The 53,203-nt window shown below is 72.9% G+C and carries 59 protein-coding genes and 2 pseudogenes (1 of these 61 cut by a window edge); 29 read left to right on the top strand and 32 right to left on the bottom strand.

Going from position 1 to position 53,203, the window contains the following annotated elements:
* On the bottom strand, nucleotides 1-578 hold the start of the coding sequence (locus tag ACZ4VT_RS31060) for an NUDIX domain-containing protein (protein WP_467954681.1). 640 nt of this gene lie to the left of the window's left edge; 578 of the gene's 1,218 nt are visible here — the first part of the coding sequence; its start codon is at nucleotides 576-578; the stop codon falls past the left edge of the window.
* Nucleotides 579-808: 230 nt separating this feature from the next.
* Here ACZ4VT_RS31060 and ACZ4VT_RS31055 point away from each other — a divergent pair, with 230 nt between their 5' ends.
* On the top strand, nucleotides 809-2,083 hold the full coding sequence (locus ACZ4VT_RS31055; RefSeq protein ID WP_467954679.1) for a DUF418 domain-containing protein: 1,275 nt from the start codon (nucleotides 809-811) through the stop codon (nucleotides 2,081-2,083).
* Between the two features lie 290 nt (nucleotides 2,084-2,373).
* Nucleotides 2,374-3,519, top strand: coding sequence for a helix-turn-helix domain-containing protein (locus ACZ4VT_RS31050; RefSeq protein ID WP_467954677.1), 1,146 nt, complete (start codon nucleotides 2,374-2,376; stop codon nucleotides 3,517-3,519).
* Here the strand turns inward: ACZ4VT_RS31050 and ACZ4VT_RS31045 are convergent.
* From ACZ4VT_RS31045 to ACZ4VT_RS31035, 3 genes are read right to left on the bottom strand one after another with little or no spacing between them, the layout of a single operon-like run.
* Nucleotides 3,456-3,809 (bottom strand): UBP-type zinc finger domain-containing protein, encoded by a 354-nt coding sequence (locus ACZ4VT_RS31045; protein WP_467954675.1) that lies wholly within the window; start codon nucleotides 3,807-3,809, stop codon nucleotides 3,456-3,458. The genes ACZ4VT_RS31050 and ACZ4VT_RS31045 overlap by 64 nt on opposite strands.
* Nucleotides 3,806-5,365, bottom strand: a complete 1,560-nt coding sequence (locus ACZ4VT_RS31040; RefSeq protein WP_467954673.1) for an ATP-binding protein — start codon at nucleotides 5,363-5,365, stop codon at nucleotides 3,806-3,808. The genes ACZ4VT_RS31045 and ACZ4VT_RS31040 overlap by 4 nt, the downstream gene beginning before the upstream one ends.
* A complete protein-coding gene (locus ACZ4VT_RS31035) occupies nucleotides 5,362-7,038 on the bottom strand; it encodes an NAD(P)/FAD-dependent oxidoreductase (RefSeq protein WP_467954671.1) in 1,677 nt (558 codons plus the stop codon). The genes ACZ4VT_RS31040 and ACZ4VT_RS31035 overlap by 4 nt, the downstream gene beginning before the upstream one ends.
* A gap of 907 nt (nucleotides 7,039-7,945) precedes the next feature.
* On the opposite strand from ACZ4VT_RS31035, the gene ACZ4VT_RS31030 reads away from it, so the two are divergent.
* From ACZ4VT_RS31030 to ACZ4VT_RS31020, 3 genes are all read left to right on the top strand, one after another.
* Complete coding sequence (locus ACZ4VT_RS31030; RefSeq protein WP_467954669.1) at nucleotides 7,946-8,605, top strand: NAD(P)-dependent oxidoreductase; 660 nt, start codon at nucleotides 7,946-7,948, stop codon at nucleotides 8,603-8,605.
* 95 nt (nucleotides 8,606-8,700) lie between these two features.
* Nucleotides 8,701-10,545, top strand: coding sequence for an RNA ligase family protein (locus tag ACZ4VT_RS31025; protein ID WP_467954736.1), 1,845 nt, complete (start codon nucleotides 8,701-8,703; stop codon nucleotides 10,543-10,545).
* On the top strand, nucleotides 10,545-13,508 hold the full coding sequence (locus ACZ4VT_RS31020; protein ID WP_467954667.1) for a poly(A) polymerase: 2,964 nt from the start codon (nucleotides 10,545-10,547) through the stop codon (nucleotides 13,506-13,508). The genes ACZ4VT_RS31025 and ACZ4VT_RS31020 overlap by 1 nt, the downstream gene beginning before the upstream one ends.
* A gap of 206 nt (nucleotides 13,509-13,714) precedes the next feature.
* Here ACZ4VT_RS31020 and ACZ4VT_RS31015 read toward each other — a convergent pair whose 3' ends face one another.
* From ACZ4VT_RS31015 to ACZ4VT_RS31005, 3 genes are all read right to left on the bottom strand, one after another.
* Nucleotides 13,715-14,632, bottom strand: coding sequence for an NADP-dependent oxidoreductase (locus tag ACZ4VT_RS31015; RefSeq protein ID WP_467954734.1), 918 nt, complete (start codon nucleotides 14,630-14,632; stop codon nucleotides 13,715-13,717).
* A gap of 188 nt (nucleotides 14,633-14,820) precedes the next feature.
* Nucleotides 14,821-15,096 (bottom strand): hypothetical protein, encoded by a 276-nt coding sequence (locus ACZ4VT_RS31010; RefSeq protein ID WP_467954665.1) that lies wholly within the window; start codon nucleotides 15,094-15,096, stop codon nucleotides 14,821-14,823.
* Between the two features lie 102 nt (nucleotides 15,097-15,198).
* Nucleotides 15,199-16,275, bottom strand: coding sequence for an RNA ligase (ATP) (locus ACZ4VT_RS31005; protein WP_467954663.1), 1,077 nt, complete (start codon nucleotides 16,273-16,275; stop codon nucleotides 15,199-15,201).
* Nucleotides 16,276-16,491: 216 nt separating this feature from the next.
* Between ACZ4VT_RS31005 and ACZ4VT_RS31000 the strand changes: the two genes are divergently transcribed.
* Complete coding sequence (locus ACZ4VT_RS31000; protein ID WP_467954662.1) at nucleotides 16,492-17,238, top strand: SDR family oxidoreductase; 747 nt, start codon at nucleotides 16,492-16,494, stop codon at nucleotides 17,236-17,238.
* Nucleotides 17,239-17,298: 60 nt separating this feature from the next.
* Here ACZ4VT_RS31000 and ACZ4VT_RS30995 read toward each other — a convergent pair whose 3' ends face one another.
* Nucleotides 17,299-18,063: a peptidoglycan-binding domain-containing protein gene (locus ACZ4VT_RS30995; RefSeq protein WP_467954660.1), complete on the bottom strand. Its 765-nt coding sequence runs from the start codon at nucleotides 18,061-18,063 to the stop codon at nucleotides 17,299-17,301.
* Between the two features lie 263 nt (nucleotides 18,064-18,326).
* Complete coding sequence (locus tag ACZ4VT_RS30990; RefSeq protein ID WP_467954658.1) at nucleotides 18,327-19,481, bottom strand: MFS transporter; 1,155 nt, start codon at nucleotides 19,479-19,481, stop codon at nucleotides 18,327-18,329.
* Between the two features lie 426 nt (nucleotides 19,482-19,907).
* On the opposite strand from ACZ4VT_RS30990, the gene ACZ4VT_RS30985 reads away from it, so the two are divergent.
* Together ACZ4VT_RS30985 and ACZ4VT_RS30980 are read left to right on the top strand one after the other, a co-directional pair.
* Nucleotides 19,908-20,342 (top strand): hypothetical protein, encoded by a 435-nt coding sequence (locus ACZ4VT_RS30985; protein WP_467954656.1) that lies wholly within the window; start codon nucleotides 19,908-19,910, stop codon nucleotides 20,340-20,342.
* A gap of 99 nt (nucleotides 20,343-20,441) precedes the next feature.
* A complete protein-coding gene (locus tag ACZ4VT_RS30980; protein WP_467954732.1) occupies nucleotides 20,442-21,281 on the top strand; it encodes a MerR family transcriptional regulator in 840 nt (279 codons plus the stop codon).
* 12 nt (nucleotides 21,282-21,293) lie between these two features.
* Here ACZ4VT_RS30980 and ACZ4VT_RS30975 read toward each other — a convergent pair whose 3' ends face one another.
* Entirely contained in the window at nucleotides 21,294-21,590 is a 297-nt protein-coding gene (locus ACZ4VT_RS30975) for a hypothetical protein (RefSeq protein WP_467954654.1), read from the bottom strand.
* Between the two features lie 128 nt (nucleotides 21,591-21,718).
* Between ACZ4VT_RS30975 and ACZ4VT_RS30970 the strand changes: the two genes are divergently transcribed.
* Complete coding sequence (locus ACZ4VT_RS30970) at nucleotides 21,719-22,168, top strand: hypothetical protein (protein WP_467954652.1); 450 nt, start codon at nucleotides 21,719-21,721, stop codon at nucleotides 22,166-22,168.
* Between the two features lie 250 nt (nucleotides 22,169-22,418).
* Nucleotides 22,419-22,637: pseudogene (locus ACZ4VT_RS30965) on the top strand (hypothetical protein); the annotation flags it as partial.
* Here the strand turns inward: ACZ4VT_RS30965 and ACZ4VT_RS30960 are convergent.
* From ACZ4VT_RS30960 to ACZ4VT_RS30950, 3 genes are all read right to left on the bottom strand, one after another.
* Nucleotides 22,609-23,037, bottom strand: coding sequence for a hypothetical protein (locus ACZ4VT_RS30960; RefSeq protein ID WP_467954650.1), 429 nt, complete (start codon nucleotides 23,035-23,037; stop codon nucleotides 22,609-22,611). The pseudogene ACZ4VT_RS30965 and the gene ACZ4VT_RS30960 overlap by 29 nt on opposite strands.
* Before the next feature lie 89 nt (nucleotides 23,038-23,126).
* Complete coding sequence (locus tag ACZ4VT_RS30955) at nucleotides 23,127-23,834, bottom strand: helix-turn-helix transcriptional regulator (RefSeq protein WP_467954648.1); 708 nt, start codon at nucleotides 23,832-23,834, stop codon at nucleotides 23,127-23,129.
* A 128-nt stretch (nucleotides 23,835-23,962) separates the two neighbouring features.
* Complete coding sequence (locus ACZ4VT_RS30950; RefSeq protein WP_467954646.1) at nucleotides 23,963-24,928, bottom strand: helix-turn-helix transcriptional regulator; 966 nt, start codon at nucleotides 24,926-24,928, stop codon at nucleotides 23,963-23,965.
* A 131-nt stretch (nucleotides 24,929-25,059) separates the two neighbouring features.
* Here ACZ4VT_RS30950 and ACZ4VT_RS30945 point away from each other — a divergent pair, with 131 nt between their 5' ends.
* The 3 genes from ACZ4VT_RS30945 to ACZ4VT_RS30935 all read left to right on the top strand — a co-directional run bounded on the left by ACZ4VT_RS30945 (nucleotide 25,060) and on the right by ACZ4VT_RS30935 (nucleotide 27,238).
* Nucleotides 25,060-25,479, top strand: coding sequence for a DUF3224 domain-containing protein (locus ACZ4VT_RS30945; RefSeq protein WP_467954644.1), 420 nt, complete (start codon nucleotides 25,060-25,062; stop codon nucleotides 25,477-25,479).
* A gap of 119 nt (nucleotides 25,480-25,598) precedes the next feature.
* A complete protein-coding gene (locus ACZ4VT_RS30940; protein WP_467954642.1) occupies nucleotides 25,599-26,648 on the top strand; it encodes a DUF5954 family protein in 1,050 nt (349 codons plus the stop codon).
* Nucleotides 26,649-26,815: 167 nt separating this feature from the next.
* On the top strand, nucleotides 26,816-27,238 hold the full coding sequence (locus tag ACZ4VT_RS30935; protein WP_467954640.1) for an STAS domain-containing protein: 423 nt from the start codon (nucleotides 26,816-26,818) through the stop codon (nucleotides 27,236-27,238).
* Nucleotides 27,239-27,349: 111 nt separating this feature from the next.
* Here the strand turns inward: ACZ4VT_RS30935 and ACZ4VT_RS30930 are convergent, their stop codons facing one another.
* From ACZ4VT_RS30930 to ACZ4VT_RS30910, 5 genes are all read right to left on the bottom strand, one after another.
* A complete protein-coding gene (locus tag ACZ4VT_RS30930; RefSeq protein WP_362809637.1) occupies nucleotides 27,350-27,565 on the bottom strand; it encodes a hypothetical protein in 216 nt (71 codons plus the stop codon).
* Nucleotides 27,566-27,704: 139 nt separating this feature from the next.
* Nucleotides 27,705-28,802: a MerR family transcriptional regulator gene (locus ACZ4VT_RS30925; protein WP_467954730.1), complete on the bottom strand. Its 1,098-nt coding sequence runs from the start codon at nucleotides 28,800-28,802 to the stop codon at nucleotides 27,705-27,707.
* Nucleotides 28,803-28,854: 52 nt separating this feature from the next.
* Complete coding sequence (locus ACZ4VT_RS30920) at nucleotides 28,855-30,153, bottom strand: helix-turn-helix domain-containing protein (RefSeq protein ID WP_467954638.1); 1,299 nt, start codon at nucleotides 30,151-30,153, stop codon at nucleotides 28,855-28,857.
* 4 nt (nucleotides 30,154-30,157) lie between these two features.
* Complete coding sequence (locus tag ACZ4VT_RS30915; RefSeq protein WP_467954636.1) at nucleotides 30,158-30,403, bottom strand: hypothetical protein; 246 nt, start codon at nucleotides 30,401-30,403, stop codon at nucleotides 30,158-30,160.
* 576 nt (nucleotides 30,404-30,979) lie between these two features.
* Nucleotides 30,980-31,471, bottom strand: a complete 492-nt coding sequence (locus ACZ4VT_RS30910; RefSeq protein WP_467954634.1) for a hypothetical protein — start codon at nucleotides 31,469-31,471, stop codon at nucleotides 30,980-30,982.
* A gap of 98 nt (nucleotides 31,472-31,569) precedes the next feature.
* On the opposite strand from ACZ4VT_RS30910, the gene ACZ4VT_RS30905 reads away from it, so the two are divergent.
* Entirely contained in the window at nucleotides 31,570-32,013 is a 444-nt protein-coding gene (locus ACZ4VT_RS30905; protein ID WP_467954632.1) for a hypothetical protein, read from the top strand.
* A 210-nt stretch (nucleotides 32,014-32,223) separates the two neighbouring features.
* Here the strand turns inward: ACZ4VT_RS30905 and ACZ4VT_RS30900 are convergent, their stop codons facing one another.
* On the bottom strand, nucleotides 32,224-32,928 hold the full coding sequence (locus tag ACZ4VT_RS30900) for a class I SAM-dependent methyltransferase (protein WP_467954630.1): 705 nt from the start codon (nucleotides 32,926-32,928) through the stop codon (nucleotides 32,224-32,226).
* Between the two features lie 82 nt (nucleotides 32,929-33,010).
* On the opposite strand from ACZ4VT_RS30900, the gene ACZ4VT_RS30895 reads away from it, so the two are divergent.
* Entirely contained in the window at nucleotides 33,011-33,568 is a 558-nt protein-coding gene (locus ACZ4VT_RS30895; protein WP_467954628.1) for a GNAT family N-acetyltransferase, read from the top strand.
* 77 nt (nucleotides 33,569-33,645) lie between these two features.
* On the opposite strand, the gene ACZ4VT_RS30890 is transcribed toward ACZ4VT_RS30895, so the two are convergent.
* Complete coding sequence (locus ACZ4VT_RS30890; protein ID WP_467954626.1) at nucleotides 33,646-34,095, bottom strand: VOC family protein; 450 nt, start codon at nucleotides 34,093-34,095, stop codon at nucleotides 33,646-33,648.
* Nucleotides 34,096-34,297: 202 nt separating this feature from the next.
* Between ACZ4VT_RS30890 and ACZ4VT_RS30885 the strand changes: the two genes are divergently transcribed.
* Entirely contained in the window at nucleotides 34,298-34,921 is a 624-nt protein-coding gene (locus ACZ4VT_RS30885) for a hypothetical protein (protein WP_467954624.1), read from the top strand.
* Nucleotides 34,922-34,955: 34 nt separating this feature from the next.
* Here the strand turns inward: ACZ4VT_RS30885 and ACZ4VT_RS30880 are convergent, their stop codons facing one another.
* Entirely contained in the window at nucleotides 34,956-35,213 is a 258-nt protein-coding gene (locus ACZ4VT_RS30880; protein WP_467954622.1) for a WhiB family transcriptional regulator, read from the bottom strand.
* A 275-nt stretch (nucleotides 35,214-35,488) separates the two neighbouring features.
* On the opposite strand from ACZ4VT_RS30880, the gene ACZ4VT_RS30875 reads away from it, so the two are divergent.
* Both ACZ4VT_RS30875 and ACZ4VT_RS30870 read left to right on the top strand, forming a co-directional pair.
* Entirely contained in the window at nucleotides 35,489-35,797 is a 309-nt protein-coding gene (locus tag ACZ4VT_RS30875; protein ID WP_467954620.1) for a hypothetical protein, read from the top strand.
* 116 nt (nucleotides 35,798-35,913) lie between these two features.
* Nucleotides 35,914-36,258 (top strand): STAS domain-containing protein, encoded by a 345-nt coding sequence (locus ACZ4VT_RS30870; protein WP_467954618.1) that lies wholly within the window; start codon nucleotides 35,914-35,916, stop codon nucleotides 36,256-36,258.
* 28 nt (nucleotides 36,259-36,286) lie between these two features.
* On the opposite strand, the gene ACZ4VT_RS30865 is transcribed toward ACZ4VT_RS30870, so the two are convergent.
* Entirely contained in the window at nucleotides 36,287-36,667 is a 381-nt protein-coding gene (locus tag ACZ4VT_RS30865) for a toxin Doc (RefSeq protein WP_467954616.1), read from the bottom strand.
* Nucleotides 36,668-36,851: 184 nt separating this feature from the next.
* On the opposite strand from ACZ4VT_RS30865, the gene ppk2 reads away from it, so the two are divergent.
* Nucleotides 36,852-37,814: a polyphosphate kinase 2 gene (ppk2, locus tag ACZ4VT_RS30860; RefSeq protein ID WP_467954614.1), complete on the top strand. Its 963-nt coding sequence runs from the start codon at nucleotides 36,852-36,854 to the stop codon at nucleotides 37,812-37,814.
* Between the two features lie 37 nt (nucleotides 37,815-37,851).
* On the opposite strand, the gene ACZ4VT_RS30855 is transcribed toward ppk2, so the two are convergent.
* Nucleotides 37,852-38,445 (bottom strand): TetR/AcrR family transcriptional regulator, encoded by a 594-nt coding sequence (locus tag ACZ4VT_RS30855; protein WP_467954612.1) that lies wholly within the window; start codon nucleotides 38,443-38,445, stop codon nucleotides 37,852-37,854.
* 134 nt (nucleotides 38,446-38,579) lie between these two features.
* On the opposite strand from ACZ4VT_RS30855, the gene ACZ4VT_RS30850 reads away from it, so the two are divergent.
* The gene (locus tag ACZ4VT_RS30850) at nucleotides 38,580-40,010 is read left to right on the top strand and encodes an amidase (protein WP_467954610.1); all 1,431 of its coding nucleotides are present in this window, start codon (nucleotides 38,580-38,582) and stop codon (nucleotides 40,008-40,010) included.
* A 95-nt stretch (nucleotides 40,011-40,105) separates the two neighbouring features.
* On the opposite strand, the gene ACZ4VT_RS30845 is transcribed toward ACZ4VT_RS30850, so the two are convergent.
* A complete protein-coding gene (locus tag ACZ4VT_RS30845) occupies nucleotides 40,106-40,609 on the bottom strand; it encodes a DUF7003 family protein (protein WP_467954608.1) in 504 nt (167 codons plus the stop codon).
* 14 nt (nucleotides 40,610-40,623) lie between these two features.
* Here ACZ4VT_RS30845 and ACZ4VT_RS30840 point away from each other — a divergent pair.
* The 3 genes and pseudogenes from ACZ4VT_RS30840 to ACZ4VT_RS30830 all read left to right on the top strand — a co-directional run.
* Nucleotides 40,624-40,791 (top strand): annotated as a pseudogene (locus ACZ4VT_RS30840) (alpha/beta hydrolase); the annotation flags it as partial.
* A gap of 68 nt (nucleotides 40,792-40,859) precedes the next feature.
* Nucleotides 40,860-41,744, top strand: a complete 885-nt coding sequence (locus ACZ4VT_RS30835; RefSeq protein ID WP_467954606.1) for a trypsin-like serine peptidase — start codon at nucleotides 40,860-40,862, stop codon at nucleotides 41,742-41,744.
* Between the two features lie 88 nt (nucleotides 41,745-41,832).
* Entirely contained in the window at nucleotides 41,833-42,399 is a 567-nt protein-coding gene (locus tag ACZ4VT_RS30830; RefSeq protein ID WP_467954604.1) for an SMI1/KNR4 family protein, read from the top strand.
* A gap of 39 nt (nucleotides 42,400-42,438) precedes the next feature.
* Here ACZ4VT_RS30830 and ACZ4VT_RS30825 read toward each other — a convergent pair whose 3' ends face one another.
* The 4 genes from ACZ4VT_RS30825 to ACZ4VT_RS30810 all read right to left on the bottom strand — a co-directional run bounded on the left by ACZ4VT_RS30825 (nucleotide 42,439) and on the right by ACZ4VT_RS30810 (nucleotide 46,043).
* Nucleotides 42,439-43,269, bottom strand: coding sequence for an alpha/beta fold hydrolase (locus ACZ4VT_RS30825; RefSeq protein WP_467954602.1), 831 nt, complete (start codon nucleotides 43,267-43,269; stop codon nucleotides 42,439-42,441).
* Nucleotides 43,270-43,301: 32 nt separating this feature from the next.
* A complete protein-coding gene (locus tag ACZ4VT_RS30820; protein WP_467954600.1) occupies nucleotides 43,302-43,940 on the bottom strand; it encodes a TetR/AcrR family transcriptional regulator in 639 nt (212 codons plus the stop codon).
* A 199-nt stretch (nucleotides 43,941-44,139) separates the two neighbouring features.
* Entirely contained in the window at nucleotides 44,140-45,123 is a 984-nt protein-coding gene (locus ACZ4VT_RS30815) for a hypothetical protein (RefSeq protein ID WP_467954598.1), read from the bottom strand.
* A 32-nt stretch (nucleotides 45,124-45,155) separates the two neighbouring features.
* Nucleotides 45,156-46,043 (bottom strand): hypothetical protein, encoded by an 888-nt coding sequence (locus ACZ4VT_RS30810; RefSeq protein ID WP_467954596.1) that lies wholly within the window; start codon nucleotides 46,041-46,043, stop codon nucleotides 45,156-45,158.
* Between the two features lie 305 nt (nucleotides 46,044-46,348).
* Here ACZ4VT_RS30810 and ACZ4VT_RS30805 point away from each other — a divergent pair, with 305 nt between their 5' ends.
* Nucleotides 46,349-46,645, top strand: a complete 297-nt coding sequence (locus tag ACZ4VT_RS30805) for a DUF1294 domain-containing protein (RefSeq protein ID WP_467954594.1) — start codon at nucleotides 46,349-46,351, stop codon at nucleotides 46,643-46,645.
* 45 nt (nucleotides 46,646-46,690) lie between these two features.
* The gene (locus ACZ4VT_RS30800; protein WP_467954592.1) at nucleotides 46,691-47,170 is read left to right on the top strand and encodes a hypothetical protein; all 480 of its coding nucleotides are present in this window, start codon (nucleotides 46,691-46,693) and stop codon (nucleotides 47,168-47,170) included.
* Between the two features lie 61 nt (nucleotides 47,171-47,231).
* On the opposite strand, the gene ACZ4VT_RS30795 is transcribed toward ACZ4VT_RS30800, so the two are convergent.
* Both ACZ4VT_RS30795 and ACZ4VT_RS30790 read right to left on the bottom strand, forming a co-directional pair.
* A complete protein-coding gene (locus ACZ4VT_RS30795) occupies nucleotides 47,232-47,522 on the bottom strand; it encodes a hypothetical protein (protein WP_467954590.1) in 291 nt (96 codons plus the stop codon).
* A 77-nt stretch (nucleotides 47,523-47,599) separates the two neighbouring features.
* The gene (locus ACZ4VT_RS30790; RefSeq protein ID WP_467954588.1) at nucleotides 47,600-48,346 is read right to left on the bottom strand and encodes a ferritin-like domain-containing protein; all 747 of its coding nucleotides are present in this window, start codon (nucleotides 48,344-48,346) and stop codon (nucleotides 47,600-47,602) included.
* 246 nt (nucleotides 48,347-48,592) lie between these two features.
* Between ACZ4VT_RS30790 and ACZ4VT_RS30785 the strand changes: the two genes are divergently transcribed.
* Nucleotides 48,593-49,192 (top strand): GNAT family N-acetyltransferase, encoded by a 600-nt coding sequence (locus ACZ4VT_RS30785; protein WP_467954586.1) that lies wholly within the window; start codon nucleotides 48,593-48,595, stop codon nucleotides 49,190-49,192.
* A gap of 649 nt (nucleotides 49,193-49,841) precedes the next feature.
* Here the strand turns inward: ACZ4VT_RS30785 and ACZ4VT_RS30780 are convergent.
* On the bottom strand, nucleotides 49,842-50,468 hold the full coding sequence (locus ACZ4VT_RS30780; protein ID WP_467954584.1) for an ATP-binding protein: 627 nt from the start codon (nucleotides 50,466-50,468) through the stop codon (nucleotides 49,842-49,844).
* 369 nt (nucleotides 50,469-50,837) lie between these two features.
* Here ACZ4VT_RS30780 and ACZ4VT_RS30775 point away from each other — a divergent pair, with 369 nt between their 5' ends.
* Both ACZ4VT_RS30775 and ACZ4VT_RS30770 read left to right on the top strand, forming a co-directional pair.
* Nucleotides 50,838-51,326 carry a lamin tail domain-containing protein gene (locus tag ACZ4VT_RS30775; protein ID WP_467954582.1) on the top strand — a complete coding sequence of 163 codons (489 nt, stop codon included), beginning with the start codon at nucleotides 50,838-50,840 and terminating at the stop codon, nucleotides 51,324-51,326.
* Nucleotides 51,327-51,543: 217 nt separating this feature from the next.
* Nucleotides 51,544-51,822, top strand: a complete 279-nt coding sequence (locus tag ACZ4VT_RS30770; RefSeq protein WP_467954581.1) for a hypothetical protein — start codon at nucleotides 51,544-51,546, stop codon at nucleotides 51,820-51,822.
* A 92-nt stretch (nucleotides 51,823-51,914) separates the two neighbouring features.
* Here ACZ4VT_RS30770 and ACZ4VT_RS30765 read toward each other — a convergent pair whose 3' ends face one another.
* Nucleotides 51,915-52,199 (bottom strand): hypothetical protein, encoded by a 285-nt coding sequence (locus ACZ4VT_RS30765; protein WP_467954579.1) that lies wholly within the window; start codon nucleotides 52,197-52,199, stop codon nucleotides 51,915-51,917.
* A 214-nt stretch (nucleotides 52,200-52,413) separates the two neighbouring features.
* Here ACZ4VT_RS30765 and ACZ4VT_RS30760 point away from each other — a divergent pair, with 214 nt between their 5' ends.
* Nucleotides 52,414-52,884, top strand: a complete 471-nt coding sequence (locus tag ACZ4VT_RS30760; RefSeq protein WP_467954728.1) for a DIP1984 family protein — start codon at nucleotides 52,414-52,416, stop codon at nucleotides 52,882-52,884.
* Nucleotides 52,885-53,203: the final 319 nt, after the last annotated feature.

The raw sequence follows: 53,203 nt of genomic DNA, 5'->3' as shown, positions 1-53,203 counted from the left end.
CGCTCGGCGGTCCAGGTCCCGCCGTCGTAGACGTGCAGGATCTCGCCGGGGAAGCGCATCTCGGGCGGGAAGCCGGGGGTGTCGGCCGGAATCCAGTCAACGGCGAGGCCCCGCGGATAGCGGCCGTCGATGCCGAGTTCCTCGCGCAGTTCGCGGGCGGCGGCCGCGGAGGGCGCCTCGCCCGCGTCCACGGCTCCGCCGGGGAGCAGCCGGTCGGCGCGGTAGTCGACGCTCTGGACGAGGATCCGGCCGTCGGTGTCGGTGACGAGGACGACGGCCGCGGTCCACACGGCGGCGCGCGAGGCGCCGTACTCCTCGGGGGTCATCCAGGTGCCCGCCCGCTCGTGACCGTCGGGCGCGGCCCGGTCGCACGCGGCCCGTTCGGTCTCGACCCGCTCGGTCTCGGCCTGTTCGGTCTCGACCCGCTCGGTCTCTGCCTGTTCGATCTCGACCCGCTCGGTGTCGACCCGTTCGGTCCCGACCCGCTCGGTGTCGGCCTGTTCGATCGCGATCTGGTCGGTCTCGGTCTGCTCGATCTCCGCCTGGTCGATCGCGCCCTGGTCGGTCAGCTGCGGCATCGGACTCCGTTCACCTTGGGTGGACCCGCCGCCTGTGCAACAGCGGGCGCGGCCCCCGGGTTACGGCGGCCGTGCGCCGCGGCCTCCGACCCTCGCCTTTGCCACCCCTATACCTCCTTATTACGCGGTTATGCCGTCCTTGGTACCTTCCGCTGGCGGACTGGCGGCATGAAAACCGCCGGTCCGACCACTTCACCGCACGCACCGGCCGGACCGAGGAGAGATCCCCCATGCGACGCGCTTCCCCCACGGAAGCCGCGGCTTCACCCGTAGCCCCGGCAACCGGCGGGAGCGGCGGCCGCGGCCGGCTGGCCGGGGTGGACGCCGTGCGCGGTATCGCCGTCCTCGGCATGTTCGCCGTGCACGTCGGCCCCGGCCCGCGGCCCGAGGGCGCCGGTTACATCCTCGTCGCGGCCGACGGACGCGCCCCGGCGCTCTTCACCCTCCTCGCCGGCTTCTCCCTGGTCCTCGCCCAGCGCGGCCCGGACGCGGTGCGGCAGCCCGCAGGCTGGGACCGGCGCTGGCGTCCGCTGCTGATCCGGTGCGCCGTACTCGCGGTACTGGGGCTGTTCCTGGCCTCGTTGTGGCCCGGGATCCTGGTCATCCTGGCCTTCTTCGCCGTGTACTTCCTGGCCGCCGAGCCCTTCACCCGGCTGTCCACACCGGTGCTCGCCGCCGTGGCGGGCAGCTCCGTGGTGGTGGGGCCGCTGCTGTCCTTCCTCCTGGGCCCCGTCTTCGGGTACGGGTCGTCCGGCCGGGGCCTGGTTCCGGAGGGCGCCGACCTGGCGAGTTGGGCCGGGCTGGGCACGGTGGTGTGCGAGCTGCTGCTCACCGGGGCGTATCCGTTGGCCACTTACTTCCCGTACGTCCTGGCGGGGATGGCCCTCGCCCGGCTGTTCGACGTGCGGGAGCGGGCGGCGGCCCGGCGGATGGCGGGATGGGGCACGGCGGCGGCGGTCGCCGGATACGGCTCCGCCTGGCTCGCCTCCCATGTGTTCGGGTCCCGGCAGCGGCTGCTGGAGGCGATAGCCGTCCACCACCCGGAGGCCCTGGCCGCCGCCGACCCCGTACGGGAGGTGCTGAGCGGGCAGTTCGGCGCCGTTCCCAGCACCTCCTGGGACTGGCTGCTGGTGGCCGATCCGTACAGCCAGACCCCGCTGGAGACCCTCGGCAACGCGGGTGTGGGGTGCGCCCTGATCGGCCTGTGCGCGCTCGCCGCCCGGCACCGGCCGGGCGTGCGCCTGCTGCGCCCGCTCGCGGTGCTCGGGGCGATGGCGCTGAGCGCGTACGTGGTCCACGCGCTGGTGCTGGCCGGTCCGGCGCACGGCGCCGCGTCCTGGTCCGCCTGGCTGGGCTTCAGCGGCACGGCGCTGGCCCTGACGTGGGCCTGGCAGCGGATCTGGGCGGACTCCCCGCTGCGCCGCGGCCCGGTGGAACACGCGCTCCGCCTTGCCACGGGGGCCGGGGGCCGCACGCTCCCCGGCGGCGCCGAGCGCGGAATGTGACGCCTGTCGATGGGCTCCAGAGCCCCCCACCCCCGTGGAGGGGCTCCGCGCCGACCGGGGCCTGCCGTACTCCGCGACGGACATGACTGCGTTTCACCGGGTCACGTGCCGTCCGCACCGTGCGGGAACGATCGCCACGCTATGGCCGGGAACGGCGCCCGGCCCATGGCAGCGGGCGCCAGTAAGGGGACCGGACGCGCCAAGGGGGACCTTGCGCGCCACGTTGCGGCCGGCGGCCGCCGCGGTACCGCGATGACCTGGCCATTCGTACTCGTCTATGCTCGGCCCCTGTGGTCCCGAACGCGCACCAGGGCACGACCTCCTCCGCCCTCACCCGTCTGAACGTCAATACGGCACGTCTGCTCGGGATACCTCCGGCCGGGTACGCGCACCTGCTGGGTCTGGCCCCCGAGCACCTCGACGACGACCTGTGCCGGCCCCCCGCCCTCACGAGCATCCGCATCACGGAACTGGCCACCGTCCACGCCCACTGGACCGAGGTGGCCCAGGTGATGACCCGGCAGTCGGACATCGGCAGCCTCAGGGTCTGGGACTACCTGTTCACCTCCGCGCCGACTCCGCTCGAAGGGGCCCGGGACGCCTCGGCCCACCTCGCCTCGGTCCTCGACACCGGCACGGACAACCTGTGGGTCACCGAGGAAGACGGCCAGGTCACCATCAGCCACCTCAACGAGGCCGATCTCACCCACGAGGCGGCCTGCGCCGTCCGCGCCTGCGCGCTCGGCCTCTACCATCGCCGTCTCAGCGAAGCCGCACAGCGGACCCTCGTTCCCGTCCGCGTGTCGCTGGCTGCCAGGACACCCGCCCGGCACGACGCCCTGACCGAGCTCTACGGCACCCGCAGCATCGAGTTCGAGGCTCCGGTCAGCTCGATCACCTTCCGCGCCGAAGACCTCAAAGCCCCCTCGCCGCACGCCCAGCCCGGCCTGTCGAGCGTGCTGCGGAAGCACGCGGAGCAGGCCCTCGCCTCCGCCGTCCCGCTGCGCAACTGGCTGGACCTCTTCCGGACCGCCCTCGCCTCCCTCCACGAGGAAGGAGCCCTGACCCTGTCCGCGGCGGCGCGGCGCATGGCCATCAGCACACGAACCCTCCAGCGCCGCCTCGACGAACACGGCACCACGTGGAGCAGCGAGGTCGAAACCGTACGCCGGGAGCAGATCACGCGGCTGCTCCACAGCACCGACCTCAGCATCGACGCGATCGCCGCCCGAAGCGACTACGCCGACGCGCGCGCCCTGCGCCGGGCCGTCCAGCGCTGGTACAACACCACCCCCGCAGCCCTGCGCCGCACCGGCCGCCCGCACGGTGGCGCACACGCCGGCGCGCGGGCCGAACGGGGTGACGAGCCCGTTCAGCGGTGGAGCCGCTGCGTCCAGTCCGGCGGAACCCGATCGGCCGGGCCCGGCACCGACTGATCCGCGGGATGGCCGCCCGGCGGCGTCAGCTCGGGCCCGGACTCGTACATCTCGTTGCGGTCGTAGTCCCAGAACCAGTCCTCGCCCGGTTCGAAACTCTGCACCAGGGGGTGGCCGGCGGACTTCCAGTGGGCGGTGGCGTGCTGGGCAGGCGACGAGTCGCAACAGCCGATGTGACCGCACTGGGCGCAGCGCCGCAGGTGGAACCACCAGCCTCCCACCGCGTCGCAGTCGGCGCAGCCGGTGCCGGCGGGCGGGACGCTCGGGTCGATTCCCAAGATGTCGGTCATGCGGGCTCCTCGGCGGTCTCGGTGCCGGTCGCGCGTGCGGTCTCGGCTCCGCCCGCGGCTTCGGTCTCGGTTTCGGTCTCGGTTTCGGTTTCGGTTTCGGTTTCGATCTCGGTTTCGGTTTCGGTTTCCGGTGCGGTGAGCGGCAACAGCACCTGGAAACGGGTGTCGCCGGGCTCGGACTCGACCTGGAGGCTGCCGTGATGCTTGTTGACGACGATCCGCCAGGAGATGTCCAGACCCAGGCCGGTGCCCTCCCCCACCGGCTTCGTGGTGAAGAAGGGGTCGAAGATGCGGCTGCGGATGTCCGCGGGGATGCCGGGCCCGGTATCGCGGAACTCCACCAGCAGCCGGTCCCCCTCGCGTGCCGTGCGGACCGTCAGCGTGCCCTCGCCACCGGTGCTCCCCATGGCGAAGACGGCGTTGTCGATGAGGTTGGTCCACACCTGATTGAGCTCCGCCGGGTAGGCGGGCACGTCCGGCAGGGAGCGGTCGTAGTCCTTGACCACCCGGATCCCTCGGCCGATCTTCCCGGACAGCATCAGCAGCGTGCTGTCGAGGAGTTCGTGGACGTCGACGACCCGGTGCGGGGCCCGGTCGAGCTGCGAGTACTGCTTGGCCGCGTCCACGAGGTGGGAGATCCGGGTGGTGGAGTCGGCGATCTCGTCCATCAACAGCTCGGTCTCGACCGAGTAGTTGAGCCAGCCGATGGCCGCGGGCAGGATGTCCTCGGCCACGGTCGCCGCGACCTGGTCCAGCCAGTCCGTGTCCAGTCCGGCCTGTACGAAGGTCGGCGCGATCCGCCAGCCCTCCTGGATGGCGTGGTCGTCGAGCCAGTCGGCGAGCTCGTCCTCGCGGTCGGAGGCCTCCAGCGGGCTCAACACCGGTGCCTTGGCGACGCGTTCGACGGTGCGTTCCTGGATCTCGATGAGGTCGGCGATGGTCTCGCGGGAGTAGCCGCCCTGGGAGATGACGGCCAGCTTGTGCCGCATCTTGCCGACCCGTTCGCGCAGGGTCGCGGTGGCCCGGACGGCCGCCGCGGCAGGGTTGTTGAGCTCGTGGGTGAGTCCGGCGGACAGCGACCCGAGGGCCAGGAGCCGTTCGCGCTGGCCGATGGCCCGCTGGGTGTTCCTCGCGCCGAAGAAGAGCCCTTCCAGCAGGTGGGCTGCCATCGGGAACCATTCCCGCATGAAGTCGGCGAACGACTGCGCGGGCAGCACGAAGAACCGCGTCCGCTCGGTCACCCGCATCGAGTTGGTGTACGTCTGCGGCACCCGGTCGCCGAGGTAGGCCTGCATGGCTCCGGCGTACACCCCGCGCTGAGAGGTCCGGCTCACCTCGACGTCGTCGCCGCCGACCCGGCGGAACAGGACGACGGTGCCCTCGATCATCACGTAGAAGCAGGTCGCCGGGTCGCCTTCGGTGTACACCGGACCGGTTTCGAACCGTTCCACGCGCCCCTCGGCGCACAACCGACCGAGCTGCTCCGGGGAGAGCTTCTCGAACAGGAACAGCGAGGCGATCTCCTGCGGGCTGCAGGGCATCGCCTGCCCGCTCATGACTGCTCCAGGTACCGGTGGACGAGCATCACGGCCATGGCTCCCTCTCCGACGGCGGACGCGACGCGCTTCGCGGACCGGGCCCGCGCGTCGCCGGCCACGAACACGCCGGGAACGTTGGTCTCCAGGTGATAGGGCGGCCGGTCCAGCGGCCACTCGGCCGGTGGCCGTCCGTCCGCCGTGAGGTCCGGTCCGGCCAGGATGAAACCGCCCTCGTCGCGCAGCACCGTACCGTCCAGCCAGTCGGTGAGCGGGGCCGCGCCGATGAAGACGAACATCCACTGCGCGTCGACGAGTTCCGTCTCGCCGCTGTCCACGTCCCGCAGGACCAGCTGTTCCAGGTGCTCCTCGCCGTGCGCCGCCTCGACGACGGTCCGGGTGCGCACCGAGATGTTCGGCGCCTCCTGGATCTGCTGGATCAGGTAGTACGACATCGACACGGTCAGGGACTCTCCGCGCACCAGCAGCGTCACCGACTTCGCGCCCCGCGCCAGGTACATCGCGGCCTGTCCCGCGGAGTTGGCGCCGCCCACGATGTAGACGTCGTACCCCTGGCAGGAGGACGCCTCGGTGAGCGAGGAGCCGTAGTAGACCCCGCGGCCGGTCAGGTCGTCGCAGCCCGGTGCCTGGAGCTGCCGGTAGGACACGCCGGTCGCCAGGATGACGCTGTGCGCGGCGACCGACGAACCGTCGGAGAAGCGGACGACGCGCGCCGGGCCGTTGACCTCCAGCCCGGTGACCTCGCGGGCGGTGAGGATCTCGGCGCCGAACCGGCCGGCCTGGCGGCGGGCGCGATCGGTGAGCTGGGCGCCCGAGACGCCGTCGGGGAAGCCGAGGTAGTTCTCGATGCGGGAGCTCTGCCCGGCCTGCCCGCCGGTGGCCGACCGCTCGATGAGTACGGTACGCAGGCCCTCGGAGGCCCCGTACACGGCCGCGCCGAGCCCGGCCGGGCCGCCGCCGATCACGACGAGGTCGTAGAACTCGGCGGTCGGCGTCGTCGCGAGCCCCACGTGGGCGGCCAGGTCGGGCGCCTCCGGCTCGACCAGTACGGTGCCCTCCGGGGTGATCACCAGGGGCAGCCGCTGCCCGTCGACCCCGGCCGCCTCCAGCAGGCGCAGGCCCTCGGGCTCGTCGGAGGAGTACCAGCGGTAGGGCACCTGGTTGCGGGCCAGGAACTCCCGCACCTGCGAGGAGCGCGCCGACCAGCGGTGCCCGACCACCTTCGTGGCGGGTACCGGCCGGTAGTCGCTGGAGCGCCAGGCGGTGAGCAGGTCGTCCACGACGGGGTAGAGCTTCTCCTCCGGCGGGTCCCACGGCTTGAGCAGGTAGTGGTCGAGGTCGACGACGTTGATCGCGTCGATCGCCGCGTTGGTGTCGGCGTACGCGGTCAGCAGTACGCGCCGGGCGCCGGGGTACACGTTCAGGGCCTGCTCGAGGAACTCGATGCCGTTCATCTGCGGCATGCGGTAGTCGGCCAGGATCACGGCCACCAGGTCGCCCCGCAGCTTCAGCTCGTGCAGCGCCTCCAGGGCGGACTCACCGGACTCCGCGCGCACGATGCGGTACCCGGCGCCGTAGCGACGCCGCAGGTCACGGGCGACGGCACGGGAGACCCCGGGATCGTCGTCCACGGTCAGGATGACGGTCCGTGCTGCGTCGGCGGCCTCTGCCATACGTCTCCCACGACGGCCTGGACCGGCGGCACGGCGAGCCGCCCGCCCCGGTTCCCGCCCATCGTATGTTCGATCGCCCGAATCCGCTCCGGGAACCGGTCCCCGGGAGCGGGTCACCCGTGCGTGTGACGGGTGCGGTCCGCCCGGCGGAGGTGCGGCAGGGTGGGCGGATGCAGCTGCGCCGGGCCCTGCCCCTGATCCTTGCCGCGCTCTTCATGGCCACCGGGTGCGTGACGGTACGGCCCGCCGCCCCGCCGGAGGCTCCGGACGCACGGCGGCCGGCGCCCGCGGCGGCCCGTACGGAACCCGGGCAACCGGCGCCCCGGGCCCTGCCGTTGGGCCCCCTGCCAGCGGCGCCGGCGCCTCTCGTACCCGAGCCGGCGGCAGCCCCGGCAGCGTCCCCGGCGCCTCCTCGGCCGCACCGGGCCGGGCCCGCGCGGCCCGCGAAACCGCCGAAGCCGCCGAAGCCGCGCAAACGGCCCCCGGCACCGCAGCGCCCGTACGACCTGGCCCCCTTGTGCGCGGCGGCACGCGGCACGGTCCACCCGTCGATCGTGTCCCTGTGCCACTAGACCGGCTCTTTCGGATCTTGCTCCCCCAGCTACCGCTGGGAGGTGCCCCCAGTCAAGCCCGCGCCGTCTGGTGCCGTGCATCGCAAGGCGGAGGGGCGCCCACATCACCTCCCCCTCCCCACCCGGCTGGTGGCACGCCGCCGGCGAGCGCAACGCGCGCCAAGGCCCGCCCCGCGCTCCCCTCACCCAAGGGTGACGCCTGCGTCGTCCGGTCGGGGCGGATCATTCGGGTGGCTTCGGCCCGGCTGACCGGTGGGGGTGGAGGGGTTCGGTTGGATGGGTGCGGCGGGGCTCGATCCGGGTTCCGTACAGCCTTCCATCCTCAGGGAGTTGCCATGGCGAAGATCGCCCTCTTCGGCGCGACCGGCAGCATCGGAACCCAGGTGCTGCGCGAAGCGGTTCGCCGCGGCCACGAGGTCACCGTGGTCGTGCGCGATCCCGCGAAGCTCGTGGACTCCGGCGGCGGGGCCGCGGCAGTGGTGCGCGGCGACGTCCTCGACCCGGCGGCCGTGGCCGGGGCGGCGGCCGGGCAGGACGTGGTGATCAGCGCGGTCGGCCCCGGATCCGGGGACCCCGCCGTCCTCGTGGCCGCCGCGAAGTCGCTGATCGGCGGGGTGCGTTCGCTCGGCGCGGACACGCCCCCGCCGCGGGTGGTGGTCGTCGGCGGGGCGGGTTCGCTGCGCACCCCCGGCGGGCCGCTGCTCTGGGACCAGGCGGCCGTTCCCGAGCCCGTGCTGGCCCTGATGCACGCCCACGGCGACGCCCTGGACTTCCTGCGGACCGTGCCCGTGGAGGAGGTCCGCTGGACCTGCCTGAGCCCGGCCGCGCAGTTCGCTCCGGGCGAGCGCACGGGCACGTACCGGCTGGCGCTCGACGACCTGGTCGTCGACGACGAGGGCCGCAGCCACATCTCGACCGAGGACTACGCCGTCGCCGTGCTCGACGAGATCGAGCTCGACGCGCACGCGGGCCGGCGGTTCACCCTCGGCTACTGAGCGCCCCGAAGGCCCCTGTGGGGTTAATGGGTGGATGGGGTCTGCGCCGCATACTTACAGTGACGAGGCACCACGTCGTCGAGCAGGAGCGGATCATGCGCACCCACTATCCCCGTACGCCGCACCTGCCCTGGTCCCCCGGGGCCTCGGCGGACGACGTCCGGGCCCTCGGACTGGAGGGGTTCGCCGGACGCGAGGTGGTGGTGACGGAGAAGCTCGACGGCGAGAACACCACCCTGTACGCCGACGGCCTGCACGCCCGCTCGCTCGATTCGGCGCACCATCCCTCGCGGGCATGGGTCAAGGGCCTCCAGGGCAGGATCGGCCCGGGGATTCCGGCCGGCCGGCGGGTGTGCGGGGAGAACCTCTACGCCCGGCACTCGATCCCGTACGAGGATCTGGACAGCTGGTTCTACGGCTTCTCGGTGTGGGACGGGGACCACTGCCTGGACTGGGACCGGACCGTACGGTTCCTGCGGGGCCTGGGCGTGCCCACGCCGCGCGTGCTGTGGCGGGGCACCTTCGACGCGCGCACGCTGCGCAAGCTGAAGCTCGACACCGCGCGGGAGGAGGGCTACGTCGTACGGACGGCCGCCGGGTTCGCGCGCGGGGACTTCGGGCGGTGCGTGGCCAAGTGGGTGCGGGGCGGGCACGTACAGACCGGTACGCACTGGATGTTCGCCGAGGTCGTGCCCAACGGGCTCGGTCCGGCGGCCCCGTTGTGGGCGGTGCGGTCGGGAGCCGAGCCGGACGTGGCGGGGCTGGCCGCCGCCGTCGGGGTGGGCGGCGGCGTCCGCGGGGCCGATGCCTCCGGTGTGGACGGGGTCGCTGACGGCGTCGCCTGTGACGTGGCCGCTGACGTAGCCGGTGACGTGGCCGAAGTCGCCGCCCGGATCGACGGGGCGGGGCGGACCGGCGAGGACCGGCTGGCCGGCGTACTGGCCGCCCTGCTGCGGCGCGAACCGCGCGGCCGGATCGCGGCGCGGCTCGCCGCCGGCCCGGCCGGCATGGGACTCGCGCGCCGGGTCGGCGACCTGGTGGGCCTGTACCCGTACGTGCAGCGGCCGTTCCCCGACGCGGACCGGAGGGCCGGGCTGGTCCGGATGGCCATGGCGGCCGATCTCGGGGTGCTGCACGCGCTCGCCGGGGTGCTGGCCGACGGGCCGGAGGCGCGGGAGTCCGTGGAGTGGTCCGCGCTGTGGGCCGAGGAGGCGGGGCTGCTCGGCGGCCAGGACCCGCTGGACGCCATGCGGGCCGCGCTGCGGGAGCCCCTCGCCGGGCTGGACCCGGACGCGGCGGACCGTTGCTGGGCGGAGGCCCGGCGCGCGTTCGGGCAGGGAAGGATCGCGGCCGCCCGCCTCGGCTGGGGTCCCGGAGTCAGCTGCGTGGTCGTCGAGGAGGCGGTGGCGGCGACCTGGCAGTGGCGTGACGGAACGTTTCCCCGGCTGGTGCAGCTCAGCGGCCCCTCGGGCAGCGGGAAGAGCACCTTCGGCCGCGGCCTGCCCGGCGTGGACGCGTACATCAGTCTTGACGACCTGCGCACCGCCCGGGGTTCCCGCGCGGACCAGCGGGCCAACGCGGACGTGCTGAGCCAGGGCCTGGACCGCCTCGACGGCGCCCTCGCCCGGGGCGGAACCGTGGTGTGGGACGCGACCTCGCTCACCGACCAGCAGCGCGGCCTGGCCGGCTCGGTCGCCCGGCGCCGCGACGCGCTCGTCACCCACGCCGTGGCGCTGGTCGACGAGCCGGAGCTGCTGCGCCGCAACGCCGTGCGCGCTCACCCGGTGCCGGAGCAGGTGCTGACCTCCCAGCTGCACCGGTTCAGTCCCCCGTACGCCGGTCAGGCGCACCGTACCTGGTACTTCGGTGCGGGCGGGGACGTCGAGGACACGGCGGGCGGCCTCGCGGACGGCCCGGATCCGATCTGCGGGGAGTTCTGATGCGTACCAGTGAGCAGCTCTACCACCAGGTCCGCTGGGACCCGCGGTTCGATCCGGCGCGGTTCGTGCTCGGCCTGCTCCAGCGCGGGGCCGCGCCGAAGCGGGTTCCCCTGCCGTCCTTCGTGCCCGGCGGCGACATCCCCTGGCACCGGGTGCTGTTCGTCGAGGCGGACGGCGAACTGGTCTGGGACCGGGCCACGGGCATGGACCGGATCGATGTCAGCGCGGCGGGGCGGGTCCGCGATCCGCGCCTGCTGCGGGCCCCGTTCTTCACCGCGCGCACCCCGTTCGCGTGGGACCCGGCCGGCGGCGGCGCCTGGCGGCCCGCGCAGCCGCCGGCCCCCGGTCCGGCGGCGGGCCCCGCCGCGGTGCGGCTGCTCACCTGGAACACGCTCTGGGACCGGTACGACGCCCCGCGCCTCGCCACCGCCCGGCGCAGGCCGTTGCTGCTGGCCGATCTGGCGGCCGCCGACGCCGATGTCATCGCACTGCAGGAGGTCGAGCCCGAGCTGGTCGGCCTGCTGCTGGCGGCGCCGTGGGTGCGGGCCGGGTACACCCTCGGCACGGATCCCGGCGGCCGGGACGTCGCCGAGTGCGGGCTGCTGGTGCTGAGCCGGCTGCCGGTGCGGGAAGCGGGGATGCATCTGCTCGGCAAGCACAAGGCGGTCACCGCCGTGACGGTGGACACCGCGGCCGGCGCCCTGGTCGTCGCCGCCACCCACCTGACCAGCGACCACACCGAGAACGGGCATCTGCGGCGGGACGCCGAACTGGCCCGGCTCGCGGAGGGCCTGGGCGGCATCGACGCCGCCGTGGCCCTGCTGGGCGACTTCAACGACGGCCGCCACGGGGCCGAGGGGCCCGCGGCCGCGCTCGGCATGCGGGACGCCTGGAGCGACGTACACGGGGCGGCGGACGGTACGCCGACCTTCGATCCGGTGGCCAATCCGCTGGCCGCGGTGGGCTCGCTGTCCGGGCGGGCGGCCCGGCTGGACCGGATCCTGCTCGGGTCCACGGGGGCGCGGGTGACGCGGGCGGCGCTGCGCGGCGACGCGCCCGCCGCCGAGGGGCTGTTCGTCTCCGACCACTTCGGTGTCGAGGCGACCGTGGAGTTCGGGGCGCCCGGCGGCGGGCCGGCGCGGCTCGACGTACCGGCGACCGCGCGGACGGCGGTCGCCTGGCTGCCGCCGCAGCTGCCGGAGGCGGTGCGGGAGGTGCGCGAGCGGCACGACCCGCAGGCCGGCCGGTGGCCCGCGCACGTGAACGTGCTGTTCGGCTTCGTACCGGAGTCCTCCTTCGACGAGGCCCTGCCGCTGCTGGCCGAAGCGGCCGCCGGGGCGGTTCCCTTCGACGTGCGGCTGGAGGGCGTGCACAGCTTCGGGCACCGCGAGGACGCCACGCTCTGGCTGGATCCGGCGGCGGCCGGGGAGGGGCCGTGGCAGGAACTCCGGCGCGCCCTGACCGAGCGGTTCCCGGGCTGCCGGGAGCGCGCCGAGGGCTACACCCCGCATCTGACGCTCGGGCGCAGCCAGGACCCGCAGCGGGCGGTCGCGGAGTTCGCGGCGCGGCTCGGCGGGGCCGAGCCCTCGCGGGTCGGGGAGCTGGCGGTGCTCTCGCGGCGCGGGGACGGACCGATGCGGGTCCGCGCGACGGTGGCGCTGGGGACGGGCGAGGTGCGGTGGGAACCGGAGCCGGAACCGGAAACGAAACCGGAGCCGGAGCCGGAGCCGGAGCCGGACCTGGACCCGGTCCCCGGTGAGGCGCGCGGTCGTGGGCCCGGCCGGGCCGAGCAGGTCACCGCCCGCGTCCGGACCGCCCTGGGCGGGGCGCGGGTGCACCTGGCCGGATCGCGCCGGATGGGCTGCGCGCTGCCGGAGGCCGACCTGGACCTGGTGGCGGTGCTGCCCGGGCCGGACGAGGTCGCCGCCGTACGGGACCGGCTGGCGGCGGCCCTGCCGGAGGCCGGGCCGCTGCGCGAGGTGACGGGGGCGCGGGTGCCGGGTCTGCGGTTCAGGGTCGGGGCGCTGTCCGTGGACCTGGTGACGGTGGCCGCCCTCGGCCTGGATCCCGCGCACGCGGTGGCACGGCGGGCGGAGCTGGGTGAGGCGGCCGCCGTCGCGCTGAGCGCGGTGAGCGACGCCGATGCCGTACGAGAGCGGGTGGGCGCGGAGCACGCCGCGTTCGCCCGGCTGGCGCGGGAGGTGAAGGCGTGGGCGCGGGCCCGCGGGCTGGACTCGGCGCCGTTCGGCGGGCTGCCGGGGCTGGCCTGGGCGGTCCTGGCGGCGCGTACGGTCCAGGAGGCCGGGGCGCTGCCGCCGGACGATCTGCTGCGGGAGTTCTTCGGCCGGTGGGCCGCCTGGGACTGGCGGGAGCCGGTCGGGCTGTTGCCGTCGGCGGATCCGGCTGCGGCGGACGGGCAGCATGCGGTCGCGTCGGCCAGAGCGCACCCCGGCCCGGTCACGGTCCACGATCCGCTCCCGGTCCACGATCCGGTCACGGTGCTCACGCCCTCGGAGCCGGTGCGCAGTTGCACCGCCCAGGTGGGGCCGGGCCTGCGCGACCTGCTGGTCCAGGAGTTGTACGGGGCTTGGGAGCTGATGGAGGCCGGCCCCGACGGCGCCGGCCGGACCCTGGTGGCCCGGCCGCCGCTGCACCGCCGGCACGCCGCCTGGGCGGTGGTGACCGTACGCGCGCCCGGCGGGGAGTTCGAGGCGACCCTGGGCCGCGTCCGGGGGCGGCTGCGGGCGCTGCTCGGCGCCCTGGAGGGGGCCGGTGTCACGGACGCGCACGCCTGGCCGCGCCCCTTCGAGTCCGGCCCGGGCCTCGCCCGTTACGCGATCGGCCTCGGCTCCGCCCCGCCGGACGCGGCGGAGCTGGCAGCGCTGGCCGGCCCGTGGCGGGCCGGCCTGCCGGGGGTCGAGGTCACCCGGGCGGCCTGCGGCGAGGTGCCGGACTTGCCCTAGGCCTCTCTTTCGGATCTTGCTCCCCCTGCTACCGCTGGGAGGTGCCCCCGGGCCCGCGACGCCCGGCACCGCGCCTCGCCGCCTTGTCGGGACGCCCACGTACGTCCAGTACAAGGGCGACCCCTCCGCCTTGCGATACACGGCACCGGACGCCGCGGGCTCAGCCGACAGGATCCGAAAGAGACGGCCTGGCCCCACGGGCGGGATCAGACCTCGATGACGATCTTTCCTGGGGTGTGCCCGCCCTGGCTCAGTTCGAAGGCCGCGGCGAGTTCGGCCAGCGGGAAGGTCTTGGCGACCGGCACCTTCAGCTGTCCGGCGTCGGCGAGCCGGCCCAGCTCGGCCAGGTCGCTGCCGACCGGACGGACCCACATCCACTCGCCGCCCGATCCGAGCACGCTGGGATCGGCGATGGAGGCGTGCCGGCCGTCGTCGTGGAGCACTTCCCGGGTGACCCCGCCGACGCCGCCGACGAAGTCCGCGACGACGGTGTGCCCGTCGGGTGCGAGGGCGCGGACGCGTTCGGCGAGCCCGTCTCCGTACTCGACGGGTTCGCCGCCGAGTTCGCGCACCCGGTCGTGGTTGCGCGGGGAGGCGGTGCCGATGACGCGGGCGCCGAGCGCCCGGGCGATCTGCACGCCGAGGGAGCCGACACCGCCCGCGGCGCCGTGGATGAGGACCGTGTCGTCCTTGCCGGTGCCGAGGCGGGTGAGGAGCTGGTACGCGGTGAGCCCGGCCAGCGGGAGCCCGGCGGCCTCGGCCCAGCTCAGCGAGGAGGGCTTGTGCGCGAGGGCGCGTACGGGCACGGTGACGAACTCGGCGAAGGTCCCGCCGTGCACGTAGTCCTTGCGGGCGTAGGCGATGACCTCGTCGCCCTCGGCGTACTCGGGGACGTCGATGCCGACGCGCTCGACCGTGCCGGCCACGTCCCAGCCGGGGATCACCGGGTAGACGACGTCCATCAGGGCGTCGAGCCCGCCCGACATGATCTTCCAGTCGACGGGGTTGACCCCGGCGTACTTCACCCGGACGAGCACCTCGCCCGGGCCGCACTTGGGTACCGGCAGCCGGATCCCGGAAAGCACCTCCGTCCCGCCGTACGTCTCGTACGCCATCGCCCGCATGGTTTCCTGGCTGCTCCGGCCCGACTGGGACATGTACCCGACCTCTCCGTGCGCTGGTGGACCCGCCCCCGGTCCATCCCACCACGCACGCCGCGCCCGCCCCACGATGCGGGGCGAACGCGGCGCGGCGCGTCCCACGAGAGCCGCGCGGCCCGGCCGGTGAGACGCAGCCGATCAGACGCGGCCGGTCACGCGTGCACGGGAAAGGCCGCCTGGAAGTCGAGCCGCCCGTCCGCCCCCTCGGCGATCCGCCCGAGCACCCCGTCCAGCTCCAGGTACGCCTCCCAGCGCTCGGCGCCCTTCGCCGCGGCGAGGCGGTCCACCACGAGGTCCTCCAGGTCCTGGACCCGTTTGCCCTTCCACACCTTGTCCGCGAGGCTGACCAGCAACTCCTCGAAGGTCGCCCCCGCTTCGCCCCACGTGGCGTGCGTCGCGGCGGCCAGCGCGCGCAACAGCGCGGACACGGTGGGCGGAAGGGGCCGCAGCGGCGGTTCTCCCGGGGGGGGCGAGCGCCCTCGACAAGGCATCGGTACGGGACATCGGATCATCCTGAGAACGCGGGACGATCACTCGTACTCGGTACCGCCCTTACGGGTCAGGTAGGCCGGGCTGACCGCCTTGGCGATGGCGCGGCCGCCGACGACCGGGCTGTAGCGCTCCGTCGAGGGACGGATCACGACGCCCTCGCGCAGGTGCACGGCCCGCCCGGACACGGTTTCGCGGCCGCTCGCCAGCTCCAGCACGGTGTCGAGGTCGTACGGGCCCTCGTACAGCCGTGGCACCAGCGGCAGTTCCCCGTCCGTCAGGACGGCGGCCGCGTCCAGCCAGCGCACCTGACCGTCGATCTCGGCGGACACGTCGAAGACGGCGTACCCGGGTGGTGTGTCGGCGGTGCGCACGTCGGTCCCGTAGGCCAGGTCCTGGACGCCGGCGCCGTACACCTCGGCGAAGATGCCGACCCGTGTGGCGCCGAGACGGGCGGCCAGGGCCGCGGCGACGGCCGGCACGCCGTGGCCGCGTACGGCCCGCCAGTAGAGGTTGCGCTCTTCCTCCTTGAGCGCCAGCCCCTTCGAGCCGAATCCCTTGGACGAGACGATCGACCGCTCCTCCTGGGCCACGTACGTGAACAGGCAGGCGGTGCCGTGGAGTTTCTCCGTGAGGACGACCTGCTCGCCCGGCTCGAAGATGTGCGGGTAGCGCTGGAGGTTCTCGATGTCGACCCACGGCATCAGGTCGGCGGCGGCTTCGACGTCTCCGCTCATGGTGGTGGGGATGGGCGGGGACCATTTGGTGATGCCGAGCAGCTCCGCGAAGTCCGTGCCCTCCTTGGCCGCCTGTACGAGGTCGACGCCGGCGAGCGCGCGCGGGCGGCACACCAGGCCCTGGGAGAGTTCGCCGCGCAGTCGGACCGCCTTGACCCGGTCGGCGGAGCTGCCGGCCAGCCGTCCGGTGAGGCCGAGCTCCTCGATCAGCTCGGCGGGCAGCACGGCCTGTTCGGGTATGTAGAGCGCGAACTCGCCCGTGCGGTAGGCACCCTTGGCGATCACGGCGCGGTACAGGCCCACCTGGGCCAGCTCCAACGCGTCGGCGTTAGGGTGCTCGTGGACGGTCAGCTCTTCGGCGGTGACTCTCAAAGTCGACATGGACGGCTCCTGCAGTCGTCAGGGACGCGGACGACGTGCCGGTCCTGCGGCGCGTCGGTGACGATCACTCTCCGGGCGCCATTTTCGCTGGTCCAGCGATTATCACGGTGTTAGCCTGCCGCAACGCGCGTGCTGTTGCGGCGTTCCGGCACATCCGCCGTTCCCGGCACATCCGCCGTTCCGGCATCCGCGTTCCACCGTCCGCAGGAGGCTCCCGTGTCACGTGCTCGTCCGGTCACCGTCATCACCGGTGGCAGCAGGGGCATGGGTGCGGCGACCGCGCTGCGGCTGGCCGCCGACGGGCACGACCTGGCACTGGGCTACGCCCGCGACGAGGCGGCCGCCGAGGCCGTCGCCGAGCGGGTACGGGCCAGCGGGGCCCGCTGTGTGACCGTACGCGGCGACACCTCCGAGGAGTGCGCCGTCGAGCGGCTCTTCGACATCGCCGGCGCCGAACTCGGCACGCTGACCGGCCTCGTCAACAACGCCGCGGTGACCGGCCCGCTCGGCCGGCTCGCCGACGCCCGGACCGAGGACCTGCGGCGCGTGGTCGAGGTGAACCTCCTCGGGTACCTGCTGTGCTGCCGCCGGGCCGCCCGGGACATGGCCGAGTCCGGCGGCGGGGCGATCGTGAACGTCTCCTCGGCGGCCGCCACCCTCGGCAGCCCCGGGGACTACGTGCACTACGCGGCGACGAAGGCGGCCACCGACGCGCTGACCGTGGGCCTCGCCAAGGAGCTCGGGCCGGACGGGATCCGGGTCAACGCCGTGGCTCCCGGCATCATCGAGACCGACATGCACGCGGCGATGGGGGATCCCGGCCGGCCGGCACGGGCCGCGGCCGGCATCCCGCTCGGGCGGCCCGGCCTGCCCGAGGAGATCGCCGGAGCCATCGCCTGGCTGCTGTCCCCGGACGCCTCGTACACCACGGGAACCGTACTGCGGGTCGCCGGCGGCCGCTGAGCCCCCTCGGGGCCGCAGCCCCCCGAAGGCCCCCGACGGCCCCCGACGGCCGGGGCGGCACTACCTCATGGCCGCCTGTGTGGCGGGCCCGTAGACGCCCTGCGGGTCGCCCTTGATGGACCGGTCACGCTGGAGCTGGCTGACGCCCCGTTTGGTCTGGCCGTCGAAGACGCCGGTGACGGAGACGTACGTGAACCCCTGCCCGTAGAGCATTTCCTGCAGGGCGCGCACCTCGGGCCCCCTGTCCCCCATCCGCAGGGTCACGGGGGCACCGCCACCCGACGGTCGCGGCGCCGGCGCGCTCGGCGAGGACGCCGTCTCGGGCCCCTCGCTCGCCTTCGCGCTCGCGCTCACGGAAGGCTCCGCCGTCGGGGCGGCCGAGGACGCCCCGGCCCGTGCGGACGCGGCCGGCCCGGGTTCCCCGCCGACGCCCGCGTCCGGGCTGCGCGCCGGAAGCACCGGCACGGACAGCTCGGGCGGCCGCCCGGCCCGGGGCGGTTCCGGCTCGGGCCCGCTCAGCAGGAGCACCACGGCGCCGACCACGGCGAGTGCGAGCAGGGTGCCGACGGCCCGCGGGAGCCGGCTGCGGGTGCGGCTCCCGCCGTCCACGGCATCGCGCAGGCCCGCGGGGGCTGCGGCGGGGGCAGCGGCCGGAGCGGGGCCACCGGCGTGCGGAGCCCGCGCCGGTCCGGGGAAGGCGAGGGGTCCGGTCTGCGGCCAGGCGGGCGCCGTCGAGCGGGGCGGTCGGCCCGAGGGGCCGACGTACGGGCGTACGAGCAGGTGGTCGTCGGAGACGAGCCCGCTCTCATGAGGTTCCTGGGGCATGGTGGCTCCCCGGCTGGGACGGGGGCCGGCGCGGCGGTGCGGTGCCGGCCCCCACCCGGCCGGTCAGGCTCTGCGCCGCCGGGCGGCGGGAGCCAGGGGGGCACCAGTGGCGGGGACGCCGGGGGTGCCGAGTGCCGGAGAACCGCCGACCGTGGCCGGGGCGGGCGATGTGCGAACGGATGGGGACATCTGGCGTATCTCCGAAGTGCGGCTCAAGCGGTGGTTCTTGATCGGCGCACTCTTTCCCTCCGGCAGGGTCCCGGTCAAGCCGGCTGTCCGGTATCCGCCCGGTCGTCCCGTCTGTCGGTGCGGGGGACCGCCGTGGCCCAGACGGTGCACGCGGCCACGAGCATCAGGGCGGCGCCGCCGAGCGGGGCGGCGGGCGCGGAGATGCCGTCGACGGCGAGGCCGCCGAGCAGCGCGCCCGCGGCTATGGCGAGGTTGAACATGGCCACCATGAGCGAGGAGGCCGCCTCGGGTGCCTCCGGCGACGCCTTGATCATCCAGCCCTGCACGCTCACGGAGACGCCTCCGTACGCGAGTCCCCACGCGAGCAGCAGCGTGGTCCCGGCGACCGGTCCCGGGAGGACGGCGATCAGCGCGAGGATCACGGTGAGGGAGGAGCTGACCACCAGCAGCGTCCGGTACGCGTCGCGGGTCCCGGCCAGGAAGTTGCCCGCGACACCGGCGACGCCGTAGCCGAGCAGGAGCGTGCTGACGTATCCGGCGTCGATGCCGGATACGTCCTGGAGGATCGGCCGGACGAAGGTGTAGGCGGCGAACTGCCCGGTCACCACCAGGAAGGTGACGATCACCCCGGCCCGGACCGCGGGGTTCTCGCGGAGCAGGGCCGGCAGTTCCGGGAAGGCGATGTGCCGGGTCGGCGGAAGCGGGGGCAGCAGCAGGAGCAGCGCGGTCAGCGTGACGAGTCCGAGGGCGCCGACGGCCGCGAAGGCGGTGCGCCAGCCGCCGAGTTCGCCGAGCAGGGTGCCGGCGGGTACGCCGAGCACGGAGGCGGTGGGAACGCCGCCGAAGACGAGCGCGGTCGCCCGGCCCACCTGGTGCTCGGGGACGAGGCGTACGGCGAGTCCGCCCGCGATGGCCCAGAATCCGCCGACGCCGACGCCGACCAGCAGACGGGCCGCCAGCACCACGGCGAAGTTCGGGGCGAGGGCGGCGGCGAGGTTGGCGGCGGCCATCAGGGCGATGAGCACGCACAGCACGAGCCGCCGGTCGAGCCGGCCGGCGCCGACGGTGACCAGGGGGGCGCAGCATCCGGCGACCAGCCCGGGGACGGTGACCATCAGCCCGGCGGTCCCGTCGGAGACGCCGAGGTCGGCCCCGACCGGGGTGAGCAGCCCGACGGGGAGCAGTTCGGAGGTGATGAGGCAGAAGATCCCAAGGGCTACGGCGCACACGGCCGCCCAGCCCATCCACGGCGCGGGTCCACTTCCCGGTCCGGGCCCGCTTTCCGGTGCGGGTCTGCTCCCCAGTCCGAGTCTGCTCCCCAGTCCGGGTCCGCCACCCGGTTCGGATCGGGCCTTGGGCAGGGACGCGGCCGAGGGCGGGGCAGCGGCCGAGGACGGGGACGCGGGACGGGCCGTGGGATCCGGGGGCGGGGTGGGGCTGCCGGGCGCGGCGGCTGAGGTCATGGACGGGCACTCCGTACGGGCGTTCGGCGGGCAGGACGCGGCTGCGCGGGGCGCCGGGGGTCGCGCCTCCCCCGTCACCCGCACTGCCGTTCCAATTTCCCACACGCCCCGGCCGCAACCGCGGGGGGCCGTGTCACCCGGACGCGTGAGGCGGGGAACCGGGCGGGCCGAACCGTACGGCAAGGTGGTCGGATGCAGTTACGCCGGGCCGTGCCCCTCTCCCTCGTCGCGCTCCTCGCGAGCGCCGGCTGTGTCTCCGTCGCACCGCAGGATTCGGCTCCGGTTCCCGTGCGCGGTTCCGTGCCGCCCGCCGACGCGCCCGAGCTCCCGACCCCCCTGGCGCTGCCCCTGGGGGAACTGCCCGCCACCCCCGAAACCGACCCGCGCCCGGACCCGCAACCAGCGGCGGACCAGGGCCGCGCCCCGGAGCCCGAGCCGTCCCGCGAGCGGGCCCGGGCCAAAACGATGCCGCCCCGGCGGACGCGGGTGCCCGGGCCCGCGACCGCGCACCCCCACCCGCGCCGGCGGCCGGCCCCGCCGCCCCGCATGGACGAGCTCTGCGCGGCCGCGGACGGGGTCGTACCGCCGTCCATCGTCGACCTGTGCCTGCGGCAGTACGGCCGCTGACCGTCCCCGCGGTCCGGGGCCGTACTGCCGCGGGCCGTCCCCGTGCCGGATGCGAGGCTTGACCCTCCCCCTGTGTCAGACCTTGTAGTGGAGCACGTCATGTTCACCATCGGAGACTTCGCCAAACACGGCCGGGTGTCGGTCCGCATGCTGCGTCACTACGACGCCCTCGGACTGCTGCGCCCCGCACGTGTCGACCCCTTCACCGGCTACCGCTTCTACGAGGCCGGGCAGCTCGCCCGCCTCAACCGTGTCATCGCGCTCAAGGAACTGGGCTTCAGCCTCGACCAGGTCGGGACGATCCTCGGCGAGCGGGTGGGCGCGCAGGAGTTGCGCGGCATGCTGCGGCTGCGGCAGGCGGAACTGGAGAGCGCCATGGCCGCCGCGGCGGCCCGGCTGGTCCAGGTCGAGGCGAGGCTCCGGACCATCGAAAGTGAGGGAACCATGCCCGCCGACGACATCGTCGTGAAGAGCCTCCCGCCCGTCCGGCTCGCCGAGCTGACCGGCACCGCCGGGAGTTTCGCCCCGCAGGACATCGGCCCGGTCATCGGGCTGCTCTACGACGAGCTGTGCCGCCGCGTCGAAGAGGCCGGGGTCGTGCCGACCGGTCCCGGCACCGCCTACTACGAGGACGCGCCGGGCGCGGATTCCGGAACGGCGGTCCTCGTCCACGCCGGTCTTCCGGTGGCGGCCTCGGTCCGCGCCGAGGAACTCGGGGGTGAGGTGCGGATCGTCACGCTGCCCGGGGTGGAGCGGGCCGCGACCGTGGTCCACCGGGGCGCGATGGACGGCATACTGCCGACCGCGCAGGCCCTGGCGCGGTGGATCGACGCGCACGGCCACCGCTCGGCGGGGTACGCGCGCGAGCTGACCCTCTCCTGCCCAGAGGACCCGGGCCAGTGGGTCACCGAACTGCAGGAGCCCCTCGCCGGGTCCTGACGCCCGGAGGGATCAGGGGCGGCGGCCGCAGACGTGGGCGCACCGGCGGGCCGTGTCACGCCGCACCGTGCGGAACCTGCGCAGGGTGCTGTGGCCGCGCCTCTTCCACTCGCCCCGCGGCAGGGCGGCCCGCTGGCCGCCGCCCGCGATCAGGGCGTTGACCGGGGTCATCGGGTCGACGGCCATCGCCTTGGCGAACAGGACGCCGACCACGAGCGGGACCAGCGCCACGGCCAGGGCCGAGCCTGCGGTGGTCACGTGCTGCATGCGCGGGCGGACGGTCGCGCTGCGCGGGGCCTCGGAAGTCATGACCCCATTCGACCAGCGGCGGCCCGGCGGGGAATCGGGGCGGGTACTCAGGCCGTTGGGCACAACGTACTCAGACGGGTGCGCGAGGAGCCCGACGGGTGCGCGACGAGCGGGGACGGTGTGAGCCGATGACGGTACCCGGGCAGGGCTTCGAGCCCGCGACCGGTGACGGCCCGGCCGCGCCACCCGGCCGGCGGGAGGCCGAGCTGCGCACGGCCTACGAGGGGCTGCTGCAGATCCGTCGTCTGGTCAACGGCCCGGCGGGCACGGAGGTTCCCGCGCCGTGGGAGGTACGGCAGCTGCCGCGCGCGGTGGCCCTCGTACTGGAGGCGGCGGGGATCCCCCCGTCGGCACTGGACGCGGAGGGCCGGCGCACGCGGACGGGCTACCGGGTGGCCGCCGGTCCGGAGCCCGGGCGGGTGCGGGTGACCTGGCTCGGGCCCCCGGGCGGCGGCGCGGCCGAGGAGGAGCAGGAGCGGCTGGCGGCCTGTGCGGCCGTACTGGAACGGCTGGGGTGGGTCTGCCTCCGGTACCGGGGCCCGCGCCGGCGGCGCTTCCTGGAGGTGGAGCCCCCGTAGCCGCCCGCCCCATAGGCTGCGGCCATGGACTCCGCGGTACTGGACCGCCGGATCCGGCTGCACGAGGAGTGCGTGCCACCGGGTCTCGTGGACCGTCTCCTCGCCCTCGGACACGCCGACTTGGTACGCGCGCGGGCGCTGGCGGAGGACGGCGACTGGTTCTGCGCCCGCGCCTGGGCGCGGCTCCTGGCGGAGGAGGGCCGGCTGCCGGAAGCCCTGCCGGCTACTGGCCCCGTAGGCCTCGGAGGCCGCGCGGGCCGTCACGGCCTGGCTGGGGCCGCTGCCCGTCGACCTGCTGGTCGCGCACATCCATCCGGACCACGCCGCTTCGGCGGCGGTCGCCGCGCGCTGCGGACTGCGCCCGACCGGGCGGCTCCAGGACGGCGAGGTCCGCCGGGAGTCCGGGGACGGCCGGAGGGCAGGGCTCCGATGCCCCTTCTTCAGGCGTCGAAGCGGCGGTTGCCGGTGAGTGACCACACGGCGGAGATCCGGCCGTCCGTGACCGCGAACATGTCGATGCCGCTCTTGACGACGACGTCTGCGCCGCCGGTGTGGCTCTCGAGCCACCGGCAGGCCATCTCGCCGCGCTCGGAGTCGACCAGCGGTGCGGCGTCGGCGGCGAACGTCAGGCCGGTGAGGGCGAGGCTGTTGGCCGAGATGAACGCCGTCAGTTCGTCCCGGCCGAAGGTGGCGGCGGAGCCGGTGCCGTCGAAGTCGTCCGCGAAGTGCAGCCGGAAGCCGGGGGCGAGGATCTGCTCGGCGAGGGCGAGGTCTCCGTTCCAGAGCGCCGTCCAGCCCTCCACCAGCCGGGTGCCGGCCTCCCGGGTCAGCGGCGCGGAGTCGGTGGTGGGGATCGTCGTCACAGACATGGGTGCCTTCCAGGGTCGGTTCGTGGTGACCCAGCCTCCGGGCCGGAGGCGACAACCCTCTGTCGGTGTTTAGCCCTCCGGGCAGCTGCTCAAGCGAAACTGTAGAGCTCGTCGAGTGCGACGAAATCCCGTCCGAGGGTGCCCAGTTCGGACAGGTCCACCGGACGCGGTTCCGCCGTCTCCTCCAGTGCCCGCGCCTCCCGGATGAGGTCGAGGCGGAAGCCCCGCACGGCGGAGTCCAGCCGGCACCAGCCGACGAGGTACCAGGGGTCGCCTCCGAGGAAGCCCAGGGGCTCGACGGTGCGGTCGGTGACCTCGCCCTGCGCGTCGGCGCAGCGCAGGCGCAGCAGCCGGTGGGTCGAGAGCGCCTCGCGCAGGGTGTGCGGGAGCGCGGACGGCCGAGCGGGGTGCACGGCGAGCCGTACCCGGGCGGCGAGCTCGCGCGCGGCCTGGCGTTCGCGCTGCGGCATGACGGCGAACACCTTGTACAGCGCCGAGTGGGCGTCCGCGGCGAACGGTGTCCCGGACAGCCCGTGCAGGGCGACGGCCAGGGCCGCCGCCTCGGCCGGGGTGAGGGTCAGGGGCGGCAGGGTGTGGTCCTTGTCCACCACGTACCCGCCGCTGCGGCCCGGTTCTGCGTAGACCGGCACACCGGTCTGCTGCAGGGCGCTGAGGTCGCGCTCGATGGTGCGGGTGCTCACGCCGAAGCGCTCGGCGAGCCACCGGGCGCTGCGCGGCCGGGGCGAGACCGCACGTAACTCCTCCACCAGGGCGTACAGACGCTCGGTACGGTTCACAGCCAAGGACCGTAGCCGATGCCCCGGGGCCGGACCACGGCATATCGGACCGGTGCGTCGAACGAACCGGGATCGGCGCCCTCCTCACCCGGGGCCGGAGCCGAACCGAACCGCTCGACGCTCGGGACTCAGGCGTAGCGTCCGGCCAGTGTGGCCACCGTTTCGGCGAGGGCGCGGCGCAGTTCGGGCGGGCCGAGCACCTCGGCCTCCGTGCCCAGCCTGAGCAGGTCGCCGACGGCGATCGCCTCCGACTCGACGGGCAGGAGCACCCGGACCCAGCCGTCCGCGTCGGCCGGGCCGGCCTCGGCCAGTGCCCGGTTGCCCGCCGCCCCGAACCGCATGGGGAGCAGCCGCTGTCCGCGCGGGGACAGGCGCAGCTCCGCGGTCTGCTGGTGGAGTACGGCGTCCAGGCGGCTGGTGGACTCCTGCCAGTACCCGGCGAGTTCGAACCCGGCGGGCCGTTCGAACCCCTCCGCCGCGGTGTCCACGGCCAGGAACCGGGCGACGCGGTAGGTCCGTAGGGCGCCGTCCTCCACTTCGGCCACCAGGTACCAGATGCCCGCCTTGAGGACGAGGCCGAGCGGGTGCAGGTCGCGCCGCACCTCTCCGCGCCAGCGGCGGTAGTGCGCGCGCAGGACGCGCTGGTCCCATACGGCCTGGGCGATCTGCGCGAGGTACGGGACGGGGTCGGCCTCCCGGAACCAGGCGGGCGCGTCGAGGTGGAAGCGGTCCTGGATCCGGCGGGCCCGTCCGGCGAGCGCGGCGGGCAGCGCGGCCTGGAGCTTGAGCTGGGCGGCGGCCAGGTCGGCGCCGAGGCCGAGTTCCCGCGCGGGTCCGGGGGCGCCGGCCAGGAAGAGCGAGCCGGCCTGGGCGTCGGTGAGGCCGGTGAGGCGGGTGCGGTAGCCCTCGGCCAGCCGGTACCCGCCGGCCGGTCCCCGGTCGGCGAGGACGGGGACGCCGGAGGCGCCGAGGGCCTCGACGTCCCGGTAGACCGTGCGCACGGACACTTCCAGCTCGGCGGCGAGCTCGGGTGCGGTCATCCGGCCGCGGTTCTGCAGCAGCAGGAGCAGGGAGAGGAGGCGGTCGGCGCGCATGGATCCCATTGTCCGCCCTACCTGACAGAAGGTGTCAGGTACCGCTGCCAGCCTGGGGGCACAGCCTGATCGACTGCCGGGCGGGCCAACCGTCCGGCAGACCGACCGAGAGGACCGCCATGCCCGCGCCCATGCCCGTAGAGACCGGTGGCCGCTTCACCTTCGCCAACTGGGAGGAGAACCCCGTCGGATCGGCGGAGGCCGTCCCGCGGCTCGCCCACGCGCACGTCACCAACGCCTTCACCGGCGGGATCGAGGCCGCGGAGACCGCCTGCGACTACACGATCGCCTATACCGGGGAGAACGTCGGCAGTTACAGCGGCATGGAACTCCTCACCGGCAGCGTCGACGGCCGCAAGGGCAGTTTCGTCCTGGAGGAACGCGGCAGCTTCGACGCCGGCGGCACCGTCTGCCGCTTCGAGGTCGTACCCGGCTCCGCCACCGGGGACCTCGCCGGCCTGACGGGCTCGGGAGGATTCACGTACCGCCACGGCGAATCCTCCGTCGCCTACTCCTTCACGTACGACCTGGGGCCCACGCCCACCGCATAGTCGATCCCGCACCCGCCCGGATGGGAATCGGTGAATCAGGGGCGGTGCCGTACCGCGGTCGGCAGGATGGGCGCATGGACCGTGGGGATGTGGGGCCGGGGCCGGGCGGGTCACGACCGATGGTGGTACGGGTACCCGTGGAGCCGGTGGAAGCGGCGGTGGAGGCCGACGCGGTCGACGCCGTGGCGCGTACCGCCAGTGTGGTGGTGAGGGGCCCGTTGTTCGGGGTGGCGGCGCAGGACGCCGGGGACGGAACGCGGTGGCGGGTGGTGCTCGCGGTGACGGACGGCTGCCCGCAGCAGGCACGCGACGGGCTGAACTCGCGGCTGTGGTTCCGCGCGAAGGACGATGCGCGCGACAGGGCGGAACGGCGCGCACTGCTGGCGGCGGTCGCCCGGCTGGAGAGCGAGCGCGTCGACGAACTCGAAGTGGCGGGGACCCGGTACCGGGTCGTACGCGCCGAGGAGTACGCGGGCGCGGGCCCGGACGGCATCGAACAGCCGCGCCCCACCGATCCCGATCCCCTCTTCCCCGACTGGAACCGCGCCGCCAAGGGACCGGGGGTCGACGACGACCTGGTCCTCGACCCGGACGCGCCGGTCACCCCCACCCAGGCCGTGGAGCGGCTGGCGCTCCGAGGCCTCTGCTACACGGGCGAACGGTTCCCCGAAGACGTGCGCTCCGACGCGCAGCGGGCGCTGGACACCCACCCGGACGTCCTGCTGCTGCCCCCGACGTTCACGGTCGTGGAACAGACCGCCGCCCGCGGCTGGCGGCCGGTCAGCGGTCCGCACGCGAACCCGCACGAGGCCCGCAAGTCGCTGGACTTCACCCTGACATGGATGTGGCCGCGCATGCACGGCCACATCCCCGCCGACGCCGCCCCGCAGACCGACGCCCGTACGTGGACGGCGCAGGACGGGGCGTCGGCCGTCCCGCGGACCGGCGAGCTGGCCGCGTACGCCGAGGCCGCCGACGCCCTGCGGGCCGGGCGCGTCAACCAGCTGGAATTCCAGGGCACCGTGTACCGGATCGCCCGCACCCGCCGCCTGCTGCGCTGGGGCCCCGACGGCCCCGAGGGCCCGCGCCCGTCCGACACCAACAGCCAGGATCCGGCACGCATCCACCTCCCCCTCGACGAGGACGGCCGCATCCTCCCCGAGGACTGACCGGAACAGCGCTGTGCATGACCGGCGCGGCGAACGCCGCACGGCGGGCGCCTGACACCTCATCCGGGTGAAATCTTTCCTCCTGTCGGGGATCGATGCTGGTCACATGGGGTGAAAGGACAGCATCGCTCGTTTCCCGAGACCGGGTGGGACGCGTTGATGGGGACGTGAGTACCTCAAGCACCGCCCCGATACTGCCCGCCACGCTCGCGCCCCCGGCCCCTCCCACCGTGCACGACTCGGGCGCTGACACCGCGCCCGGCGTCATAGACATCCGCTCGTGCACCACCCTCGGCGCCACCCTGATCGTCCGCCTCAGCGGGGAGATCGACCACTTCAGTGCCGCTCCCCTGCGGGCGCTCCTGGCCTCGGCGGCCGACGACGGCTACACCGGCCTCGTGCTGGACACCTCCGACGTCACCTTCGCCGACTCCGGCTTCCTGGCCGTCCTCGACTGGTGGCCGCGGCACGGACGCCGCCTCAGGATCGCGAACCGCTCCCGGGCCGTGAAGCGCCTGCTGCGGGCGGCCGCCGCAACGGCACAGCCGCCACCCCACACCGCCTCACTGACGGCGCAGGCGACGTCATGACCTTCATACTCCTGACCTGCACGACGACTTGACCCCGGCCAGGTGGGTCCGCGATGACCGCGGACCCACGTGCCGGCCGTGGGCTGGATGGGACCGGGCGCCGACCGCCGGTCAGCCGAAGCTGCGCCTGCGGTCGCCCGTCTGCTGCGGCGGGATGCGGTGCAGCCGGCGGCGAGAACGCCGCCCCGGGCCGGTCCTGCGTGCGTCCTCATCACCGGACCGGGCCGCGGCCTGGTCGGGTTCCGCGGGTGCCACCGCAGGGGCGAGTGCGATCGCAGCGATGACCACCGTCACCACAACGAGGATGATTCCGATACTCACGGACATGATTCCCGCCTTTCGCATTGACCCTTACCTCTATAGCTACTCAGCGTTTCCAACACCGCCTGCGATAAACACGTTGAGTGATGTTTAGAGCGGTTCGCCGGCCCGCTGACCGCCCATCACCTGGCCAGGTGATGGGGGGTCAGGCGATGAGGAGGCGGAGGCCGAGATCGGCCGTGTCGAGGTCGGCGAGGGCGCTGTTGCGCTCGGCCCAGCGGCCGGAGTCGAGGTCGGCGCTGAGGCTTCGTACCGCCCGCTGCTCGGCCTCCGGCCCGACCCGCGTCCACACCGACATGGCACGGCGCACGTGATCGTCCAGATACTCCCCCGGCCGGCGCCAGTACGCTTCGAACAGACCGTCCGCGCAGTCCCACGGGATCGGCACCGGCTCGGCGCGGGCGCCGATCGCGTCGGCCATCCCGGCCAGCGGGGGAAACCCCGCGAGGACGGTGGCGAACTCGGGCAGGTAGTCGCGCGTGAGCCAGAACCGGTCCTGCCAACCGGGCTCGTCGGTGTCGAACGTGAGCACCACCAACCGCCGGGCCACGCGCCGCATCTCGCGCAGCCCCGCCATCGGGTCTGCCCAGTGGTGAACGGTGGAGACGGCCATCGCGACGTCGAAGGAGTGCTCCTCGAACGGCAGGCTCTCCGCGGCGGCGGCCACGCACGGCGCCGAGCCGGCCGGCCGCTGCCCCCGCATGACCGCCGACGGCTCCACCGCGGTCACGTGGCGGTCCGTGGGCTCGTAGGAGCCGGTGCCGGCCCCGACGTTCAGCACCGTCCGCGCGTCTGCGAGCGCGTCCCAGATCTGTGCGGCGATCCGTGGTTCGGTACGCCGCGTCGCGGTGTAGGCGCCACCGATCGCGTCGTAGAGCCGTGGACCGAGCATTTCCAGTTGCTCCTCCGGTGTCACCTTCAGCCCCTTCGCCCGTGCGTCGAGTTCCCTGTCGATGGCCGCCACCATGGCGTCGGCGCGGTCACGCCGCTCCAGCAGCAGGCCGCGCAGTCGGCGCAGGTGCGCGACCGCGTCGGTGGTCGGGTCGCCGACCAGTTCCGCGACCTCCCGCAGCCCGAAGCCCAGCCGTCGATAGGCCAGTACCTCCCGCAGCCGCTCGACGTCGCCCGCCGAATAGGCCCGGTAACCGGGCGCGGTCCGCGCCGACGGCCGGACGAGCCCGATCTCGTCATAGTGATGCAGCGTGCGGACGCTCACCCCGGCCAGCCCGGCCACGCGTCCCACGGTCCAGTGGTCTTCCACGGCACCGACTATGCGGCCTGACGCCACGTGAGGGTCAAGGGCGCTTGGCGCCCGGGATGTTGATACGGATCCGCGTTGTCATCGTCGGGGTCGGGGTCGGGGCCGGGGTCGGGGTCGGGGTCGGAGTTAGGGCCGGGGTCGGGGTCGGGGCATCTTCGGGTGGGCCGGCGCGGGTGTGTTCACAGGCCGTGCAGTGACAGTTGGGGTGCGGAATCCATCCGGATGTCCGCCGACGGGGTGCCGGAGGAGCCGGAGGAGCCGGAGGAGGGGCGCTGAACGGGTCTTCCGTCACCGCAACCGCGTGGGCCGTCTCGGCAGCGCGCGGCCATGACGCGCCAGGGGTCCGTTGTGGCAGGGGCGGCGCGGCGACGAGCTGCCGAGGGGGTGCGCCCTGCTGCTCCGGCCCGGGGGAAGGACTGCCGGTCTGTTCCGGGGCGCAGTCGCCGCAGAAGGCCCGGGTCCATCCCGTCGCACCCTCATAGGCGAAGGAGGGCCGGCGACACCGTGGGCAGGCGAGCTCTCCCCGCCGCTGTGCCTGGTCGACCAGGAGTTCCCTGGTCATGCGGCGAGCGGACCGGCCGGCGTTGGCCGCTCCCGGGTCGGGGACGGCCACCAGGAGCTTCAATCCCGGTTCCTTGCGGGCCGAGGACTCCAGGTCGCTCATCAGCAGTTGCAGGTCGCGGGGGGTGACACGGCCGTGTGCGGTGAGGAAACCGCCCGGGTGGTCGACGCGCGGTCGCCTTCGGCGCATGCGCGTGCTGTGGAGGTCGGCATCCGCCCGGTCCCAGGCCTTCGCCCATTCCGGCAGGTCACCCTTCCGGACGCCGCAGGCCTCGGCGAAGGCCAGTACGAACGCCCGGCTGGGTGTGGACTGGCCGTTGAGGACCCGGCCGGCCGTGCTGTGGGGAAGACGTCCCACTCCTCCCGCCCGGCCGTCCAGGCTGCGCAAGGGCGGGCACCCGTCGTCCTGGTAGAGATCGACGATGGCGGAGTGCAGGTCGGCGAAGTCCTTGACGACGCTGATGTGACCTCCGCCGCGGTGGCCGGCGAGCACGCCCTGCGCGCGGACTTCATCACGGCGGGCGTTCTTCCATAACCGCTCTGCCTCTTTGACGTTGCGACCGCAGGCCCGGGCGTAGGCGACGACCACGCTCGGGTTCTGCGGCACGCTGCGTCCGGAGGCGGCGCGCGCGAGGGTGTCGGCGCTGAAGGGTGTGCGGACCGCCAGCTGCTGGTAGGTCAGCCCCGCCGACGCGCGGCCGGCACGCAGCCACGTCACCAGCGTGAGCAGGGACTTGCCGCACTGGGCGACGGGGTTCTCGCGGCGCGCCATGGAGCTATGCCGCCGTCAGTCCCGGCGCGGGCCGGCTGCCGCTGATGCTGCTGCTGCTGCGGAGGTGTCGCATGAGCCGCATGCCGAGCGTCGTCGCCTCCGCGACCAGAACGATCATGCTCAGGAACTCAAGTCCGGCGACGGCCAGGCCGACGGCGATGACGACGATGACGATCACGGCTGCGATCTCCGGGGCCGTCAGTGGGCGCGGCGCGGTGGAGGATGCGCCACACGGTGCGTGGTGGTTCATGGGTGGACTCTCCAGACGTGTACTGCGGGCGAACGTGCTGGGTACGCAAGGCGGTTGCCGCCGCCTTTCGGGTAGTGATGTTGCAGCATCCGAGGCTGGCGGACTAACCCTCGTACGGGCCAATCCGCGTGCGCGTCCTTGTGCCGAGCCGATCCGGGTGGCGGGGCCGCCCTGGCATCGGTGCAGGTCAGCGGACAGATGAGGCTCCGGAATCCGCAGGTGTGACCCACCTTTTTTCAAGATCCGCCGGGCCGGTGTCCGCCTTTCCGTGGCCGCGTCCCCGGAATCCGCAGGGTCTCCCGGTACGGCCCACCCCTCGTCTCCCCAGCTCAAGACGGTGCGGCGCGGCGGATTCCCGCAGCCGTGTCGCCGGGTTGACCGGATGGACCGCATCACCGATCTTTGAGCATGCGCCCGCTGACGGTCACGGCCTGCTGCGGGGCTCTCCGATGTACTGCGGGCAACCTGATACCCCGGAGAGAGCGGACGCGTTGCCGCGTGTCCTCTCACGGTCCTGGTGCCGCCGGACGGCACCAGGACCCCGCCGCCCCTTCCGCTGCCTGGCCGGGGGGAAGGTCAGGCCGCGGGGTGGCCCGTCAGCGCCGTGCCGCACGCGCTGCAGTAGCGGGCGTCCGCCTCGATCGCGTGCCGGTGGCAGCGGCCGCACACCAGGTGCAGCGCGCACGGCCGGGGCGCGGCGGCGGGCGTGGTCCGTCCGATGCGCATGCCGCGGCGCCTGCGGTGCACGGTCAGGACGAGCAGTCCTTCGGGGCCGGCCAGCAGCGCCCGGGAGGTGCCGCGCGGCAGCATGCCGAGGAATCCGGGAGCCAGCTGGGACTGGGTACCGTCGAGGGTGAGGGTGCCGGAGCCCCCGAGGACGACCAGCGTCACGTCGACCTCGTCCTCGGTGTGCGGCGCCCCGCCGGTCCCGGGCAGGTGGCGCACCAGGTTCGCGTCCAGCTGCCTGTCGACGCCTTCCAGTCGCCACAGCGCACCGCTCTGCTCCTGCGCCACCGCCGCGACCAGACCCGCGACCGTCACGAACTCCGCCCCCCGCACCGCCTCCATTGCCGTACCTTCCGTGCCCGAGCCGAACCCACCACACCACACATGATCGCCCACCCGGGCCCCCTGGAGGGAACGGAGGCCGCCACACTCACCCGCAGGTGCCGGGCCCCGGCACGCCCGAACGGGTGACGGCCCTGGCTCCTCGGTCCGCGGACACGGCCGAGGCCCCGTACGGCACCGACGACATCGGCGCCGACCAGACGTCGCGCAGGACTTCCGCGCCGCTGTTCGCCGTCGTCGATCCCGACGGCTCACTGCCGCACGAGGCATTCGTGGAGCTGGGCGGCAGCCCCACGGTCAGCATCCGGATCTTCCCCGACGACGACGCGACGATCACCGTGGACGGGGTGGAGTTCCACCACGTCCCCCGGGACTCCGTGCCAGCGTTCCTGACGTCCGTCTACAGCGGACTCGCCTTCGTGCGAGGACGGTTCTTCCCACCGGGCTACCGGCTCTACGTCCCCCTTCCCGGCGACGAGACCTACAAGGAGAGCATTCTGGGCACCTCGCTCACGCCCTGGCTCTCCGGACGGGTCCGCTAGGTGGATTGATCACGAACCCGCGGACACCACCGGTGCCGGCACCCGGGTGCGCCGGCTGGAGCGGCCGACTGGATCCGGGATCTCCCTTGTCATATGCCTATCGGCCGGTCCGGCGCCGCGTTTATGGTGTGGCTCCGGACCATCCCGGGCCCGTCGTCCTCCCGGCTCCCCACGGGAGGTCGCCGCGCGCCCGCGGCGCGGAGGCCGTGTCTAGGGCTCGTCCCGCGGTACCTCGACGACGAAGAACAGGAAGGTGGTCCTGCTCGAGAGGTCACGGAACTGGTCGGGGAACAGCTCACGGGCGGCCGGGTCGGGCTGCGGCTCGCTGATGACGGCAATATGGAAACCGGCGGTGGTGAAGGCATCGGTCATCGCGTGCAGTGGCTTGCGCCAGAACCTCATGGGGAAGGACTGCCCGTTGAAGGTCCAATCGAAGGTGTAGTCGGTGGTCGCGAAGTAGTCGGGCCGAGGGTCCTGGAATGTGTAGGCCACGAAGGGGTGGTCCACCGACGCGATCAACCGGCCGCCGGGCCTGAGCACGCGGCGTAACTCGGCCAGCGTCGGCCCCCAGTCCTCCAGGTAGTGCAGCACCAGCGACGCGACCACGTCGTCGAACGCACCGTCGGCGAACGGGAGGCGGTCGCTCAGGTCGACCAGGTGCAGTGCCACGTCGTCACCCAGCCGCTGTCTGGCCAGCCCCAGCATGCCGGCGCTGGCGTCGATGCCGGTGACGACCGCACCGCGGGCGCGCAGTGCGGCGGACAGCGGGCCCGAGCCGCAGCCGGCGTCCAGGATCCGATGGCCGGCAACGTCTCCGGCGAGCGCCAACATCGCGGGCCGCTCGTAGTACGCGTTCACGAGGCTGTTCTCGTTCTCCGCCGCGTAGGCCTCGGCGAAACTGTCGTAGTTGTTCATATGTCTTGATTCACCTTCCGTGTCGTGGTGTCACGAAGAAACCAGATTGCCCTGACGGCGGACCTCGCGTTGGCTGGGCGGCATGACCGAACTGCGTACCGATCGCCTCACCGTCCGTCGATGGCGTGACTCCGACCTTGAACCGTGGGCGGCGATGAACGCCGATCCTGAGGTTCGGGAGCACTTGGGCGACCTGCTGACCCGCGAACAGAGCGATACCTCCGTGACGCGCTTCCAGGCCGAGTTCGGCCAGCGGGGCTACGGGTGGCTGGCGGTTGAGGTGCAGGCCACGGGTGAGTTCATCGGCTTCGCGGGTTTGGACCGGGTGGATGACGGCATGCCGTTCTCCGGAGTGGAGATCGGCTGGCGGCTCGCCCGCCCGGCCTGGGGCCAGGGCTACGCTTCCGAGGCCGCGCTGGCGGTCCTCGCCCACGGGTTCGGCACGCTTGGACTTCCCGAGATCCTCGCCGTGACAACGGCCACCAACGTCCGCTCACAGGCGGTGATGCGCCGCATCGGAATGACGCGGGATCCCGCCGACGACTTCGACGACCCCACCGCGCCCGAAGGGCCCCTGCGTGCGAACGTGCTGTACCGCATCGCCCGGAGTGCCAGGAGTGCCAGGAGTGCCAGGGCCTGACGTTCTCCCCTCCGCCGCTTCAGGCTGAACGTACGTGCGGTGGCGCGCCGTTCCTCCAGGACGTCGCGCCGCCTCGATCAGTCCTTCACGCCGCCGAAGTCGGGCAGGGTGACCGAGCCGTCCGCGGCAAGCGGGAACCCCGGGTTGTACGCGACTTCCCAGGCGTGGCCGTCCGGGTCCACGAAGGCACTGGAATAGAACCCGATCGCGTTGACGGCCGCGGGCTTGGTGACCCTGCCGCCTGCCCGGCGCACTGCGGCGAGCAGCTCGTCCACCTCGGCCTCGGAGCGGACGTTGTGGGCCAGGGCGATCCCGCCGAACCCGCCGGACCCGCCGGCAGGTCCGGGCTCCACACCGCAGTCGCGAGCCAGCTTGTCGCGATCCCACAACACCAGCGCGAGTCCGCCGGCCTGGAAGAAGACCGTCTCCTCGACCTCCTGTCCCCGCCAGCCCAAGGCCTCGTAGAAGCCCTTGGCACGTGCGAGATCCGAAACTCCCAGAGTGACCAGGGTGATGCGCTGTTCCATGCGATCACGCTAACGCCCGGAGGGAGGCGGCCGCCGACGCACCGCCGACAGGACGTATCACCCAGCGCCGCCAAGAGAGCGGGGACGACAAGTCCCTTGCGTATCCGGGTACGAGAAATGCTGCCGGTCCTGGCGTTGGGGTTGCCACTGACGGTGGGGTCTGCCGGCCACGGCGGGCGTACCCGTACGGACCGTGGTCCCCATGTGCGGCTCCCTGCGTCAGCGTCTCGGCTGGGCGGCCCTGGTCTTCACCCTCGGAACGCTCGGCGTCGTGGCGGGCCTGGCCGCCTACATCTGGGACGTTCCCCTGGGGAGCGCCAGTACCCGGCTCGCCCTGACGGGGGTGCCGTACGCCGTGGCCGCGGCGTTCTTCGTGCCGAACCGGTGGATACGGGTGGGGGCGACGGCCGCGCTGGCGACCGCGGTGGCCTACGGGGGTCTCGCCGGCCCGGCGCAGGCACAGGAACGCCGGCACGACGCGCAGGTCGCCCGATACCGGGAACGTCCGCAGCTGCTGGTCCTGGGCGACGCGCCGCCCGGCATGCGGGTGTCCCATGCCCAGATCGAACCCGCCGGCTTCATCGTCGACTACCGCCCCGTCCGGGAAGGGTCGGATCTCGGGCACGTGGGCCTGGTCGTGCGCTCGGGACTGACGCCGGCGCTGAAATGCCCCGAACCCGCTGACGAGGCGGTGACCTGCACGGTCGACGCGCACGGCGAGATGCGCGCCGTACGCGACTCTCCCCGCCTGGACACCCTGCACCCCCTCTCGGACACGGAGTTGGAGGCGCTGATCCGGGACAAGAGGATCATCCACAGCTCCTGAGCCGCGCTCGCTCCGGGCTGCTGCCGGACACGGTTCAGCCCGCCAAACGCGCGCGGGCGGCCCGCGCCGCGCGCCGCTTGGCCGCCCGGCGTTCCTCCTCGCTCATGCCGCCGCACACACCGAAGTCCTGGCCACCTTCGAGGGCCCACTGAAGGCAGTTCTCCCGGACCGGGCAACGGTGGCACACCGCCTTTGCCTCCTCGATCTGGACAAGGGCCGGGCCGCTGGAGCCCACCGGGAAGAAGAGATCGGGATCTTCCCACCTGCAGGCGGCCTCGTGGCGCCAGTTCATCGTCATTCCTCCATCCAATTCGTCCGAATCCTCACCTACTCCTCCTGGCCGGTACCGGCCGCTCTATTCAGCGCAGCCGCTACCGCTTGCCGTCCCGGCCCCGGACGCGCGAGACGGGGCGGCGCAGGGCGGGGCGGGGCGGCGCAGAGCGGGGCGGGGCGGCGCGGCGCGGCGCGGCGACATCCGGCAGGCGGACGTGCCGAGGCTGAGGAGGTTTGAAGCGCGAGACTGGGGCATCCACAACGCAGCCCTTTGCCAACCGACAGGAGACAGCAGTGACCACCTACGTCATCACCGTGCCGGGCACGTTCCTGAGGGACGTCGACGAGGCAGCTCGCTCCAAGCTGGCGAGGAGGCTGGCTTCGCACCACACCGACTTGAGCGAGGCCGAAGACGTGGAACTGCTCACGGTCCACGAGGGCGGAACCTTCTCCGTCCGGCTCGAAGTCGAGGCCCCGGACCGGGCAACGGCCGGGGACGAAGCCGTGCGCCTGCTGGCCGGCGCCCTGGAGGAGCTGGGGTTCGGGGAGAAGGACGCGCCCCTGGGACCTCCGGCCGTCACGGGTCTCGAGGGTGAGTTCTGAGACCGGACCGGATGGACGGGCCGGGCCGCCCGGGGCCCGGGCAACAGCGGGCCGGCTCCCGCTGGCGCGGTCGTCTGTTCTGTCACCGCGCCCTCCGGCCCCTTACGCTGAGCGGCATGGCAGATGACCGGGAAGAAGCCCGAGTCCCGCTCGTGCGAGTGGAGCGCGGGGAACAGAGCGTCGTCGTACGAGTGAGCGGTGAGGTCGACCTCGACCGTGCGCCCCTGCTGCGGGACGCCCTGTACACGGTGATCACCCGGCCCGACGGTCCGAACGAGATCGTCGTCGACCTGGCCGAGGTCACCTTCTGCGACTCCTCCGGTCTGAACACCCTCCTCCAGGCCCGCCTCACCGCCCACGAGCACGGCCGACGTATCCGCCTGCACGCCCCGACCTCGCAGGTCGTCCACCTGCTGGAGCTGACCGGCACCGACCAGCTCTTCCCCATCACCGGCACCTGACGGAGTGACCGCAGCTCTACGGCTCGGATCAGGACCCCGGACGCATGGAGCGCAGTCGCTCGGCCACGTCGTAGACGCTCAGGCGCAGGGTGCGGATGTCGGTGATCAGGTCGCGCCAGGGTTCGAAGGTGGTGTCCACGTCGTGGCCGGAGGCCCTGATGTAAGCCACTGCCACGCCGTAGCCGAAGTACTCGTTCCTGGCCGGCAGGGGACGCAGCAGCACGATCTGCTCCAGCAGCGCCGCCGACCGCCAGTACGCGTCGGGCTCGTCGGTCGCCCACGCCGGGGTGTTCACGCGGTGCCGCGCGACCGCGGCCACCAGGCCGGAGTAGTCCAGCACCCCCAGCTCGTTGCCGAGGAGCTCCTCCTGCCGGTCCAGGAGCCAGCGGATGTCGATGTGCAGCTGCAAGATCAGGCCTCGGTATGCATCGATGAATACCTCGAAGAATACCTCCGGGAGATCCACCCTTCCGGCGATCCGGTGGTCCGGCGGCCGGCGGCCTGCGACTCGGGCTCCGGGCTCCCCACGGCGACGAAACGAAGTGCTCCGGGGGCCCGGACATCGGGGCGCGCCGCGCGGGTAGGGGCCCTGCATGACAGACCACGAGTTCCAGCGGCCAGAAGTCGAGGACCTGCTGACGGGGCTGAGCGTGGATGACCGCCGTCCTGAGCAGCCTGTGCTGCTGGACTCGTCCGGCGCTCCGATCCGCACGTGGCAGGAGAACTACCCGTACGACCGCAAGATCAGACGGGGGGAGTACGAGCGCACCAAGCGGATCCTGCAGATCGAGCTCCTGAAGCTGCAGCACTGGGTGAAGGACACCCGGGCCCGGCTGGTGGTGATCTGCGAGGGCAGGGACGCGGCGGGCAAGGGCGGCACGATCCAGCGGTTCACCGAACGGCTCAACCCCCGTGGGGCACGGATCGTCGCTCTGGACAAGCCGACCGAGCGGGAGGAAGGGCAGTGGTACTTCCAGCGGTACGTCGCCCATCTGCCGGCGGCCGGTGAGATCGTCTTCTTCGACCGTTCCTGGTACAACCGCGCCGGCGTCGAGAAGGTCATGGGGTTTTGCACCCAGGAGCAGTACGAGCTGTTCCTGCGCCAGTGTCCGAGCTTCGAGGGCATGCTCGTGGACGACGGGATCCTGCTGGTGAAGTTCTGGTTCTCGGTCTCCCGCGCCGAGCAGCGCACCCGCTTCGCGATCCGCCAGGTCGATCCGGTGCGGCAGTGGAAACTGTCACCCACGGACCTGGCCTCCCTGGACCTGTGGGACGCGTACACCGCCGCGAAGGTCGCGATGCTCCGTGCGACCGACACCGAGCACGCCCCGTGGACCGTGGTCAAGAGCAACGACAAGCGGCGAGGCCGGCTGGAGGCGATCCGCAGCCTCTTGTCGCGCATCGATTACGACCGCAAGGACGAAGCGGCGGTGGGCCACCCCGACCCCCTCATCGTCGGCGCCGCCGACACCCTCCTGGAGGCGGGCGAAGAACCCACCGACCTCTCCCCCACCCCCCTGGCCGGCTCACCCCTCGGCCGCGGCCTGCACCCGTGACCGCCTGCCCCCAGCTAGGAGGAGACCGGACCCGACGCTACTTCCAGAGGCCGGCCAGGTGCGCGTCGAGGGCGTCGTGCGCCTCCTGCGAGGTGAGGTGGCCGATGAGGACGTGCGTGGTGAGGCCGTCCGCGAGGGCCAGTAGGGTGCGGGCCTCGCGTTGCGGGTCGAGCGGCACGGCGCGGTCGGTGCCTTCGCTCGCTTCCGAGATGAGGCGGGTGAACGCCTCCTGCAGGGTGGCGTAGTTGGCCTGCAGCGTCCTTGCGAGCACCTCGCTTACAGCCGCCTGCGCGACGAACGCGAGCCAGACCCTGGCCTCGGCGCGGTGCTCCTCCCGGAGCAGCGAGATCTCGGTGGCCGCGTGCCCGAGGGTGGTGCCGGCCGACTGGGCCGGGCTCCTGACGAGACGGGCTTGGACGCGCTCCATGATCCGCTCACCGATGTGCCCGAGAGCGAACACGAGCATTTCTTCCTTGGTGCGGAAGCACCGCTGAACGGCGCCCATCGACACCTGCGCGCGGGCCGCGACGTCGCGAAGGGTCACCCCCTCCAGCCCACGTTCGTCGGCGAGGTGGCAGACGGCCTCGGCGATGAGGCGGCGTCGGCCCACGTGATCCACCTGCCTGGGCATGCCCGATCCCCTCCTGTCCCACAGCGCTCCGCTTTCGCCGCACTTTATTCGATGCGGCCGCATCGGATCCAGGGGTACGGTTGGGTTCGTTCCGATGCAAACGCATCGGAACGGGAGAGAGGGAGGGAAGAGCCATGCAGGACGCCCTGTGGAAGATGCCGGCCGCCGCGCAGGCGGCGGCCGTGCGCAGCGCAGACATCTCGGCTGTCGAACTGGTCGACAGCCACCTGGATCGGATCGCCGAGGTCAATCCCCAGGTCAACGCGGTCACGCAGCTCCTTGCCGAGCGCGCACGTGAGGCCGCGGCGCGGATGGACCGTCGGCGAGCCGCCGGTGAGGCGCTGGGGCCACTCGCGGGCGTGCCCTTCACGGTGAAGGAGAGCACCGCGATCGAGGGCGTGCCGACCACGTTCGGCACGGAGCGTTTCCGCGATCTGGTGGCGCCGGCCGACGCGCCCCCGGTGGCGCGGCTGCGCGCGGCAGGGGCCATCCCCATCGGGCACAGCAACATCCCCACCCTGATCCTGGCGGGGATGCACACACGGAGCGAGCTGTTCGGCGACACGGTCAACCCGTGGGACCGCGGCCGTACCCCGGGCGGCTCCAGCGGGGGCGACGCGGTGGCCGTGGCCACGGGCATGGCGGCGCTGGGGCTCGGCAACGACTCCGGCGGGTCGGCGCGCGTCCCGGCCCAGTTCTGCGGTGTGGCCGGGCTGAAGCCGTCCACGGGCCGGTTCCCCGCCGACCACCGCGTCCTCGGCCCGGACGACCCCGGCCCGGCGTCCCAGATGCTGGTCACCGACGGCCCGCTGGCCCGGAGCGTGGGCGATCTTCGGCTCGCGTACGAAGTACTGGCCGGGACCGATCCGCGAGACCCGCGCGCCGTGCCGGTGCCCGCGTACGGCGAACGGCTCCCCGGACGCGTGAAGGTCGCGGTCGTGGCGGATCCCGGCGGGCACGGCGTCCACCCCACGATCCGCGGAGCCGTCGCGACCGCGGCCGACGCGCTCCACGACGCCGGGTACGACGTGCGCGAGGTGCGGGACGTACCGCGGATGGACGAGGCCCTCGAGGCGTACGGCCGGATCACCGTGACCGAGTTCGCGCCGAACTGGCCGGTCGTGCGGACGCTGCTCGGCGAGGGTGGGGACCGCTATGTCGAGATGATGATGGAGCAGACCCCGCCCGCGAGCGCGGACGAGTTCATGAAGCTGATGGGCACCTGGATGAACATCCGCCGCTCATGGGCCGAATTCCTCGACGGGTACCCGCTGTTGCTCGGCCCGGTCTTCACCGAGCCGCCGGTCGAGCCGGGGCTGGAATCGCGTGACAGGGCCGGCAGGGACCGGGTCGGGTCGGGGATGCGACTGTGCACCGTGACCAGCTTCGTGGGCGTACCCGGTGTGGCCGTACCGACCGGGCTCGTCGACGGGCTCCCCTGCGGAGTGCAGATCGTCGGGCGCGCGTTCCGGGAAGACCTGTGCCTGGACGCGGCCCAGGCGATCGAGGACCGGCTCGGTGTCCTCACACCGGTCGACCCGCGCGCGGGAGGCCGGGCCGCCTGAGCCCTCGGACCGGGCAGGGCGCGTAGCGTGGCCGGCCGGCTCGGCTCAGCGCCCCGTCCGCTCAGCCCGCCGCCGGCGGATCGTGCCCGCCGGCCCTACAACGTGCCCGAATCCGGCCAGTACGACCAGTGGGTGTTCGGCGGGCGCGTCGGGCGGTAGCAGGTCGGGTCGCCCGAGTCCAGGACCTCGGCGAGCAGCCGGAACGTCTCCTGCTCGCCCGGCGGGACCTCCCAGAGGTCCTCGGACTGGTACCACTCGTCGAGCCGCAGCAGCACGGGCAGTTCGGCCGGGATACCCGTACGCAGCTCCGCCTCGTCGGCCAGCAGCAGGCCCCGGTGGGCGGGAACGAGTGCGCGGAAGACCTCTTCCAGGGGCGTCCCGGGCGCGGCGTCGACGGGCAGTGCGATACCGCGTACGAGCAGGGGGACACCGCCGGCAAACCCCTCGCCGTCCTGGTCCGCGACCTCCTCCATGTTGTCCACCCGGTCCAGGAACTCGCCGTACCCGGGCTCACCCTCCGTCAGGCAGTTCCCGAACCGGTAGGTGACGTTGCTGAGGTTTCCGGCGCGCGGCGAGTAGCCCAGGAGCTCGGCGACCATGGCCCAGCGCGCCCCCAGCCCTCCAGCGGAGGATGGCAGCGCGCTGCACCGGCGTGCGCGAGTGGCAGTCGGGCCACTCCCCGTTCGTGGGACAGCCCGGTCTCATCGTGGAATTGGTGCTGGAACTGCTCGCCACCCGCACCCCGCCCAGGCGAACCGAAGGAGTCACAACCACTCGTTGATGGCTGCGCTGAGAACCAGGTCCGCGCCTTGAAGTAGCCTGAGCTGATCTTGGGGGGCGGAAGCACACATGACATTCAGACGAGCTCGGGGTTGGGCGGCGGCGGCAGGGGTGCTGCTCGTTTCGGTCGCCGGATGTGGACCGGCCTCTTACGCTGCGAAGACAACCGAGGCCGCGGCAGCGGAGGCGAAGGTCCTGGCCCATGAGGCGGCGCTCAGTACGGCCGACCAGCAGCAGGTCGAGCAGTACTGGGTGAGCCACGGGATCGCCCGGATGGCGAAGACCGAGCGGTCCGAGGACTTCGTGCAGCCGGAATGGGACAAGGGCGGCGCCATCGCCCAGACCGTCGGCCGCATCTTTACCACGGGCGGGCAAGACGCGGCCTGCACCGCGACCGTCGTCGGTACGACCACCGTCGTGACCGCGGCCCACTGCGTGCGCACGAGCCTCTCCAACGGGTCTTCGAGGACGGCGGCTTGGGACGAGAACCTGTACTTCGTTCCCGGTTACCGGGACGGGCAGCGCCCCCACGGCGGATTCACCGTACGCAGGGTGCACATGGCCGAGGACTGGCAGGCCGACGGCAACGACGTCGCGATGCTGGAGATGAACCCCACCGCGGATGGACGGGCCGTCTCGGCGGTGGTCGGAGCACAGAGGATCGCCTTCGGGGCGAAACCGGGAAACCCCACCCACCAGTTCGGGTACCCCTACACGAGCCGGGTGCTGCACTGCGAGGGCCCTGGCAAGCAGCCGTGGCGCGAGCCGAAGCTCTTCCGGATCCCCTGTCTCATGGGCGTCGGTTCGAGCGGCGGCCCGTACATCGTCGACCTCGATCCGGCGGGCATGGGAACAGTGGTCGCCGTGAACGTCAGCAGCGACGACTCCCACAGCTACGGCACTGCCCTCGGCCCCCTCGCCGCCAGGCTCTACGCCCGGTCGGAACACCCCTGACCCACCGGCTCCGCCCCCGCCTCTCTGTCGGGAGTCCTGGCGACCCCGCCCGCGGGCACGGGGAGGGGCTTCCCGTAGCGTCCGCTCCGTGACCGCCATTGACGCCCTCGTCCGCCTCTGCCCGCCGCCTGCCGTTGCGCCGCCCGCGGTGGACTGGGCGCAGGCCGAACGTGCCCTCGGTACGGCTCTGCCCTCCGACTACAAGCAGCTCGTCGAGGCGTACGGCGACGGCATCTTCGACGAGACGATCTGGCTGCTCGTCCCCGACTCCGCCTATGACGACTGCGATCTGCACGCTCAGACGGTGGAACGGGAGGAGATCCTGACCGACCTGTGGGAGATGGGCGAGGACAAGCCGGCCGGCCTGCTGGAGGCGGGGGCGCGGGTCCTGCCGTGGGCGTTCGAGGAGGGCACGGGGGCGTTCCTGTACTGGCTGGCGCGGCCCGGTCAGCACCCCGACCAGTGGACCGTGCTCTACAACGAGGGGCGGGGACCGCTGTGGGAGGCCCACGACACGGGGTGCCTCGCCTTCCTGCTGGCCGTACTCGCGGGGACGGCCGAAACGGACTACTTCGGCCACTTCCACGAGGTGCTGAAGCCGACGGACCACCGCTTCGAGACGGCCGACGAGACCCTCGGGGCGTCCCGGCGGTAAAGCCGCCGGCCGCGATCGACGACCTGGTGCGCGGGTCGCTCATCCGGCCGTTTCCAGGAGTTCCAGGAACGGGACGATCGCTTCGAGGAAGTGGTCGTTCCGATCGCCGGCCACCATGTGCCCGGCGCCGAGGACATCGATGCGCCGCGCGTGGGGAACCCTGTCGCAGAACTGCTCGGCGACGTCGTCGCGCACCACGTCGCTGATTCCGCCGCGGACGAGCAGGATCGGCACGTCGGCGTGGCGCGCGGCGCCGAGGAGACGCTCCGCCATGCCCGGCGGGTCCATCCGGCCCTCGAAGCAGTCCGGCATCCGGGGGTCCCAGTGCCACACCCAGCGGTCGCCGTGACGTCGCAGGTTGGTCCGTAGCCCCTCGGGGTCGGACGGCCGCGGGCGGTGCGGCAGGTGGGCGGACACCGCCGCGGCCGCTTCCGCCACGTCGGCGAATCCGTCCGGATGGCCTCGCATGAACGCGACGATCCGGCGGAACCCGCGGGGATCCGGTCGATGGGCGACGTCGACGAGCACCAGGGCGCGGATCGCTGCCTGCGGGGCCTCTCCGGCGGCGAGCAGCGAAGCCAGGCCTCCGAGTGAGGCACCGATGAGCACCGGCCGGCCGCCGAGCTGGGCGATGATCGCCCGGACGTCACCGGCGAACAGGTCGAGGGCGTAGTCGCCGTCGGCCGACCATGCGCTGGCGCCGTGCCCTCGCAAGTCCGGGGCGAGGACGCACCACCCCAGCGCGGCCAGCCGAGGACCGGTGCGGCCCCAGGCGTGCCGCGTCTGGCCGCCGCCGTGCAGCAGTACGAGAGGGGCAGAGGATTCCTCGCCCCACACGTCCGCCGCGAGCCGGATCCCGCCGTGTCCCACAAGGTCCCGGCGCCGTGGCGGTGGGCCGGCCGTCATACCGCGCCCCGGGTTCGCAGCGGCGCCAGCAGCTGGTCGCGGTGGGGATCCGCGGCCGCCGCGGCGAGCGCGACGTCCAGTGCGAACAGGGCATGCGCGAGGAACCTCTCGTCATCGATCAAGGCGGCGACCCACCGATGCAGCGCGCCCACACAGGCGGTACTGACCACGGCGGCCAGCGCGTCGGTGTCGACGTCGGCGCGCAGGACACCGCGTGTCCGTGCGTCCGCCATCGCCCGGCGGAGCTGGACGAGCGGACTGCGGTCGAGTACGAGGCCGCTTTCCTCCCAGCCGCGCACCATACGACGGGAGACGACCGGGTCGGCGACGAAGAGCCGGACGGTCGACCTGACGACCTCCTGCGGGTCACCGGCTCCCAGCTGCGCCAGCCGGTGCTCGAGTTCGTCCGTGAACCCGTCGGCGAGGGCCTCCCAGACCTTCTCGCGCGGTCCGATCAGGTTGTACACGGTGGCCGGGGAGACCTCCGCCCGCTCGGCGATCCGCTCGGTGCTGATCACCGATTCGGGGCCCTCCCGCAGGAGTTCGCGCGTCGCGTCGAGGATCCTGAACCGCCTCCGGGCCTTGTGCTGCTCGCGCAGCCCTCCTTCGGCTGTCTGCACGCGCTCTGTCGGCACGGGCACTCCCCCTCCCCTCGCTCCTCACAAACTTAGAGATGCCTCTAATTTTAGAGATACCTCCAGATCCAGTCGGGCAAACCTCCGCGCGCGAGGGCCGCGGGCAGGAGGTGGTTCGCAGCTCGGCAGCCGGCCACCGCCGGTTGAGCCTCCGTCGAGCTTCCGCACGCTCCGGCCATGCCGTCCCCCGGCCGCGCGGTCAGCAGACCGGAACTGACCAGTCCGTATCGGTGGGGGGCTTCTGGCCGGGGGTGTCTCCGTTCATGAAGGTGTTCGCGACGGCGTAGTAGCGGCCGTTCCACGGGCTGGAGGCGACGCGGTACCACCAGCCGCCGGGGTTCGCGGTCTTGATCCCCGGCTCGTGCACCCTGCACTCCACCTCGACCCAGGCGTGCGCGGGGATCCGCTCGCCCGGGCCGGAGGCGTTGCGGGGCGTGAGGAAGGTGGGTGAGCCGTGGCTACCGCTCTGCTCGCGCACCGTGTGCCTGACGGGCGGCGGAGGCGGGGGCGTGGCCGGTGACGGCGCGACGGGTGTGGTGGCCGTCGGTACGGGCGCCTCGGTGGCGGGCGGGGCAGGGGACGGCGGCGCGTGGGTCGGCTCGGGCGCCTTGGTGGGTTCGGGGTCGGGGTCGGGCTGGGCCGGTGGCAGCGGTCCGGCCTCAAGGATCCGCTCGATGGTGCAGTCGGGCACCCGGATCTGTTCGGAGGGAGGGATGAGCGCCGAGTAGATCCATCCGGTCTCGCCCGGCTTCGGGCTGCCGGCGGCCTGGATCACGTAGAACCACCGCTTGTGGGTGGCGGGGTAGCCCTCGGGAGCCATGCCGTCCTGCAGGCACCACATCTGCACCGCCGCGCCGTCCTCCAGCTGCATCACCCCCTGGCAGTCGTGGCTGCCCTGGGGTGCCAGGCCCGGGCAGGGGCGGATCTTGACCGGGTAGCCCCGGCTGTCGGTCTTCACCCGGCTCAGCCCCGAGGTCCGGGTGATCTCCGGGAACGGCAGGGCGGAGGGCTTGCCGGCCACCTCAAGGCCGGCCTTGTCGTCGGTGGCCGGCTCGGAGTGTCCGGCCACGTAGCCGATCCCGGCGGCGGCGACGGCGATCGCGGTCACCGCGGCGGCACTGAGCGCCACCCGGCGGTTCTTCCCGCGGGGCGGGGTGGATCGGGAACGGGAATCGGACGTCATGGATATTCCCCTTCGCTTCTGAGGACGGGCGGTCAGCAGGCGGGAAGAGAGTCCCGGCCGGTGTCGACGTAGATGGCGGGGATGTACTCGCCCGTCGTCATCCGGTACCAGAGGCCGTTGCGCTTCGCGGGACCGCGGTAGTTGCCGAGCGGGACGGTGCGCCCGGCGACCTGACACTGCACGACCAGGTCCTGGCCCAGGTCGTAGGCGTGGCCCGTGAGGGACCCACGGCCCTGGACGCTGTCGGTGTAGTCGGAGTAGACCTGCACGATCGTCGACCCGCCGTTGTCGGACCACGCGATGCGCGAGGGGAACCGCTCGGACTTCGTGACGGGCGCCGCCACGCTCGGCGTTGGTGTCGGCTTCGGCGTCGGCGTCGGTGCCGGGGTGCTGCTCGGCGCCGACGAGGCGGGCGCATCGGGCTTCCCGTCGTCGCCCGAGCCGCCGGAGAGGGGCCAGTTGAACGCCACTGCGCCGGCGGCCAGCACGACGACCACTCCTGCCGCGGCCACGAGCCCGAGCTTCCCCTTCCACTCCGGCCGACCTGGCAGATCCGGCTGCTCCGGCAGATCCGGCGGTGGCACATCGCCCTTCAACCTGCGGAACCCGTCCTTCCACAGGCGGAGGACCCCCTCGGCGTCAACCTCCCCGCCCCGCTCCGCGTCGTGCTCGGAGCAGGCCCGTACGAACACCTCCACCTGGCCCCACTTCGGCGCGCTGTACAGCTCGGGGTTGGTGAGCTTGTGCAGGGTGCCGATCGAACAGGACGTGACGCCCGGGATGTTGCGGGTGGCCAGCTCCTCACTCCGGACCGCCATGTCCTTGAAGCTGGGACCCTCGTCCTTCCGCAGGGCTCGCAGGGCCCCGCGGTACTCCCCCCAATGGCCGGCTTCGGTCAGCAGATCACGCCAAGTACTCACTGTGTGCCGCTCCTTTGCGACTCGCGCGAAGCACCCAGCATCCCTTACCGGCTGAATGTCTCATTCAGTGGCGTATACACTCTGATGTCGATCTTGTGTACTGATGTTCGGCCAGGCCTGCCACCTGCGTGAACGGGGTGAACGACGTACAAAACGAACACAGTTGACTACAAGATTTTCTTGTAGGGGTGAAGCTCTGGAGGGCCGTCGACCGGTCCCGTCTCCTGGTTCTCAGGCCGCCACCGCGGCGGCCGCCCCTCCTCTCACGAGGGCAGGGGCAGGGCACGAAGAAGGACGGTCCCCCGATGGCAGACCAACCCGTCACCCCGCCGGCCCCGGCGAGCCCCCAGGACCCCGTGGCCCCGGCAATCCCCCATGTGCCGACCGCCCTTGGCGCGGCCGCCGCGGGACCGTCGAGGACCGAGAAGGTCATGGCGCTCCTGATCGCCGTCCTGTGCGGGACCGTCGGCGCGCTCGTCGCCTTCATCCTCTTCCGTCATCTGGGAGCGGGCGCGCTCGTCGCGATCGGCTCCTCCGGCGCCACCTTCCTGGGCGTCACCGGCGCGGTGAAGGCCGTCGAGGAGAAGCTCGGAGTGCTGTGACAGCCGGCGCCCGGCCCGGCGGGGGGCCCGGCGCCTCCAGCCGCCGTGCGGTCCCTGGCCGACCGTCACAGGGGAGACCGGGTCCTGCTGCCCGACCGGGCCTGCGCGGTCCTGGACCGACTCGCCGATCTCGGCTTCGATCCCGACTACGTGGCCGGTCATCGGGAGGCGCTGGTACTCGCCCGGGCGCTGGTTCCGGAGATCTTCGACAGCTTCCTGAACCGGCTCGAACGATCCGTTGACGATCCCGAGCTCGTCGAACTGGCCAGGCGCGGATGGGATGCGAGGTCCTGGGATCCGGACGATCCCCGGATCGAGGAGCTGGCGTCCGCGCTGACCGACAAGCTGCTGACCAACCGCGCACTGCTGACGACGCCGACCGGATTTCGGAACCGGTCCGACGCCGCCTCCCGCTACGGGCTGGTCAACCACCACCGGGAAGACCGGGCACCGTCCATCGCCCGGCTGAACGCACTGGTCGAGGCGAACCTGCGCGCGGCCGGCATCGCCATCCCGCACCAGTGACGAGCAACGGCAACCGTCAGGCCTTCGGCGCCCGCGTGCTCGAGGACCCTGCCCGTTGGCCCTACGTGCGGCCGCCGAAGAACCGGCCCTGCTCACACAGCGCGTCGATCTCCAGGTTCTCCTCTTCGCTCAGCTGCGCGTCGAGCGCCACGTCGATGACGTACCGGGCGTGGGCCAGCCGGCGCAGGACGTCCCAGTCGTCGACGAACTGGCCCACCGTGCGGTCGTCGGCCGTTCCGGCCCCCTGGCGCGATCTGAGCCTGTCGAGAGAAACGACGAACTCGTTCAGGTCTTGCAGCACCGCCACGACCTGGTCGAGGGGGAGGCGGACCTCCCGGGAAGTCATGTCCATCGGCCGAGTACACCACAGGCCATGAACGGCTCAGGCACAGGCGCCCGGCCGCCCCCGTCCCCCGACAACGGCAAGGGTCACACCCCCGCACCCGCGCCCGTGCCCGCCGGTGCGGGAACCGGGCCGCCCGACATCGCGCGGGCCATCCACGCGGAGGAGCGCAGGGTCCGCACGACGAACGCACCGCGGCCCACCCCCAACGCCCGCAAGGCCGGGCCGTGGTCCACTGCGACCAGGGCGGCGGCGCCGGCCAGCAGCGCGCGCCACCCGGCCGTCACCGCCCGGCGGGCAGGCCGCGGCAGCCCGGCGAGGCCCTCGCGCAGGCGCAGGCAGTGGAAGGGAACGTGCCGCTCCTCGTCGGCCAGGATCCGGCCCGCGACCTCGGAGGCCAGCGGGTCGGCGACGCCGTCGCGCAGGGCCCGGTAGTACCCCAGCGCCACCACCTCGGCGATCATCAACACCAGCAGTTCCACCCGCAGTCCGAGCAGCCGCCGTACTCGGACGAAGGCCGCGTCGCTCCAGTGCCCGTCGAGGGTGCCCGCCCCACCGGCTGCCAGCAGGAGCTTCAGCATGCGCGCGTGGTTCTGCTCCTCGGCGATGAAGAGCCGGACCGCCTCGGAGTAGACCGGATCACCCGCGAGATCGGCCTTGCCGCAGAGCGCGGAGCCGTCGCCGTCCTCGCCGACCTGGAACTTCTGGATGCTGCGGACGATTTCGGCCGGCAGTGGCGCGCCCTTCCCCCAGTCGGGATCGCCCAGAGCCGCCCGGCGCTCCCGCTCGGCCTGGAACTCGCTGACCCATGCCCCGTACCCAGTTTTGATCATGTTCAAGAACCTAGCGACTATTGAGCGTGTTCAAAAGTGCTGGAGTGTCATGGCCCCGTAACAGAACGACGCGGACCGCGGTGATCTGCCCCTGGACGGCCCGGAATCCGTTCGCCCTGGCATCCGGACCACCGCAACTGACGTCTCGTCGGAGCGCGTCTCCCTGTGCGGCGACGTCAGAAGTCGTTGCATGCCGTGGCCATGCGAGGTCGAACCGTGTGGCCGAGGGGGATCAGGAGCCGTTCCATGCCGGATGAGATCACCGTGCACCCTGCCGCCTGGCCGCCCGCCCCGATCAGGACCGAGCGGCTCGTGCTCCGTGAGTCCGAGGCCCGGGACCGTGCGGCGTTCATCGAGCTGTTCGCCTCGCCGGAAGTGGGCACTCACATCGGCGGCTCCCGACCACGTGACGAGCTCGAGCGTGCGATGCCCGAGGTGCCCGGGCGACGCCCCGGCCTGTTCGTGATCGAGCTCGACGGAGCGATGATCGGCATGACCACACTCGATCCGCGCGACGCGGAGCGCCCGGGTCACGTCCGCCCGGAAGCCGGGGAAACCGAACTCGGCTACCTGTTCCTGCCGCAGGCATGGGGGCGCGGGTACGCCGCCGAGGCGTGCGCGGCGGCACTCGACTGGTTCGCCCACGCGCAGCCCGGCGAGCCGGTGGTGCTCACCACCCAGGCCGCCAACGACCGCGCGATGCGCGTCGCGAAGAAGCTGGGGTTCACCGAGGTGGAGCGGTTCGAGGAGTTCGGCGCCGAGCAGTGGTTCGGCGTGTGGTCCTGGGCCACGCCGTTCGTCCCGCGCAGGCCGGAGGCCAGTTCCTCGGTGAGATGGCGCACGTAGAGGTAGTTGCCGACGCCCCCGGTACGTGAGGGCCCCGTCAGGGCGTCGACGACGGCGATCGGCCGCTCCGCCGGGGCGAGGATCTCCAGCGGTCGACACACCAGCTGCTCGAAGGCCTCGTCGGCGGTGACGTGCGAGAGGGTGACCCGTACGCCGACCAGGCTCGCGTCGGGGTGGACGGTACCGGCCGTGACCGTGCCCTCGATGCGCAGTTCCCCGGACCGCCCCGACAGGTCCCGCGCCACCCGGGTCAAGGCCTCTGCGCACCCCGGAACGGTCGCGCTGAACTGTTCGGCGAGGGACTCGGCGAGGGACTCGGCGAGGCGCACCGGGTCGCAACTGCTGCGGCTCGCGGCCCGGTACCGGTGCACCGCCGTGCCCGCGATCGGGCCGCCGCCCCACAAGTGCTCCACGGAGGCGGACTTGCCGGCGCCCGGCCCACCGGTGAGGAACAGGTACGGGGACCCGCTCGCGACCCAATCCCGTACGGCGTCCGCGAGCACGCCCGCCCGACGAACTCGGTACCGGCACCACACGACGGCAGGTCAGCAGCCATGTCGGAAGCCTAGGCGCGCACCGCACGGCTGAGAACCCCGCGTCCGCCGAGTCGTCCCACACCCCGCAAGGCCGTTGAACTCGTGCTGATCCGTCAGCCGTTGCGACGGTCGTCGACGTGGACTTCCAGATGCGGCCAGACCGCGGCCAGGCGCGAAAGCTCGCCGGCCGGTGGCACGGTCACCGACCCCAGCGAGGCGTCCGGCCTGAAATGGACCAGCGTTCCTGTCGTGCCGTCAACGTCCACGGGCTCAAGGCCGGTGACGGGCACGCCCTGTTCGTAGCGCTGGGTCCAGGCCCCGTTGAGGCGGCGGTTGGTATGGGCGAGCCACTCGCTGAGCGCCGCGACCACTGACATGCCGCGCCGAGGATGGCCGTCGGGCAACGCCTCGGCGCGGGGGAATTCGAAGAACCGGAGATCCTTCGTGGCCATGACCGGCTTCTTCACGACCTGGCCGTGCTCGTCCACGCGGGTGTCGGTGCCGCGTCCGTCATCCCGGACGGACAGCGAACCGTCGGGATGAACGGCTACGACGCAGCTTCCCCCGCCGTTGTTCGACGCTTCGTCGGCGGCGTAGGCAAGCACCTCGAGGACGAGGTGCCAGGGTCCGTCCGGAGCGAACTCCGCCGGGCTCCGTCGGATGTGCGCCAGATGATCGGCATCAACGAGGCCGGACCAATCGTGCGTCGTGTTGACCCAGGCAGCCCTCGATACGTCCATCGGGCAAGTATCCCGCCTGGCGATGACGGCCTGGAGACAGGGGCGGCTGTTACAAGAGCCGGAACCCGTTCGGCGCACAGCGCACGGCATGGCGTGAATGAACTGGTTATGTGGCTGAAACCTCCCTTGCTCCGACAATGCGGAGGCCGCACCCAACCCTGCGCGATGCACGTCAACCGGGCCTTGACGCTTGGCTCCTACAAGCGAGAGTTACGGACATGTCCGCATTGAGAAACACACCTCACGAGTTGTGGCGGTTGGCGACGATGCGGGCCAAAGTGTGGCTCCTCGGCAGGACGCCGGGAACCGCACGGAGCCCGCCCGGCTCGCACCACACCGGGCCGGGCGATTGTTCAAGGAGCCATCTGCATGTCTGCTTCCCCCACCACCCGCCGCCTCCTCGCCGCGGTGCTGGCCGCCGGCGCCCTGGTCGGCGCCGCCGCCGTCCCGGCCGCCGCCCACGATGACGACCGGCGCGGCCACCACGGCCGGCACTCCTCGATCGTCATCGGCGAGGTCCAGCACGAAAGCCGCGGCCGCGGCCGCGACAGCCGCGCCCTGAACCGGGAATGGGTCGAGGTGAAGAACACCGGCCGGGGCGCCGTCAACCTGCGCGGCTTCACCCTCACCGACCAGGACGGCAACCGCTACCGCTTCGACCACCTCCGCCTGGACGGCCGCTCCAGCGTCAAGGTCCACACCGGCAAGGGACGTGACACCCGCCGCGATGTCTACCAGGACCGCCGCCACCAGATCTGGGACGAGCGCGACACCGCCACCCTCCGCGACGACCGCGGACGCGTCATCGACACCGAGAGCTGGGGCCGCCGCGGACACCACGACAACCACCGCCGCTGACCAGGACCGGCAGCCACTCCATCGGGGGCAGTGACTGCCGGCCACCCACAAGAGCGTGCCGCGGCAGCCAGCCGCGGCACGCTCGTCGTGCTCCTACGGCCGCGTCCGGCCTGAGCGGGACGGCCATCGGGCGGCGGTGACATTGCCGGGCCGTTGTCAGTGCCGGCTGAGAGCATCGCTCGTGGCCGGATGGCCGACCACGACGGGGGGACAAGGCATGGACGGCGAGAACACGTACACGTGGCCGCGCGGGGCGGCTGCCTCGGCCATGGCACAGCTTGAGGAGTGGCTGGCCGAGCGCGGCTGGGAGGTCGACCCGACGGTCTACATGGCCGGCGCCGGCGGCGCCGCGGTCCACGTCCGGCGCGTCGGGGCAGCCTGGGGCGACAGCGAGGCCGGCCTGCTGATCCTGCCCGCGGAAACCGTGCTGTGGGACGGGACCCGCATGCGGATCGCACCCCGAACCGCCGCGCCCGCACGGTGCCCGGCCTCGTAGACCGCCCGAGCGGCGTCCAGGTCACCGCCACGGTCCTGGCCGGAGGCGGTGGCCAGGCCCCTCGGCGTGGCTGGAGCGCGCGTCCGACGCCGCTACGCGGAGGCGACGACCTCGCCCGCTGTGACCTGCGGCGGGTTGGGGAGGAGCGAAGCGAGGTTCTCCCGCACGAAGTCCGCCGCCCTCCCGATCGATTCGTCGGCGCCCGCACGGTCCCGGAACACGCTGGTCGACACCATCACCCCCTGGCCGGCATCGACCCAGTAGTAGGCCACGAATCCGGGGACCTGGCGCATGATCGGCACGAACCCCTCGTCGACGAGGCGCCCGGCTCCGGCCGGATCGGTCACGCCTTCGTACCTGCGGACTGCTGCGTACATGGCTGGTCTCCTCAACGGTGCTCGGCGTCCTCGCTGCGAGGATGACGTACCCCGCCCGCCACGCGCTCGCCCCGCAAAACCCCGCGAATCACCGGAAGAGCCCTCCCCCGGTCATACGAACGGGGGCCGGCGCGTGACCTGACGTAGGGTGACCACCGCAGGAGTACCGCACGACGAGCACCCGACGAACAGCACCAAGGGACGGACCACCACGATGAAGCTCGGCGAAGCACTGGCGAATCGTGCCGAGGCGGTTCGCCGCGTCGAACAGCTACGCGCCCGCATCGTGGCCAACGCCCGCCACCAAGAGGGGGAGACCCCCGCTGAAGACCCGGCCGTGCTGCTCGCCGAGGCCACCGAGACCCTCGACACCCTGGAATCCCTGATCCGGCGCATCAACCGGACCAACGCCGCCGTCGACATGGGCGCCGACGGCACACTCACCGACGCCCTCGCCCGCCGCGACACCCTGCGCCTGCACCACTCCGTGCTCACCTCGGCTGCCGACGCCGCCGCCGGCAGCGGGGAACGAGGCTACGGCCGCCAGCTGCGCTCCGAGTTGATGGTGCTCCCCGCGCTGCCCGTCGCCGAGCTGCGCGCTCGCGCCGACGACGCCGCCCGCGAGATCCGTGAGATCGACGTACGCATCCAGCGCACCAACTGGGAGGCCGACCTCCTGGACTGAGACCCACGATGTGGAGCAGGTAGTCACTCCGGAGGCGTGCACAACCGAGGGCCGGCGGTTACCGGCCCGGCTGGCGCGCGGAGAGCAGCGCATCGGGTTCGACTCCCGAGACGACAGTGCAGCTCAGCAGCGTGACGAGTCACAGTGCATCGCGCACATTTCATCACCACGTGCAGATCCGATCGTGACGAGGGCGGGCTCGGGGCATCCACATCGCAGGACGGTGCCCGGGGGGGGGGGGGGGGGCCCCCGCCCCGGGCCCCCCCCCCTGGGGAGGCCCCGAGAGACAAGGGGGTTGCACCCACAACCCTTGCCCACA

This window comes from Streptomyces sp. NPDC029164, assembly GCF_055563995.1.
The sequence above is the reverse complement of the archived record's forward strand: the minus strand, read 5'-3'. Positions and strand labels throughout refer to the sequence as shown.

Bases quoted from the DNA above. Each gene is read 5' to 3' on its own strand.
- ACZ4VT_RS31055 (WP_467954679.1), top strand. From the start codon at position 809: ATGCGACGCGCTTCCCCCACGGAAGCCGCGGCTTCACCCGTAGCCCCG.
- ACZ4VT_RS31045 (WP_467954675.1), bottom strand. From the start codon at position 3,809: ATGACCGACATCTTGGGAATCGACCCGAGCGTCCCGCCCGCCGGCACC.
- ACZ4VT_RS31040 (WP_467954673.1), bottom strand. From the start codon at position 5,365: ATGAGCGGGCAGGCGATGCCCTGCAGCCCGCAGGAGATCGCCTCGCTG.
- ACZ4VT_RS31035 (WP_467954671.1), bottom strand. From the start codon at position 7,038: ATGGCAGAGGCCGCCGACGCAGCACGGACCGTCATCCTGACCGTGGAC.
- ACZ4VT_RS31030 (WP_467954669.1), top strand. From the start codon at position 7,946: ATGGCGAAGATCGCCCTCTTCGGCGCGACCGGCAGCATCGGAACCCAG.
- ACZ4VT_RS31025 (WP_467954736.1), top strand. From the start codon at position 8,701: ATGCGCACCCACTATCCCCGTACGCCGCACCTGCCCTGGTCCCCCGGG.
- ACZ4VT_RS31020 (WP_467954667.1), top strand. From the start codon at position 10,545: ATGCGTACCAGTGAGCAGCTCTACCACCAGGTCCGCTGGGACCCGCGG.
- ACZ4VT_RS31015 (WP_467954734.1), bottom strand. From the start codon at position 14,632: ATGCGGGCGATGGCGTACGAGACGTACGGCGGGACGGAGGTGCTTTCC.
- ACZ4VT_RS31005 (WP_467954663.1), bottom strand. From the start codon at position 16,275: ATGTCGACTTTGAGAGTCACCGCCGAAGAGCTGACCGTCCACGAGCAC.
- ACZ4VT_RS30995 (WP_467954660.1), bottom strand. From the start codon at position 18,063: ATGCCCCAGGAACCTCATGAGAGCGGGCTCGTCTCCGACGACCACCTG.
- ACZ4VT_RS30985 (WP_467954656.1), top strand. From the start codon at position 19,908: ATGCAGTTACGCCGGGCCGTGCCCCTCTCCCTCGTCGCGCTCCTCGCG.
- ACZ4VT_RS30980 (WP_467954732.1), top strand. From the start codon at position 20,442: ATGTTCACCATCGGAGACTTCGCCAAACACGGCCGGGTGTCGGTCCGC.
- ACZ4VT_RS30975 (WP_467954654.1), bottom strand. From the start codon at position 21,590: ATGACTTCCGAGGCCCCGCGCAGCGCGACCGTCCGCCCGCGCATGCAG.
- ACZ4VT_RS30970 (WP_467954652.1), top strand. From the start codon at position 21,719: ATGACGGTACCCGGGCAGGGCTTCGAGCCCGCGACCGGTGACGGCCCG.
- ACZ4VT_RS30960 (WP_467954650.1), bottom strand. From the start codon at position 23,037: ATGTCTGTGACGACGATCCCCACCACCGACTCCGCGCCGCTGACCCGG.
- ACZ4VT_RS30950 (WP_467954646.1), bottom strand. From the start codon at position 24,928: ATGCGCGCCGACCGCCTCCTCTCCCTGCTCCTGCTGCTGCAGAACCGC.
- ACZ4VT_RS30945 (WP_467954644.1), top strand. From the start codon at position 25,060: ATGCCCGTAGAGACCGGTGGCCGCTTCACCTTCGCCAACTGGGAGGAG.
- ACZ4VT_RS30940 (WP_467954642.1), top strand. From the start codon at position 25,599: ATGGTGGTACGGGTACCCGTGGAGCCGGTGGAAGCGGCGGTGGAGGCC.
- ACZ4VT_RS30930 (WP_362809637.1), bottom strand. From the start codon at position 27,565: ATGTCCGTGAGTATCGGAATCATCCTCGTTGTGGTGACGGTGGTCATC.
- ACZ4VT_RS30920 (WP_467954638.1), bottom strand. From the start codon at position 30,153: ATGGCGCGCCGCGAGAACCCCGTCGCCCAGTGCGGCAAGTCCCTGCTC.
- ACZ4VT_RS30915 (WP_467954636.1), bottom strand. From the start codon at position 30,403: ATGAACCACCACGCACCGTGTGGCGCATCCTCCACCGCGCCGCGCCCA.
- ACZ4VT_RS30910 (WP_467954634.1), bottom strand. From the start codon at position 31,471: ATGGAGGCGGTGCGGGGGGCGGAGTTCGTGACGGTCGCGGGTCTGGTC.
- ACZ4VT_RS30900 (WP_467954630.1), bottom strand. From the start codon at position 32,928: ATGAACAACTACGACAGTTTCGCCGAGGCCTACGCGGCGGAGAACGAG.
- ACZ4VT_RS30895 (WP_467954628.1), top strand. From the start codon at position 33,011: ATGACCGAACTGCGTACCGATCGCCTCACCGTCCGTCGATGGCGTGAC.
- ACZ4VT_RS30890 (WP_467954626.1), bottom strand. From the start codon at position 34,095: ATGGAACAGCGCATCACCCTGGTCACTCTGGGAGTTTCGGATCTCGCA.
- ACZ4VT_RS30885 (WP_467954624.1), top strand. From the start codon at position 34,298: ATGTGCGGCTCCCTGCGTCAGCGTCTCGGCTGGGCGGCCCTGGTCTTC.
- ACZ4VT_RS30880 (WP_467954622.1), bottom strand. From the start codon at position 35,213: ATGAACTGGCGCCACGAGGCCGCCTGCAGGTGGGAAGATCCCGATCTC.
- ACZ4VT_RS30870 (WP_467954618.1), top strand. From the start codon at position 35,914: ATGGCAGATGACCGGGAAGAAGCCCGAGTCCCGCTCGTGCGAGTGGAG.
- ppk2 (WP_467954614.1), top strand. From the start codon at position 36,852: ATGACAGACCACGAGTTCCAGCGGCCAGAAGTCGAGGACCTGCTGACG.
- ACZ4VT_RS30855 (WP_467954612.1), bottom strand. From the start codon at position 38,445: ATGCCCAGGCAGGTGGATCACGTGGGCCGACGCCGCCTCATCGCCGAG.
- ACZ4VT_RS30850 (WP_467954610.1), top strand. From the start codon at position 38,580: ATGCAGGACGCCCTGTGGAAGATGCCGGCCGCCGCGCAGGCGGCGGCC.
- ACZ4VT_RS30845 (WP_467954608.1), bottom strand. From the start codon at position 40,609: ATGGTCGCCGAGCTCCTGGGCTACTCGCCGCGCGCCGGAAACCTCAGC.
- ACZ4VT_RS30835 (WP_467954606.1), top strand. From the start codon at position 40,860: ATGACATTCAGACGAGCTCGGGGTTGGGCGGCGGCGGCAGGGGTGCTG.
- ACZ4VT_RS30815 (WP_467954598.1), bottom strand. From the start codon at position 45,123: ATGACGTCCGATTCCCGTTCCCGATCCACCCCGCCCCGCGGGAAGAAC.
- ACZ4VT_RS30805 (WP_467954594.1), top strand. From the start codon at position 46,349: ATGGCAGACCAACCCGTCACCCCGCCGGCCCCGGCGAGCCCCCAGGAC.
- ACZ4VT_RS30795 (WP_467954590.1), bottom strand. From the start codon at position 47,522: ATGGACATGACTTCCCGGGAGGTCCGCCTCCCCCTCGACCAGGTCGTG.
- ACZ4VT_RS30790 (WP_467954588.1), bottom strand. From the start codon at position 48,346: ATGATCAAAACTGGGTACGGGGCATGGGTCAGCGAGTTCCAGGCCGAG.
- ACZ4VT_RS30785 (WP_467954586.1), top strand. From the start codon at position 48,593: ATGCCGGATGAGATCACCGTGCACCCTGCCGCCTGGCCGCCCGCCCCG.
- ACZ4VT_RS30780 (WP_467954584.1), bottom strand. From the start codon at position 50,468: ATGGACGTATCGAGGGCTGCCTGGGTCAACACGACGCACGATTGGTCC.
- ACZ4VT_RS30775 (WP_467954582.1), top strand. From the start codon at position 50,838: ATGTCTGCTTCCCCCACCACCCGCCGCCTCCTCGCCGCGGTGCTGGCC.
- ACZ4VT_RS30770 (WP_467954581.1), top strand. From the start codon at position 51,544: ATGGACGGCGAGAACACGTACACGTGGCCGCGCGGGGCGGCTGCCTCG.
- ACZ4VT_RS30765 (WP_467954579.1), bottom strand. From the start codon at position 52,199: ATGTACGCAGCAGTCCGCAGGTACGAAGGCGTGACCGATCCGGCCGGA.
- ACZ4VT_RS30760 (WP_467954728.1), top strand. From the start codon at position 52,414: ATGAAGCTCGGCGAAGCACTGGCGAATCGTGCCGAGGCGGTTCGCCGC.